This window comes from Streptomyces sp. AC558_RSS880 (assembly GCF_019049255.1).
Taxonomy (GTDB): Bacteria; Actinomycetota; Actinomycetes; order Streptomycetales; family Streptomycetaceae; genus Streptomyces.
The window spans coordinates 56,799-114,469 of sequence record NZ_JAGMUJ010000016.1 but is presented as its reverse complement, the minus strand read 5'-3'; the positions used below and the strand labels follow the sequence as shown (position 1 = coordinate 114,469).

Below are 57,671 nucleotides of genomic sequence, written 5' to 3'. Positions count from 1 at the left end.
ACGAGGTCGGCGGCGAGGGACGGCTGGGCGGTCAGGCGAACGTGCCGGGCGCGGCGGGGACGTGGAAGGACCTGACGGACTCGGTCAACACGGTGTTCCGGAACCTGACCACTCAGGTGCGGGACATCGCGGCGGTGACGACGGCGGTCGCCAACGGCGACCTGTCGCAGAAGGTCACCGTGGACGTGGCCGGCGAGATGCTGGAGCTGAAGAACACCGTCAACACGATGGTGGACCAGCTGTCGTCCTTCGGTGCCGAGGTCACGCGCGTGGCGCGCGAGATCGGCGTCGAGGGTGAGCTGGGCGGTCAGGCGCAGGTGCCGGGCGCGGCGGGGACGTGGAAGGACCTGACGGACTCCGTCAACACGGCGTTCCGCAACCTCACCGGACAGGTGAGGAACATCGCCCAGGTGACGACGGCGGTCGCCAACGGCGACCTGTCGCAGAAGGTGACGGTGGACGTCTCCGGCGAGATGCTCCAGCTGAAGAACACCGTGAACACGATGGTGGACCAGCTGTCGAGCTTCGCCGACCAGGTGACGCGGATGGCCCGGGACGTGGGTACGGAGGGCCGGCTGGGTGGTCAGGCGCGCGTGGACGGCGTGTCGGGCACCTGGAAGGAGCTCACCGACTCCGTCAACTCGATGGCGTCCAACCTGACGGGGCAGGTGAGGAACATCGCGCAGGTGACGACGGCCGTCGCGCGCGGTGACCTGTCGCAGAAGATCGACGTCGACGCGCGCGGGGAGATCCTCGAGCTGAAGAACACCATCAACACGATGGTGGACCAGCTGTCGTCGTTCGCCGACCAGGTGACGCGGGTGGCCCGCGAGGTGGGTACGGAGGGCCGGCTGGGCGGTCAGGCGCAGGTGCCCGGGGTCGCCGGTGTGTGGCGGGACCTGACGGACTCCGTGAACGGCATGGCGGGCAATCTCACCGCGCAGGTGCGCAACATCGCGCAGGTGGCGACAGCGGTGGCGCGCGGTGACCTGTCGCAGAAGATCACCGTGGACGCGCGCGGGGAGATCCTGGAGCTCAAGAACACGCTGAACACGATGGTGGACCAGCTGTCGTCGTTCGCCCAGGAGGTCACGCGGGTGGCCCGCGAGGTGGGTACGGAGGGCATCCTCGGCGGTCAGGCCGAGGTGCAGGGTGTCTCCGGCACCTGGAAGGACCTCACGCAGTCGGTGAACGGCATGGCGAACAACCTGACCCTCCAGGTGCGCAACATCGCCGAGGTCACCACGGCGGTCGCCAAGGGCGACCTGTCGAAGAAGATCACCGTCGACGCCAAGGGCGAGATCCTCGAGCTGGTGACCACCGTCAACACGATGGTGGACCAGCTGTCGTCGTTCGCCGAGCAGGTGACCCGGGTGGCCCGTGAGGTGGGCACCGAGGGCATCCTCGGCGGCCAGGCGCACGTGCCGGGTGTCACGGGCATCTGGAAGGACCTGAGCGACAACGTCAACCTGATGGCGAAGAACCTGACCACCCAGGTGCGGAACATCTCCCAGGTGTCCGCGGCCGTCGCCAACGGCGACCTGTCGCGGCAGGTCAGCATCGAGGCGCGCGGCGAGGTGGCGCAGCTCGCCGACACCATCAACATCATGGTGAAGACGCTGAGCGCGTTCGCCGAGCAGGTCACCAAGGTGGCCCGCGAGGTGGGCACGGACGGCATCCTCGGCGGGCAGGCGCACGTGCCGGGTGTGGCCGGTACGTGGAAGGACCTCACCGAGTCGGTGAACCAGATGGCGTCCAACCTGACCGGTCAGGTGCGCAACATCGCCATGGTGACGACGGCCATCGCCAAGGGCGACCTGACGAAGAAGATCGACATCGACGCGCGCGGGGAGATCCTCGAGCTGAAGACGACCATCAACACGATGGTGGACCAGCTGTCCTCCTTCGCCGAGGAGGTCACCCGTGTGGCCCGCGAGGTGGGTACCGAGGGCCAGTTGGGCGGCCAGGCACGGGTGCGGGACGTCGACGGCACCTGGCGGGACCTGACCGAGTCCGTGAACGAGATGGCCGGGAACCTGACCCGGCAGGTGCGTGCCATCGCGCGGGTGGCGACCGCGGTGACCCGCGGCGACCTGAACCTGAAGATCGACGTGGACGCGTCCGGGGAGATCCAGGAACTCCAGGACTACATCAACAAGATGATCGCCAACCTGCGCGACACCACGATCGCCAACAAGGAGCAGGACTGGCTCAAGGGCAATCTCGCCCGCATCTCGGCACTGATGCAGGGCCGCCGTGACCTGGAGGACGTGGCCTCGCTGATCATGAGCGAGCTGACGCCGGTGGTGTCCGCGCAGCACGGCGCGTTCTTCCTCGCGATGCCGCTGGTCGACGGCGAGGACCTGAACGCCGCGGACGACGACCAGTTCGAGCTGCGCATGCTCGGCTCGTACGGCTACTCCATGGGGTCCATGCCGACGTCGTTCCGGCCCGGTGAGGGGCTCATCGGGACGGCCGCCATGGAGAAGCGCACGATCCTCGTGCAGGACGCGCCCAGTGGCTATCTGAAGATCTCCTCGGGGCTCGGGGAGGCGCCGCCGGCGCAGGTGATCGTGCTGCCGGTGCTGTTCGAGGGGAAGGTGCTCGGCGTCATCGAGCTGGCCTCCTTCACGCCGTTCACGCACATCCAGAAGGACTTCCTCAACCAGATCGCCGAGATGATCGCGACGAGCGTCAACACCATCTCGGTCAACACCAAGACCGAGCGGCTGCTTTCGCAGTCCCAGGAACTGACCGAGCAACTGCGTGAGCGGTCGGCGGAGTTGGAGCAGCGGCAGAAGGCGCTCCAGGCGTCCAACGCCGAACTGGAGGAGAAGGCCGAGCTGCTGGCCCGGCAGAACCGCGACATCGAGGTGAAGAACACCGAGATCGAGGAGGCGCGGCAGGTCCTGGAGGAGCGCGCCGAACAGCTCGCGGTCTCCATGCGCTACAAGAGCGAGTTCCTCGCCAACATGTCGCACGAGCTGCGTACGCCGCTCAACTCGCTGCTGATCCTGGCCAAGTTGCTCGCCGACAACGCGGAGGGGAACCTCTCCCCGAAGCAGGTCGAGTTCGCCGAGACCATCCACGGCGCCGGATCCGACCTGCTGCAGCTCATCAACGACATCCTCGACCTGTCGAAGGTCGAGGCGGGCAAGATGGACGTCTCCCCGACGCGCATCGCGCTGGTCCAGCTCGTGGACTACGTGGAGGCCACCTTCCGGCCGCTGACCGCGGAGAAGGGCCTGGACCTGTCGGTTCGGGTGTCGCCGGAGCTGCCGGCCACGCTGCACACCGACGAGCAGCGGCTGCTCCAGGTGCTGCGCAACCTGCTGTCCAACGCGGTGAAGTTCACCGACTCCGGGTCGGTGGAGCTGGTCATCCGGCCCGCCCGTGACGACGTTCCGCAGGCCATCCGGGAGCAGTTGCTGGAGGCCGGTTCGCTGACCGATCCGGACGCGGATCTGATCGCGTTCTCGGTGAGCGACACGGGCATCGGCATCGCGGCCGGCAAGATGCGGGTGATCTTCGAGGCGTTCAAGCAGGCCGACGGCACCACCAGCCGCAAGTACGGCGGTACGGGGCTGGGGCTGTCCATCTCGCGGGAGATCGCGCAGCTGCTCGGCGGCGAGATCCACGCGCAGAGCGAGCCGGGCCGAGGCTCGACGTTCACGCTGTACCTGCCGCTGCACCCGAGCGAGCTGCCGCCGCACGGCTACCAGCAGCCCATGCCCGCGCTGGAGGCCGGCGACCTGGTGGAGTCGGCCGAGCCGGTCCCGGCGGAGGTCGAGACGCCGGCGGAGGTGAAGTCGTACCGGGACACCCAGAACGGTCCGGCCGCGCTGTTCCGGCGCCGCCGCAGGATCACGCTCGAGCAGCGGCCCGCTCCGGAGCCCGAGCAGTGGCCGGGCGTGGAGCGGCAGGAGCCGGCCCCCCGGCCGTCGAGCCGCGGCATCCGCTTCGGCGGGCAGAAGGTGCTGATCGTCGACGACGACATCCGCAACGTCTTCGCGCTCACCAGCGTCCTGGAGCAGCACGGCCTGTCCGTGCTGTACGCGGAGAACGGCCGCGAGGGCATCGAGGTGCTGGAGCAGCACGACGACGTGGCGGTCGTCCTGATGGACATCATGATGCCCGAGATGGACGGATACGCCACGACCACGGCGATCCGCCGGATGCCGCAGTTCGCCGGGCTCCCGATCATCGCGCTCACCGCGAAGGCGATGAAGGGCGACCGTGAGAAGGCGATCGAGTCGGGCGCCTCCGACTACGTGACCAAGCCGGTCGACCCCGATCACCTGCTGTCGGTGATGGAGCAGTGGATGCGGGGGGAGTGAGGCCGGCGTCCGGAGGGGGCGTGCGTGTGACGGGAAGCTCCGGTGTTCACGAGTTGTTGCTGACGCGGTGCGCGCGAAGTCGTGTAGAGGTACGGGAATCGGGGAACCTTCTGGTCTCCCGCCGCGTTTCTGCTACGTGCACGGTGACATCGCGGTGACAGGGTGTGGCGACGGGCGGGGTGCGGCTACGATGACCGGCACAAGGACGGGCGGCGCAAGGGAGTCGTCCCCTGGGGCGGTACCCACGGGTGCATCCCCAGGACCTGCGGACAGGGGAGGCCCCACGCCGGGGCGAGGAGGGCGGGCCATGGTGCAGAAGGCCAAGATCCTCCTGGTCGATGACCGGCCGGAGAATCTGCTGGCGCTGGAGGCGATCCTCTCGGCGCTCGATCAGACGCTGGTGCGGGCATCGTCCGGGGAGGAAGCGCTCAAAGCGCTGCTCACGGACGATTTCGCGGTCATTCTGCTGGACGTCCAGATGCCGGGCATGGACGGTTTCGAGACCGCCGCGCACATCAAGCGGCGGGAGCGGACCCGGGACATCCCGATCATCTTCCTCACCGCGATCAACCACGGTCCGCACCACACCTTCCGGGGGTACGCGGCGGGTGCGGTCGACTACATCTCCAAGCCGTTCGACCCGTGGGTGCTGCGCGCGAAGGTCTCGGTCTTCGTCGAGCTGTACATGAAGAACTGCCAGCTGCGGGAGCAGGCGGCGCTGCTGCGGCTCCAGCTGGAGGGCGGCGAGAAGGACACGGCCGAGTCCAAGGAGCCGGCGGGGCTGCTCGCCGAGCTCTCGGCGCGGCTCGCGGCCGTCGAGGAGCAGGCCGAGGCCCTCACCAAGCAGCTCAACGACGAGTCGACCGACGCGGCCGCGGTGGCCACGGCCGCCCATCTCGAGCGCAAGCTCACGGGGTTGCGGCGGGCGCTGGACGCCCTGGAGCCCGGAACCGGCAGCGCGTCGTCGGTGCCGTCGCAGAACTGACGCCGAGGGCGAGGGCGTTGGCCGGGCACCCGACGCGCCGCGGGCATGAGACCGCGTCAACTGTGCGTCAATGTCACGCCTCGACAAGAGCGACACGAACGGGTGAAGCGTCCGTCACGCGTGTCCCCAACCGTCTCCACCGGTAACCTCACACCCATGGCCTCACGTCCCTCCGCAGCCAAGAAGCCGCCCGCGAAGAAGGCGCCCGCTTCCGCGAAGGCTCCGGCGAAGAAGGCTGCCGCCAAGAAGGCCCCGGCGAAGAAGGCTCCCGCCAAGAAGGCCGCGGCGAAGAGGGCCCCGGCGAAGAAGGCCGCGCCCGCACCGGCCGCCCCGAATCCGACCAGCGGCGTCTACCGGCTCGTGCGCGCCCTGTGGCTGGGCCTCGCGCACGCCGTCGGCGCCGTCTTCCGCGGCATAGGGCAGGGCGCCAAGAACCTCGACCCCGCGCACCGCAAGGACGGCCTGGCGCTGCTGCTGCTCGCCGTCGCCCTGATCGTCGCCGCCGGCACCTGGGCCGACCTGAAGGGCCCCGTCGGCGACCTCGTGGAGATCCTGGTCGCCGGAGCCTTCGGCCGGCTCGACCTGCTGGTGCCGATCCTGGTCGCCGTCATCGCCGTACGGTTCATCCGGCACCCGGAGAAGCCGGAGGCCAACGGACGGATCGTGATCGGCCTGTCCGCGCTCGTCATCGGCGTGCTCGGACAGATCCACATCGGCTGCGGCTCGCCCGCGCGCGGCGACGGCATGCAGGCCATAAGGGACGCCGGCGGTCTCATCGGCTGGGGCGCGGCCACACCGCTGTCGGCGACCATGACCGACGTCCTCGCCGTGCCGCTGCTGGTGCTGCTCACCGTCTTCGGTCTGCTGGTCGTCACCGCCACCCCGGTGAACGCCATTCCGCAGCGCCTGCGGCAGCTCGGCGTGCGGCTCGGCCTCGTCCGCGAACCCGAGCCGGAGGAGTTCGGCGAGGACGACGAGCGCTACGAGCAGCAGTGGCGCGAGTCGCTGCCCGCGAGCCGTCGCAGACGGCGGCCGGCGCCCGAGGAGTACGACCCGGACAGTGCGGAGCAGGAGGCGCTGTCCCGGCGCCGGGGCCGACCCCGCAGGCCCGCGGTGTCGCAGTCCTCCATGGACCGGCCCATGGACGCCGTGGACGTGGCCGCCGCCGCGGCCGCCGCGCTGGACGGCGCCGTGCTGCACGGGATGCCGCCCTCGCCGATCGTCGCCGACCTGACCCAGGGCGTGAGCACCGGCGACCGTGAGCCGACCACACCGACGCCGGTTCCGGCCGCCCGCGCGCGGCAGGGGAAGCCGACGGCGGACAAGCCGCAGGACGGGCCGAAGCAGGACAGGCCGCCGGCCGGCGTCCTGGACATGACCAAGGAGCCGCCCCGCGAACCCCGCGATCTGCCCGCCCGCGCGGAGCAGCTCCAGCTCTCCGGCGACATCACCTACTCGCTGCCCGCCCTCGACCTGCTCGAGCGCGGCGGCCCCGGCAAGGCGCGCAGCGCCGCCAACGACGCCATCGTCGACGCGCTGCGGAAGGTCTTCACGGAGTTCAAGGTGGACGCCGCCGTCACCGGCTTCACCCGCGGCCCGACGGTCACCCGCTACGTGGTGGAACTCGGCCCGGCCGTGAAGGTCGAGCGGGTGACCGCGCTGACCAAGAACATCGCGTACGCCGTCGCCAGCCCGGACGTGCGGATCATCAGTCCGATCCCCGGCAAGTCCGCGGTGGGCATCGAGATCCCGAACACCGACCGGGAGATGGTCAACCTCGGCGACGTCCTGCGGCTCGCGGAGTCCGCCGAGGACGACGACCCGATGCTGGTCGCCTTCGGCAAGGACGTCGAGGGCGGCTACGTCATGGACTCCCTGGCGAAGATGCCGCACATGCTGGTCGCCGGCGCCACCGGCTCCGGAAAGTCGTCCTGCATCAACTGCCTGATCACCTCGATCATGATGCGGGCGACCCCGGAGGACGTCCGGATGATCCTGGTCGACCCCAAGCGCGTGGAGCTGACGGCGTACGAGGGCATCCCGCACCTGATCACGCCGATCATCACCAACCCCAAGCGGGCCGCCGAGGCGCTGCAGTGGGTCGTGCGCGAGATGGACCTGCGCTACGACGACCTCGCGGCCTACGGCTACCGGCACATCGACGACTTCAACCGCGCGGTGCGCGAGGGCAAGGCCAAGCCGCCCGAGGGCAGCGAGCGGGAGCTGCAGCCGTACCCGTACCTGCTGGTGATCGTCGACGAGCTGGCCGACCTGATGATGGTCGCCCCGCGCGACGTCGAGGACGCCATCGTGCGCATCACGCAGCTCGCGCGGGCGGCCGGCATCCACCTGGTGCTCGCCACGCAGCGGCCGTCCGTCGACGTGGTCACCGGTCTGATCAAGGCGAACGTGCCGTCCCGGCTGGCGTTCGCCACGTCCTCGCTCGCGGACTCGCGGGTCATCCTCGACCAGCCCGGCGCCGAGAAGCTGATCGGCAAGGGCGACGGGCTGTTCCTGCCGATGGGCGCGAACAAGCCGACGCGTCTGCAGGGCGCGTTCGTGACCGAGGAGGAGGTCGCGGCCGTCGTCCGGCACTGCAAGGATCAGATGGCGCCCGTCTTCCGGGACGACGTCACCGTCGGGAGCAAGCAGAAGAAGGAGATCGACGAGGACATCGGCGACGACCTGGACCTGCTGTGCCAGGCGGCCGAGCTGGTCGTCTCCACCCAGTTCGGGTCGACGTCCATGCTCCAGCGCAAGCTGCGCGTCGGCTTCGCCAAGGCGGGCCGGCTGATGGACCTCATGGAGTCGAGGAACATCGTCGGGCCGAGCGAGGGTTCGAAGGCCCGTGACGTTCTTGTGAAGCCTGATGAACTGGATGGCGTGCTCGCGTTGATCCGGGGGGAGTCTGATGGGTAGGCGAGCGGGAGGCGGTCGTCGTCTCCAGGCACCCGGACGGCCGATCGTGACCCACCCGTAAGCGATCATTGAGCAACCGTTTCCCGTCGGCGTACGTCAAGTTGAGGGAAACGACAAACCGCAGGCCCATCATCGGAATGTCGGGCCATTCCGATGGCGTACAAAGTCCTACCGCCCGGTTGCCCCATCCTCTTGTACCCCTCCTAGACTGAACCTCCAGCACAGGCGGCTACACGCTCGAAAGGCGCCCCCGTGTCCATCGGCAACTCCCCTGAAGACGAGCGTCCGTTCGAAGACGTTTCCGAGGAAGCCCGCCCTTCCGTCTCCGTCGGCCGAGCGCTGCAGCAGGCGCGCATAGCCGCCGGGCTCACCGTCGACGACGTCAGTACCGCCACCCGCGTCCGTATCGCCATCGTGCACGCCATCGAGGCGGACGACTTCGCTCCCTGTGGCGGCGACGTCTACGCGCGCGGGCACATCCGGACCCTGGCCAAGGCCGTGGACCTCGATGCGGGCCCGCTGATCGCCCAGTACGAGGCCGAGCACGGCGGCGGCCGTCCGGCCCCGACCCCGGCCGCCCCGCTGTTCGAGGCGGAACGCATCCGTCCGGAGCGGCGCGGCCCCAACTGGACCGCGGCCATGGTCGCCGCGATCGTCGTCGTGATCGGCTTCGTCGGGTTCACGATGGTCAAGGGTGACGACGACGGCGGCAAGGCGAACGTCGCCGAAGGCGCCGAGCCCACCAAGTCGTCCTCCTCCACCCCCAAGACCGAGAAGCCCGTCAAGCCCGAGCCGGAGCCGTCGGACAGCGCCATCGCCGCCGCCCCGCAGGACAAGGTGACGGTCCAGGTCAGCGCCGCCGACGGACGCAGCTGGATCTCCGCCAAGGATCACAACGGCCGGCTGCTGTTCGACGGACTGCTCAAGCAGGGCGAGTCCAAGACCTTCCAGGACGGCACCGAGGTCAACCTGGTCCTCGGTGACGCCGGCGCGATCGACCTGTTCGTGAACGGCAAGAAGATCGAGGACGACTGGCAGCCGGGCGCCGTCGAGCGCCTGACCTACACCAAGGGCGACCCGCAAGCAGGATGAGCCGACGCAAAGGGTGCTTCGACGACGGGGTTGGCCATGATCGGCCAACCCCGTCGACGTGGGACGTCAGCGGGACGAAGTAGTCTTGAGCCCATGCCTGAACGCCGTACCGTCGCACTCGTCACCCTTGGCTGCGCCCGTAACGAGGTGGACTCGGAGGAGCTCGCAGGCCGTTTGGAGGCGGACGGCTGGCAGCTCGTGGAGGACGCCGAGGAAGCGGACGTCGCCGTCGTCAACACCTGTGGCTTCGTCGAGGCCGCCAAGAAGGACTCCGTCGACGCCCTCCTGGAGGCCAACGACCTCAAGGGACACGGGAGAACCCAGGCCGTCGTCGCGGTGGGCTGCATGGCCGAGCGGTACGGCAAGGAACTCGCCGAGGCCCTTCCCGAGGCCGACGGCGTGCTCGGCTTCGACGACTACGCCGACATCTCCGACCGCCTCCAGACCATCCTGAACGGCGGCATCCACGCCTCCCACACCCCGCGCGACCGGCGCAAGCTGCTGCCGATCAGTCCGGCCGAGCGGCAGGACTCCGCCGCCGCCGTCGCCCTTCCGGGACACGGCCCGGTGGACCTGCCCGACGGCCTCGCCCCGGCCTCGGGCCCCCGCGCGCCGCTGCGCCGCCGGCTGGACGGCTCCCCGGTCGCCTCGGTGAAGCTCGCCTCCGGCTGCGACCGGCGCTGCTCCTTCTGCGCCATCCCGTCCTTCCGCGGCTCCTTCATCTCGCGCCGCCCCAGTGACGTGCTGAACGAGACGCGCTGGCTGGCCGAACAGGGCGTGAAGGAGATCATGCTGGTCTCCGAGAACAACACCTCCTACGGCAAGGACCTCGGCGACATCCGCCTGCTGGAGTCCCTGCTGCCCGAGCTGGCCGAGGTCGACGGCCTCGAGCGGGTGCGTGTCAGCTACCTCCAGCCGGCCGAGATGCGGCCCGGCCTGATCGACGTGCTGACCTCCACCCCGAAGGTCGCCCCCTACTTCGACCTGTCCTTCCAGCACTCCGCGCCCGACGTGCTGCGCGCGATGCGCCGCTTCGGCGACACCGACCGGTTCCTGGAACTGCTCGACACGATCCGGAGCAAGGCGCCCCAGGCCGGTGTGCGCTCCAACTTCATCGTCGGCTTCCCCGGCGAGTCCGCGGCCGACCTCGCCGAACTGGAGCGGTTCCTGAACCACGCGCGACTGGACGCCATCGGCGTCTTCGGCTACTCCGACGAGGAGGGCACCGAGGCGGCGACGTACGACCGCAAGCTGGACGAGGAGGTCGTCGCCGAGCGGCTGGCCCGTGTCTCCCGGCTGGCCGAGGAACTGGTCTCGCAGCGCGCCGAGGAGCGGGTCGGTGAGACCGTGCACGTGCTGGTGGAGTCCGTCGACGAGACGGAGGGTGTGTACGGCCGGGGGGCGCACCAGGCGCCCGAGACGGACGGCCAGGTGCTGCTCACGAGCGGCGAGGGTCTGAGCGTCGGCCGTATGGTCGAGGCGAAGGTGGTCGGCACGGAAGGTGTCGACCTGGTGGCCGAGCCGCTGTTCCAGGGTTCGCCCGCGTGTAGTGAGGAGGCGGGCAGATGACGGGTGTCCCGGCATCGGCGGCAGGAGGCCCCTCCGGCGCGAGGAGGGCGGCGGGCACCGCACCCGGAGGCCTGCCGGTGTCCGGCCGCGCGGTCGCGCGGGAGGCACGGGGCACGACTCCGGGACCGTCCGGCGGCGGACCGCGGCGTGGCGCGGCCGGCGGCGTCCAGGGCGGCGCCCGGGCGCACGGCGACGAGGTGGCGCCGGCCACCGCGTCCCGCGACGGCGCCGAGGACGGCGCCAGGCCGGCGCGCGGCGCGAAGATCGCGGCGGCGGCCGTCAACCAGGCCAGCGTCTGGAACATCGCCAACCTGCTGACCATGCTCCGGCTGCTCCTGGTGCCGGCGTTCGTCATGCTGATGCTCGCCGAGGGCGGATACGACCCGGCGTGGCGGTCGTTCGCCTGGGCGGCCTTCGCCGTCGCCATGATCACCGACCTGTTCGACGGTCATCTGGCGCGCACCTACAACCTCGTCACCGACTTCGGGAAGATCGCCGACCCCATCGCCGACAAGGCGATCATGGGAGCGGCGCTGATCTGTCTCTCCTCGCTGGGCGATCTCCCGTGGTGGGTCACCGGAGTCATCCTCGGCCGGGAACTCGGGATCACCCTGCTGCGTTTCCTGGTCATTCGCTACGGCGTGATCCCGGCCAGCCGAGGGGGCAAGCTCAAGACCCTCACCCAGGGCATCGCCGTCGGTATGTACGTACTGGCGCTGACGGGGTGGCTGGCCACACTGCGGTGGTGGGTGATGGCCGCGGCGGTCGTGCTGACCGTGGCGACCGGACTCGACTATGTGAAACAGGCCATTGTGCTGCGCAGGCGGGGAATCGCCGAGCGCGAGGCGGCGTTGGAGGAGACGGAAGCGTGAGTTCCGAGGCCACCGAGGTGGTGCGACTACTCACCGTGAACGGCGGAACGCTCGCCGTCGCCGAGTCGCTGACCGGTGGTCTGGTGGCGGCCGAGATCACTTCGGTGCCCGGGGCGTCCAAGGTCTTCCGGGGCTCGGTGACGGCGTACGCCACCGAACTCAAGCAGCGACTGCTCGGTGTGGACGCCACCCTGCTGGCGCAGCGCGGAGCGGTGGATCCGCAGGTGGCGGCCCAGATGGCGGCCGGCGTCCGCGAGGCGCTGGGTGCCGACTGGGGCATCGCCACCACCGGCGTCGCCGGTCCGGATCCCCAGGACGGCCAGGACGTCGGCACGGTTTTCGTGGCCGTGGACGGCCCCGCGGGGACGGGAACGGGTTCTGCCCGCGGCGGAAAAGTGGAGCATCTGCGGTTGAACGGCGACCGCGCGGAAATTCGTATGGAGAGTGTACGGAGCGTACTCGCACTGCTTCTGAGGGAGCTTGCGGGCGAACAGACCGGGAATGAGCGGGCACAGGATACGGAACGGAACGGGGGGTTTTGATGTTTGCAGCCCTGAGTGAACACGACATCGCTCCCCGCACGGCCGCGGCGCAAGGCGGTACGGTGGGGCGAGAAGGATGCGGCTACGCGGTCCGAGGAGGGAGCCACCGATGATTCTGCTCCGTCGCCTGCTGGGTGACGTGCTGCGTCGGCAGCGCCAACGCCAGGGCCGTACTCTGCGCGAAGTCTCCTCGTCCGCCCGAGTCTCACTCGGCTATCTCTCCGAGGTGGAGCGGGGGCAGAAGGAGGCTTCCTCCGAGCTGCTCTCCGCCATCTGCGACGCGCTGGACGTACGGATGTCCGAGCTCATGCGGGAAGTGAGCGACGAGCTCGCTCTCGCCGAACTGGCCCAGTCTGCTGCAGCGACCCCCAGCGAGCCCGTACCCACGCCGGTTCGTCCGATGCTGGGTTCCGTTTCGGTGACCGGTGTGCCACCGGAACGGGTGACCATCAAGGCGCCCGCCGAGGCGGTGGACGTCGTCGCCGCGTGAGCGTGGTGTTCCGCGCACGCGTGGTGTGAAGGTGTGAGATGCCCCGGTAGGGGCCCTTCCGGAAGATCCGGAGGGGTGCCGCCGGGGTTTTCGCATGCGCGGGCCTTCTCCGGTGCGTTTGCCGGTGCGGTGCCTGGCGGTCATCGTGGAGGGACGAGGCGGGGGGCCAGCCACGGAGGTGCGGATGTACGTCGTGAAGAGCCCGTTGTCCGACGCGAACCTGAAGACCGTGTCCGAGGCACTGCAGGGCGCCCTGGTCGACCTGGTGGATCTCGCCCTGGTGGCCAAACAGATCCACTGGAACGTGGTCGGGCAACGCTTCCGTTCCGTGCATCTCCAGCTCGACGAGGTCGTGACCCTGGCGCGTACGCACTCCGACACCGTGGCGGAACGCGCCGCGGCACTGGGGGTCTCGCCCGACGGGCGTGCCGCGACGGTGGCCGTCGGCAGCGGCATCGGGGTGACGCCCGAGGGCTGGGTCGACGACACGGCCGCCGTGGGTGCGCTCGTGGAGGCACTGGGCGCGGTGATCGCCCGTATGCGGGAGCGGGTCACGGCGACCGCCGAACCGGACCCGGTGAGCCAGGACATCCTGATCACGATCACCGCGGACCTGGAGAAGCAGCACTGGATGTTCCAGGCCGAGAACGGGTGACGTGGTCCTGGAGGGCCGTGGGGCCCTCGAGGAGAGAACCGGGGGTCGGGATGCGTCCGTGTGCCCTTGGTGCGCCCTGTGCGCGGGGGCGCGCGGTCTCATAGCGTCGGCGCGGGGGTGGAGGCCGTGACGACGGGGCGGGTGCTGCGCCGGGGGGCCGTTCTGGGGTTCGGGGCGCTGTGGTGGTGGGCGGTGGCGCGACTGCTGCTGGTGCCCGACGCCGGGGTGGTGGAAGGGGCGGTCGCGGCCGGCGGGTGGGGGCTCAGTCTGCTGCCGGTGCACTGCATGCCCAAGGCGCGGGCGGAGGGAGCGCTCGCGGCGGGGCGGTGGCGGCGGGCGTGGCGGGTGAGCACCGTGCGTCGGTTCACCGACGGGGAGTGAACGGAGCCGGACCCGGCTGGCAGGCGGGACACCAGTACGTGGGGCGCTCGCGGGAGCCGTCGCCCTGGTCGGCGAGGCGGACGAGGGTGCGGCAGCGCAGGCAGGGGCGGCGGGCGCGGCCGTACACGAACAGGTCCTGGCCGCGGCGGCCCGTGGTGTTGCGGACCGGGCGCTCGCGGTTGAACTCCAGCAGTTTCCTGGCGAGTTCCGGCAGTTTCGCGGACCGGTCGGCGGGCAGCTCGCCCACGGGGAGCCAGGGGGTGACACCGAGGAGGAAGCACAGCTCGCTCTTGAAGACATTGCCGATTCCGGCGAGGTTCCGCTGGTCCAGCAGGGCCTCACCGAGGGGGCGGGCCGGGTCCTTCAGGAGGTTGGCCAGCGCGAGATGGGGGTCCCAGTCCGGGCCGAGGAGGTCGGGGCCGAGATGACCGACCGCGCGGTCCTCGTCGGTGGTGCGCATCAGTTCCAGGACGGGGAGCCGGTAGCCGACGGCCGTGCGGCCGGCGTTGCCGAGGACGGCGCGGATCTGGTGGGCGGGGCCGCCGTTCCACCGTTGCCCGTGCGCGTACACCCGCCAGGAGCCGTCCATCCTCAGGTGCGAGTGCAGCGTCAGGCCGCCTTCGACGCGGGTCAGAAGGTGTTTGCCGCGCGGGGTGACGTCCAGCACGGTGCGGCCGGTGAGGTCGGCCGTGGCGAATCTCGGCACCCGGAGGTCGCTGCGGGTCAGCACCTCGCCGGCCAACGCGTCGTGCAGCCGCCGCGCGGCCTGCCAGACCGTGTCTCCTTCGGGCATGCGTCAAGGGTGGCACGTCGGGCGCCCGGACCGGGGGTACCGGCTGCGGGTCAGGCGCGCAGGCGCAGACCTCTGGGCGTGGCGACGAAGCCGGCGGTCTCCAGGAGGGTGCCCAGCGGGGACGTCAGCGCCGAGGTCCCGTTGACGCGCTCCACCGTGACCGTGCCGAGGGAGCCCGCGCGGGCGGCCGCGGCGAGGGCCTCGGCGGCGGCCGGGAGGCGCGGATCGTCGGAGGGTTCGGCGTCGGCGTCGGCGGGCCAGGCCAGCAGCGTCTTGCCGCCGCGCTCCATGTAGAGCGTCAGCTCGCCGTCCACCAGCACCACCAGGGAGCCCGCCTTGCGGCCGGGTTTGTGCCCGGCACCGGTCGGCGGCTCGGGCCAGCCCAAGGCGGCACCGTAGGCGTTCGCCGGGTCGGAGGCGGCCAGGACCACGGCGCGTGCGGCGCGGTCCGCACCGGTACGGCGGCCGGCGAAGGGGTCGTACGCGGGACGCCCGCCGTTCTGCCGGGACGGAGGGGACTGCCGCGGGGCCAGGTCGCGCGGGGAGACGTAGTCGCCCGGTGAGAGGCGGGGGTACGGCGGGTCGTCCTGGCCGGGGAAGCCGCCGTGGCCCGGGGCGGTCCCGAAGGGGTCCGGCCCGGTGTCGAAGGGGCCGGGCGTGCCCGGGGCAGGGAGGCCGTCGCCCCGCTCGCGGGCGTTGGCCGCCGCGCGGAGGCGGTCCACGGCTCCGTCCATCGCGAACTGGGCGGCGCCCAGCCCCTCCACCACATAGCCGCGACGTGCCTGCCCCGTCTCCTCGAAGGCGGACAGCACGCGGTACACCGCCGAGAAGCCGCCCTCGACGCCCTCCGCGGAGACGGCGCCCCGGGTCACCAGACCGTGCCGGTCGAGCAGGGTGCGGGCCAGGGCATGGGCGCGGACCGTGGCGTCGGTGTCCCGGTCCGGGAGCAGGGACCAGCGGCCCGCGACGGTCGGTGGGCCGGTGCGGGAGGCGCTGCGGGCGGCCGCCGTGAGTGAGCCGTAGCGTCCGCGCGGGACGGAGCGCTTCGCGCGGTGGGCGGTGGAGCCCGCGGTGCGGCCCGAGCCCAGCAGGGAGCGCAGGGGCGTGAGCGTGTCGTTGGTCAGCCGCCCGGACCAGGCGAGGTCCCACAGGGCGTCGGCCAGCTGGGGATCGGTGGCGTCGGGGTGCGTGGTGGCGCGGACCTGGTCGGCGATCTGACGGAAGAACAGGCCGTAGCCGCCGGAGAGGGTGTCCAGGACGGACCGGTGGAGGGCGGTCGGCTCCAGGGGGTGCGGGGGCGGCAGGAGCAGCGGGGCCGCGTCCGCGAGGTAGAGGGAGACCCAGCCGTCCTTCCCGGGCAGCGAACCGGCACCCGCCCACACCACCTCCCCGGCGGCCGTCAGCTCGTCCAGCATCGCCGGGGAGTAGTCCGTCACCCGGGACGGCAGGATCAGCTTCTCCAGGGCGGACGCGGGCACCGAGGAGCCCTGCAACTGCTCGACGGCGCGCACCAGGCCGTCGATGCCGCGCAGGGAGTGCCCCTTGCCGATGTGCTGCCACTGGGGGAGGAACTGGGCGAGCGCGGGTGGCGGTACCGGCTCCAGTTCGTGCCGCAGCGCGGCCAGGGAGCGGCGGCGCAGCCGGCGCAGTACGGCCGCGTCGCACCACTCCTGTCCGATGCCGGCCGGATGGAACTCGCCCTGGACGACCCGGCCCGCCGCCGAGAGCCGCTGCAGGGCGCCCTCGGTGACCGCCACACCCAGACCGAAACGGGCCGCCGCCGTCGCCGACGTGAACGGGCCGTGGGTGCGCGCGTACCGCGCGAGGAGGTCGCCGAGGGGGTCCTTGACCGGCTCGGTGAACGCCTCCGGCACGCCGACCGGCAGCGCCGTGCCCAGCGCGTCGCGCAGCCGGCCGGCGTCCTCGACCGCCGCCCAGTGGTCGGCGCCGGCCACCCGCACCCGGATGGCGCGCCGCGCGGAGGCGAGTTCCCGCGCCCACTGCGGTTCGGCGCCCCGCTCGGCGAGTTCGGCGTCGGTGAGCGGGCCCAGCAGCCGCAGCAGGTCGGCCACGCCCTCCGCGTCCTTGACGCGCCGGTCCTCGGTGAGCCACTGCAGCTCGCGCTCCAGCTCGGTCAGCACCTCGGCGTCGAGCAGCTCGCGCAGCTCCGCCTGGCCGAGCAGCTCGGCCAGCAGCCGTGAGTCCAGCGAAAGGGCGGCGGCGCGGCGCTCGGCGAGCGGGGAGTCGCCCTCGTACAGGAACTGGGCGACGTATCCGAAGAGGAGGGAGCGGGCGAACGGGGACGGCTCGGGGGTGGTGACCTCGACCAGCCGCACCTTGCGCGCCTCCAGGTCACCCATCAGCTCGACGAGCCCGGGCACGTCGAAGACGTCCTGGAGGCACTCGCGGACGGCTTCGAGGACGATCGGGAACGAGCCGAACTCGCCGGCCACCTGGAGCAGCTGTGAGGCACGCTGGCGCTGCTGCCACAGCGGTGTGCGCCGGCCGGGGTTGCGGCGCGGCAGCAGCAGCGCGCGGGCGGCGCACTCGCGGAACCGGGACGCGAACAGCGCCGAGCCGCCCACCTGGTCGGTGACGACCTGGTCGACCTCGCCCTTGTCGAAGACGACGTCGGCCGCGCCCACGGGGGCCTGGTCCGCGTCGTACTCCGTGCCGGCCTTCACCGGCTCCTGGTCCAGGAGGTCCAGGCCCAGCAGGTCGGCGTCCGGCAGGCGCAGCACGATGCCGTCGTCGGCGTGCATCACCTGGGCGTCCATGCCGTACCGCTCGGAGAGGCGGGCGCCGAGCGCGAGCGCCCACGGTGCGTGCACCTGGGCGCCGAACGGGGAGTGCACGACGACCCGCCAGTCGCCCAGTTCGTCGCGGAAGCGCTCCACGACGATGGTGCGGTCGTCGGGGATGTGGCCGCAGGCCTCGCGCTGTTCGGCGAGGTAGGACAGGACGTTGTCCGCGGCCCAGGCGTCCAGTCCCGCCGCGAGGAGCCGCAGCCGGGCGTCGTCCCCGGACAGCGAGCCCACCTCGCGCAGGAACGCGCCCACCGCGCGGCCGAGCTCCAGCGGCCGGCCCAGCTGGTCGCCCTTCCAGAACGGCAGCCGGCCCGGCACGCCCGGCGCGGGGGAGACCAGCACCCGGTCGCGCGTGATGTCCTCGATGCGCCATGAACTGGTGCCGAGCGTGAAGACGTCGCCCACCCGGGACTCGTAGACCATCTCCTCGTCCAGCTCGCCGACCCGTCCGCCGCCCTTCTTGGGGTCGGCGCCCGCCAGGAACACCCCGAAGAGGCCGCGGTCGGGGATCGTGCCCCCGGAGGTGACGGCCAGGCGCTGGGCGCCGGGGCGGCCGGTGATCTCGCCCGTGACCCGGTCCCACACCACGCGCGGGCGCAGCTCCGCGAAGGCGTCGGACGGGTAGCGGCCGGCGAGCATGTCCAGGACGGCCGTGAAGGCGGACTCGGGCAGGGAGGCGAAGGGCGCCGCGCGGCGGACCACGGCGAGCAGGTCGTCGAGCTGCCAGGTGTCCATGGCCGTCATGGCGACGAGCTGCTGGGCCAGCACGTCCAAGGGGTTCGCGGGGACGCGCAGGGACTCGATGGCGCCCGTGCGCATCCGCTCGGTGACCACGGCGGCCTGCACCAGGTCGCCCCGGTACTTCGGGAACACCACGCCCGTGGAGACCGCGCCCACCTGGTGCCCCGCGCGGCCGACGCGCTGGAGCCCGGAGGCGACGGACGGCGGCGACTCGACCTGGACCACCAGGTCGACGGCGCCCATGTCGATGCCCAGCTCCAGGCTGGAGGTGGCGACCACCGCGGGCAGCCGGCCCGCCTTGAGGTCCTCCTCGACCAGGGAGCGCTGCTCCTTGGACACCGAACCGTGATGGGCGCGCGCGATGACCGCGGGCGCGCCCTGGGCGGACCCGGAGCCGCCCATCAGCTCGGCGGGGGAGTGGTGCTCGTCCAGGGGCTCGCCGGTGGCCCGCTCGTAGGCGATCTCGTTGAGCCGGTTGCACAGCCGCTCCGCGAGGCGGCGGGAGTTCGCGAACACGATCGTCGAGCGGTGCGCCTGCACCAGGTCGGCGATCCGTTCCTCGACGTGCGGCCAGATCGACGGGCGCTCGGCGCCCTCCGAACCGTCGGCGACCGGGGAGCCGCCCAGCTCGCCCAGGTCCTCGACCGGCAGCACCACGGACAGGTCGAACTCCTTGCCCGACTCCGGCTGGACGATCTCCACCTTGCGTCGGGGGGAGAGGAACCGGGCGACCTCGTCGACCGGGCGCACCGTCGCCGAGAGGCCGATGCGGCGGGCCGGACGGGGCAGCAGCTCGTCCAGCCGCTCCAGGGAGAGCGCGAGATGCGCGCCGCGCTTGGTGCCGGCGACCGCGTGCACCTCGTCCAGGATCACCGTCTCCACGCCCGTCAGCGCGTCGCGCGTGGCGGACGTCAGCATCAGGAACAGGGACTCGGGCGTGGTGATCAGGATGTCCGGCGGGCGGGTGGCCAGGGCGCGGCGCTCGGCGGGCGGGGTGTCGCCGGAGCGGATGCCGACCCTCACCTCGGGCTCGGGCAGCCCCAGGCGCACGGACTCCTGGCGGATGCCGGTCAGCGGGCTGCGGAGGTTGCGCTCGACGTCCACGGCCAGGGCCTTCAGCGGTGAGACGTACAGAACCCGGCAGCGCTTCTTGGGGTCGGCGGGCGGCGGCGTCGAGGCCAGCTGGTCCAGGGCGGCGAGGAAGGCGGCCAGGGTCTTCCCGGAACCGGTGGGGGCGACCACCAGCACGTCCGAGCCCTCCCCGATGGCCCGCCACGCCCCGGCCTGGGCGGCGGTGGGCGCGGAGAACGCCCCCGTGAACCAGCCGCGGGTCGCGGGGGAGAAGCCGTCCAGGGCTCGGTGCGGATCGCTGACCATGCGTCCATCGTGCACCCGGCCACTGACAATCGGGCCGAGCCGGGGGACGGACGGGGGCGTTCGGTCACCGCGTGACAATGGCCGTATGGCGGAATCGCGCGAGGAGCGGGCGCGGCACTGGCGGTACGACGAACTGCCCGGTGTCGATCTGCTGCGTGCCCGGTACATACGGAAGACGTTCGTCCGGCACACCCACGAGCACTTCGTGATCGCCGCCATCGCCGACGGGGCGGAGGTCTTCCACCACGGCGGCGGTGACGTGTACGCGGGCGCCGGGTCCCTGGCCCTGGTGAACCCGGACACCCCGCACACCGGCCGGGCGGGCGTTCCCGAGGGGTGGCGGTACGGGGCGGTGTACCCGTCGCCCGAGGTGGTGGCCGCCATCGCCGCCGAGACCACCACGCTGCGCGGCACACCGGGATTCGTGACGCCGGTGCTCGACGACCCGTACACCGTCCACCTGGTGCACCAGGTGCTGCGGGCCACCGACGAGGGCAACGCGCTCGCCGCCGACACCCTGCTCCGCGTGGCGGTGACCCGGCTGCTGCGGCTGAACGGCGGGACGCTGCCGCGACGCGAGGTGCGCACGGCGGGCGCCCGGATCGCGGCACGCGCGCGTGCCGTGCTGGAGGAGCGGATGGCCGATCCGCCGACCCTGGAGCGGCTGGCCGGGGAGCTGGGCACCGGCCCGTTCGCGCTGCTGCGCGCCTTCCGGGACACCTACGGGATGCCGCCGCACACCTGGCTCACCGACGCGCGCGTGCGGCGGGCACGGCGGCTGCTGGACGCGGGGACGGCGCCGTCGGAGGCGGCCGTCGCGGTCGGCTTCACCGACCAGCCGCATCTGAACCGGCACTTCGGCCGGATCGTCGGCGTGCCCCCGGGGGCGTACCAGCGCGAGCGCAAGAACGTACAAGACGCGCGGGGCGGCACGCCCGTACCGTCCGGGGCGTGGCAGTGGAACGGACAGAAGCGCTCGCAGACGTACGGGACGACGGAGGAGGAAAGCCGGACGGTGCCGTGGTACGGGACGCCCTCGGCGTCGGGGTCGCCGTCGGACTCTCCGGGTTCGCCTTCGGTGTGACCTCGGCGGGCAGCGGGCTCACCCTGCTCCAGACCTGTGCGCTCAGCCTCCTGGTGTTCACCGGCGCCTCCCAGTTCGCTCTGGTGGGGGCGTTGGCGGCGGGCGGAGGGCCGTTCACGGCCGCCGCGGGGGCGTTCTTCCTGGGGGTGCGCAACGCGTTCTACGGGCTGCGGCTGTCGCAGCTGCTCGCGCTGCCCCGCGCGGTGCGGCCGTTCGCCGCCCAGTGGGTGATCGACGAGACGACCGCCGTCTCGCTCGCCCAGCCCGGCCGGCGCAGCGCGCGCATCGGGTTCCTGGTGACCGGGCTCAGCCTGTACCTCCTGTGGAACCTCACCACACTGCTCGGCGCGCTGGGTGCCGAGGCCATCGGGGACACCGACGCGTGGGGGCTGGACGCGGCCGGCCCCGCGGTCTTCCTGGCGCTCCTCGCGCCGATGCTGCGCACCGGCACCGAGCGGACCGTCGCAGGGCTCGCCGTTCTCCTGGGGCTGGGCCTGCTGCCCGTGCTGCCGGCCGGTGTGCCGGTCCTGGTGGCCGCGCTCGCGGCACCGGCCGTCCTGTGGGCGCGGGGCAGGAAGAGCGCCTCGCGCGGTGACACGACGGAGGGGGACCGTTGAACATCTGGATCGCGATCGGTGTGACCGCCGTCGGCTGCTACGCCGTCAAGCTCGCGGGGTTGCTGGTGCCCGCCGGGGTCCTCGAACGGCCCCTCGTCAGGCGTCTCGCCGCGCTCCTTCCGGTCGCCCTGCTCGCCGCACTGACCGCCCAGCAGACCTTCTCCGACGGCCAGGCCCTGGCCTTCGACGCACGGGCGGCGGGCGTGGCGGCTGCCGCCGTGGCGCTGGTTCTGCGCGCTCCGTTCCTGGTCGTTGTCGGAGCCGCGGTTGTGGTGACGGCGGGAGTGCGGGCGCTGGGCGGGTGAGGCGGTGGGCATGGTGCCCAGGGGGTGGGACTTCTCCAGCGACTCCGCGGCCTGCCGGCAGAAGTCGGTCGCACGGAACAGCCACGCGTGCCACGCCTCGTTGCGGTGCGGCAGGCCCACCGCCGGTCCGGTGGCCGACAGTTCGCCGGGCGGGTCGTCCACGACCGGCACGAAGGGTGCCGCCGGGTAACCGCGCTGACCGGGATGGATCCCCGGAAGAGCACCGTCCGCGGTGGGGACGGACGTCGGGTAGCGGCACACGTCCTCCGCGCGGCGGCCGCCGCGACGCCCCACGGCGTCCAGCACGCGCAGGGCGCGGACGGTGTGCAGCGGCTGGCTGACCGGACCCCGCAGATCGGGTTCCAGCGCGTGGCCGTAACCGCCGTCGACGTTGCGGTAGGCGTCCAGCGCCGCCTTCACCGGACCGGCGCCGCCGTTGCGGAAGTGGTGGGCGAAGAGGTGCTGTTCGAGCACCCGCGCGGTGAGCCGGACGAACCGCTCCGCCCACGCGAGCGGGCCCTGCGGCAGGGATGCCGGGGGCGGTGGGGCGGCTCCGGTGTCGGCCATGGGTCCGACCGTAGGCGGAAAGCGGCACCGGCAGGCGGCCCGGCCCGGGGGCACTCCCGCAGGCGGGATACTGGGCGCATGCGGTTGACGGTTTTCTGGGAGCGGATGGCGGAGCACTTCGGTGCGGGCTATGCCGACACCTTCGCGCGTGACCATGTGATGTCCGAGCTCGGCGGGCGCACCGTGCACGAGGCGCTGGCGGCCGGCTGGAACGCCAAGGACGTCTGGCAGGTGGTCTGCACGGTCATGAACGTCCCCGCGGAGAAGCGCTGATCGTCACAGAGACCGCCGGCGGCGCATGGCTGCCGCCGGCGTGGGCGAGACTTGGTCCGTGGCATCCACTGACGAGACCGGGCAGGCAGCCCGGCAGCCCACCACGCCCGGCGCGCAGCCGCCCGCCGGGCCTCCGGTGGCCCCCATATCCGCGCCGGGCGCCCGCATGCCGCGCTGGCTGCCGCGCGCCATGGTGCTCGCCCTCGCGCTGTTCGCCGTGTTTCAGCTGGGCAGCTGGGCCTTCCACCAGCTCATCGGCCTGCTGATCAACATCCTCATCGCGTTCTTCCTGGCGCTCGCCGTCGAGCCCGCGGTGAGCTGGATGGCCGCGCGCGGGGTGCGCCGGGGTCTGGGCACCTTCCTCGTCTTCCTGGGCGTGCTGGTCGCGGCGGCGGGCTTCGTCACGCTGCTCGGGTCCATGCTGGCGGGACAGATCATCAAGATCGTCGAGGATTTCCCGGACTACCTCGACTCCGTGATCAACTGGATCAACACGCACTTCCACACCGAGCTGCGGCGCGTGGACATCCAGGAGGGCCTGCTGCGCTCCGACTGGCTGCGCAACTACGTCCAGAACAGCGCCACCGGTGTCCTGGACGTCTCCGCGCAGGTCCTCGGCGGTCTCTTCCAGTTGCTGACCGTCGGTCTGTTCTCGTTCTACTTCGCCGCCGACGGCCCGCGGCTGCGGCGCACCGTCTGCTCCCTGCTGCCGCCCGCCCGGCAGGCCGAGGTGTTGCGCGCGTGGGAGATCGCCGTGAACAAGACGGGCGGCTACCTCTACTCGCGCGGACTGATGGCACTGGCCTCCGGCCTGGCGCACTACGTCCTGCTGGAGTTCCTCGAGGTGCCCTACGCGCCCGTCCTCGCCGTGTGGGTGGGTCTGGTGTCGCAGTTCATCCCCACCATCGGCACCTATCTCGCGGGTGCCCTGCCCATGCTGATCGCCTTCACGGTCGATCCCTGGTACGCGCTGTGGGTGCTGATCTTCGTGGTGATCTACCAGCAGTTCGAGAACTACGTGCTGCAGCCCAAGCTGACCTCCAAGACCGTCGACATCCACCCGGCGGTCGCCTTCGGCTCGGTCGTCGCGGGCACCGCCCTGCTCGGTGCCGTCGGCGCACTGATCGCCATCCCCGCCGTCGCCACCCTCCAGGCGTTCCTGGGTGCGTACGTGCGGCGGTACGACGTCACGGACGACCCCCGTGTGCTCGGCCACCGCGGCCCCGGCGGGCCGGGCGCGCTCACCCGCCTCCGTCGTCTGCGGGTCCGCCGGGCGGACGCGGCGCGGGCCCACGGCGGAGACACCGGGGCGGCCTCCTGAGGGCGGCCGTCCACGCGACACACAGGACTGTGGTGCCGTGTGATGCGCTTGACACAAAAATCGAACATCCATTCTCATGGAAGTGCCGGTGAGGCTCAACGGCGGGTGCTATGTCCTGATTCGAGCGAGAATGCACCCCCGTTATCCACAGGCCGGACGTGCGTCGGGGCGCGTTGTCAGTGGCAGGCGTTAGCGTCTTTGACGTGAAGCGATCGAATCAAGCAAATCGGGTGGAACCCATGGCAGGAACCGACCGCGAGAAGGCGCTCGACGCCGCGCTCGCACAGATTGAACGGCAATTCGGCAAGGGCGCGGTCATGCGCATGGGTGACCGGACGAACGAGCCCATCGAGGTCATCCCGACCGGGTCGACCGCGCTCGACGTGGCCCTCGGCGTCGGCGGCCTGCCGCGCGGCCGTGTGGTGGAGATCTACGGACCGGAGTCCTCCGGCAAGACGACCCTGACCCTGCACGCGGTGGCGAACGCGCAGAAGGCCGGCGGCCAGGTCGCCTTCGTGGACGCGGAGCACGCCCTCGACCCCGAGTACGCGAAGAAGCTCGGCGTCGACATCGACAACCTGATCCTGTCCCAGCCGGACAACGGTGAGCAGGCCCTGGAGATCGTGGACATGCTGGTCCGCTCCGGCGCCCTCGACCTCATCGTCATCGACTCCGTCGCCGCGCTCGTCCCGCGCGCGGAGATCGAGGGCGAGATGGGCGACAGCCACGTGGGTCTGCAGGCCCGCCTGATGAGCCAGGCCCTGCGGAAGATCACCAGCGCCCTCAACCAGTCCAAGACCACCGCGATCTTCATCAACCAGCTCCGCGAGAAGATCGGCGTGATGTTCGGCTCCCCGGAGACCACGACCGGTGGCCGCGCGCTGAAGTTCTACGCCTCGGTGCGTATCGACATCCGTCGCATCGAGACCCTGAAGGACGGCACCGAGGCGGTCGGCAACCGCACCCGCTGCAAGGTCGTCAAGAACAAGGTGGCGCCGCCCTTCAAGCAGGCCGAGTTCGACATCCTCTACGGCCAGGGCATCAGCCGCGAGGGCGGCCTGATCGACATGGGCGTGGAGCACGGCTTCGTCCGCAAGGCCGGCGCCTGGTACACGTACGAGGGCGACCAGCTCGGCCAGGGCAAGGAGAACGCCCGCAACTTCCTGAAGGACAACCCCGACCTCGCCAACGAGATCGAGAAGAAGATCCTGACGAAGCTGGGCGTCGGCGTACGGCCCGAGGAGCCCGCCGCCGAGCCGGGCGCGGACGCCACGAGCACCGCTCCGGCCGAGCCGGCCGCCGTACCGGCCCCGGCGGCCAAGGCATCCAAGGCCAAGGCCGCGGCGGCCAAGAGCTGACCCGTGACGCGACGAACCGACTGGGCCGAGTACGAGCTCGCCGCCTCCGGTGCCCCACGGGGGAGGGGCACCGAGGGCGGCGACGGCTCAGCCGTGGACGGTGACGCGGGATACGGCGACATCACCGGCGGGGGCGGCCCCCGCGGCGGGGGTGGCGTACGGGCGGGCGGCCCGCGTGACGGCGGGCCGCGCGGTGGACGCGGGCGCAGACGCCGGACCTTCGGCGAGGCGGCCGCGGAGGACGGGGGCGCCTCCTCCTCGTCGAGGGCCGAACGGGAGGAACCTCCGGCGGACCCGGTCGAGCGGGCGCGGGCGATCTGCCTGCGCCTGCTCACCGGGACCCCGCGCACCCGGAAGCAGCTCGCCGACGCCCTGCGCAAGCGGGAGATCCCGGACGAGGCCGCCGAGGAGGTGCTGTCCCGGTTCGAGGAGGTCGGACTGATCAACGACAGTGCCTTCGCGGACGCCTGGGTGGAGTCCCGGCACCACGGCCGGGGACTCGCCCGGCGCGCGCTCGCCCAGGAGCTGCGTACCAAAGGGGTCGACCCCACGTTGATCGACGCGGCCGTCTCCCAGCTCGACTCCGAACAGGAGGAGGTGACCGCCCGGGAGCTGGTCGCCCGCAAGCTGCGCGCCACCCGCGGACTCGACCGCGACAAGCGGCTCCGCCGCCTCGCCGGCATGCTCGCCCGCAAGGGCTACCCCGAGGGCCTCGCCCTGCGCGTCGTCCGGCAGGCGCTGGAGGAGGAGGGCGAGGACACGGAGTTCCTCGGTGGCGAGGGGCTCTGAGACGGCACGGAGCGCGGTGACACGGCACCGGCCGCTTTCCGCGCGACGCCTACGCGGGCGGTGCGGGCACCACCGGCAGGCCCGCTGCCCGCCAGGCCTGGAAGCCGCCGGTCAGGTCTGTGGCCCGGTGCAGGCCCAGGCGGTGCAGTGACTCCGCGGCGAGGCTGGAGGCGTAGCCCTCGTTGCAGATCACCACGACACGCAGGTCGTGGCTCGTGGCCTCCGGAAGGCGGTGGCTGCCCCGTGGGTCCAGGCGCCACTCCAGTTCGTTGCGCTCGACGACGAGGGCCCCGGGGATGAGCCCGTCCCGTTCCCGCAGCGCGGCGTAGCGGATGTCCACCAACAGCGCCTCACCGGTCCGTGCGGCCTCGTACGCGCCCCGGGGGCCGACGCGCTCGTAACCGGCGCGCACCCGTTCCAACAGCTCGTCGATGCCCACGGCACCACCGGCCGGTTCGTTGGTCCCGCTCACTGCCAGTCCTCCGGGCGTTCGACCTGCTCCAGACGGAGAATCCGGCCGCTGCGGCTGTAGCGGCGGATCCGCGGCAACGGCGGATAGTAGGCGTGTACGGAGACCGCGTGCCGGTCCGGGGACTCGTTGAGCACCTCATGGACGTGATGCCGGCCGAAGGCACGCCCCTGCCCGGACCCCAGCCGCCGCTCCCGGTCCACACCGTCCGTGAGTTCCAGGGTCGTCCAGCCGTCGGTGGGCAGCCGTACGGCGAGCGCGTTCTCCTTCAGCTCGCCCGACGCGGTCATGAAGGCACCGACGGAGTCGGCGTGGTCGTGCCAGCCGGTGCCGGTGCCGGGCGGCCAGCCGATCAGCCAGGCCTCGCTGCCACCGGGCCCGTCGAGCCGCACCCAGGTGCGCCCCTCGGGATCGAGCGGAAGGGAGGCGATCAGTCCGGCGTCGGCGACGGTACGCCGTACGAAGTCGAGGAGGTCCGCCTGCGTGGGTGCGGAGACGGGAGCCGGAACGGGGGAGGAGACAGACACGTGCACCGTCCTGGAAGAAGGTTCGCGGAAACGCGCGGCAACGGCGTACGGGACGACGAACGGCGCGCGGGGAGGAAGGGAGAGACGCGAATCAACAGGACGGGCGACACACGCAGCCCGCATAGCGGACGAGGTCCATATGGACCCTCCGCCACAGGTGCACGCAGGTGTCGGTCACGAGCGGAGTACACCACGGGGCCGCACACCGATTCAACTCCTGGTCACCCTGCGGACCGCAGGGTGACGACGACTCGGCCGGGACCCTCAGCGCGACCCGGCCCCCGCGTCGGCCCTGGCCTCAGCCTCCGCCGCGGCGGGCCCGCCGACCGCCGCTTCCGCCGCCGCGTACAGATCCGCCGGCCGGACCCCGCTCAGCGCCGTCACCAGATGACCGTCGGGGCGCACCAGCAGCACCGTGTGGGCCGCTGCTCCCGGGTAGCTCTCGGCGACCAGCAGTTCGGCCCGGTGCGGCAGCGCCGAGACGGCCGCCGCCAGCCGGGGCATGATCCCGGCGGACACCCAGTGACGGCGCTCCCACACCCCCGTACCGGGCGCGATCAGCACCACCAGCAGCGCACCCCGGCCGAGCCGGTCCCACAGCCGGACGAAGGCGCCGTCCTCCGCCGTGACCCGTACGTCCGTCACCGCCGAACCGGGAGCCGTTCCGATGGGCACCTCGCCCTCGAGGCGGCCGGGAGCGAGCGGTGAGTCGGCGTACGTCCCCGGCGCACCCAGCGTGCCCCGCCCCAGATGACCGTCCATCAGCAGTGTGTCGTGCCCCCGCGCGGACCCGGGAACGTAGGAGCGCAGCCCTCCGCCGCCGCGCACCAGCGGCAGCGCCTGGTCGGCGGCGCGCAGCCGGGCGGCGACGATCGCCCGGCGCTCGGTCTGGTAGCTGTCGAGCAGCGCCTCGTGCGGACCGTGGTGCCAGGCCAGCGCCAGCTTCCAGGCGAGGTTGTCGGCGTCGCGGAGCCCTTCCTCCAGCCCGTGCGTGCCCAGCGCGCCGAGCAGGTGGGCCGCGTCCCCGGCGAGGAACACCCGGTCGGCCCGCCAGCGCCGGGCCAGCCGGTGGTGGACGGTGTGCACCCCGGTGTCCAGCAGGTCGTACGGCGGGGTCGGACCGTCGGTCCAGCCGGCCAGGGTCTCCCGGACCCGGCTCAGCAGCAGTTCGGGCGTGACCAGGTCCTTGCCCGGCGGCAGCAGCCAGTCCAGGCGCCACACCCCGTCCGGCAGCGGGCGCGCGGTGATCTCCCCGGCCGAGGGGCCGGAGGTGCGCCACGGTGGCGTGCGGTGCAGCAGCGCCTCGTCGTACCAGGGAAGTTCGGTGCGCAGGGCGGCCACGGCGTGACGTTCCACCGCGGTGCGGCCGGGGAAACGGATGTCCTGGAGCTTGCGCACGGTCGAGCGCGGGCCGTCGCAGCCGACCAGGTAACTGCCGCGCCACCAGGTGCCGGCGGCGCCGCGGGTGTGGGCGGTGACGCCCGAGGGCTCCTGCTCCATGGTGTCCAGCCGGCTGTCCACGACGACCTTGGCGAGCCGTTCACCGGCGAGGGCCGCACGCAGGGCACCTGTCAGGACGTGCTGGGCGATGTGCAGGGGCGCGGGATCGGTGTCGCCGAAGGCGACCTCGGCCGTCACCTGCTTGCGCCGCATCGACCGCCATCCGGCCCATCGGACACCGGCGTGTGCGAGCGGCATTCCGGTCAGTCGTTCCATGAACGCGGCGGTTTCCTCGCGCAGGACGACCGTGCGCGCCGGACGGGGTTCGTCCTTGCCCGGTCCTTCGTCGAGGACCACGCACGGCACGTCCTGGCGTGCCAGCGCCAGCGCGAGGGTGAGCCCGACGGGCCCCGCTCCGACGATGATCACCGGGTCCACGGCGCGGCGCCCCCTGCTCGAAGTGACGCCCGAAGGGACGTGGAGGAACAGGAAGATGGAGCAGGGTGCACGATCACAGAACGTATGCAACCTATTGCCGGTGCTTGCGTCAAGTGACCGAAGGACAGTGGCGATCATGAAGTGGGGCGGGGCTCGTCACATTACTTGACTGTTCATCACACGAGTCCGGGGCGCACCGCTCCTCCGTACCGCTGAGGTCGGCCGGCAACGCGACATGACTGTGGCCCGCCGGGAAGCGGCGGGCCACAGTCATGCCGTGTGTCAGGCGTGCGTCACTTCTCCGCGCCGGTCTTGTACACGTTCCCGACCTCGGCCGCGTTGAGGTCGTCCACTTCCTGCGCGCCGACGACCGCGCCCGTGCTCTTCTTGCTGCGCCTGAGCCTCGCCTCCAGCCAGCCGGCGAAGGTCGTCAGGGCGAAGTTGAGCGCGATGAAGATGACGGCCACGACCGTGAAGCTGGCGATGACGTTGGCGCCGTAGTAGCCGCTCATCGTGTTGGCCGAGGCGAGCAGCTCGGGGAAGGTGAGGACGGCGCCGCCGAGGGCGGTGTCCTTCACGATCACGACGAGCTGGCTGACGATGGCCGGAAGCATGGCGGTGACCGCCTGCGGCAGCAGGATCCCCCGCATCAGCTGGCCCTTGCGCAGCCCGATCGCCATGGCCGCCTCGGACTGCCCCTTGGGCAGGGACAGGATGCCGGCGCGCACGATCTCCGCGAGGACGGAGGCGTTGTAGAGCACCAGACCCGTGACGACCGCGTACAGCGGGCGGTCGTCGGAGCTGACGTCGGTGTACTCGGCGAACAGGGCGAGGCCGAAGATCATCAGGACCAGGACGGGGATGGCCCGGAAGAACTCGACCACGATTCCGGCCGGTACGCGGATCCATGCGTGGTCGGACAGCCGGGCGATGCCGAGGGCCGCGCCGAGCGGCATCGCGATGAGGACCGCGAGCACGGCCGCCTTCAGCGTGTTCTGCAGACCCGGCCAGATATACGTGGACCAGGCTTCGGTGCCGGTGAAGAACGGTTCCCACAGGGACCATTCCAGCTGGCCCTTGTCGTCGAGAGTGCTGAACACCCACCACAGCAGGGCGGCGAGGGCGGCCAGGAAGACCACCGTGAAGATGATGTTCCGCCGCTTGGCGCGAGGCCCCTGGGCGTCGTAGAGAACGGAGCTCATCGCTTCACCGCCACCTTCTTGCCCACCCAGCCGAGGATCAGGCCGGTCGGCAGCGTCAGAACCACGAAACCGAATGCGATGACCGCGGAGATCAGCAGCAGTTGCGCCTCGTTCTCGATCATCTCCTTCATCAGCAGGGCGGTCTCCGCGACACCGATGGCGGCGGCCACCGTGGTGTTCTTGATGAGCGCGATGAGCACGTTCGCCAGCGGCCCGACTGACGAGCGGAACGCCTGGGGCAGCACCACCAGGCCCAGCACCTGGTTGAAGCTGAGACCGAGCGCGCGGGCGGCCTCCGCCTGGCCGACCGGCACCGTGTTGATGCCGGAGCGCAGCGCCTCGCACACGAAGGCCGCGGTGTAGAGGATCAGACCGAGGACGGCGAGCCGGAAGTTGATCGTCTCGAAGTCGTCCGCGCCGAGACTGACGCCCAGCGTCTGGTTCAGACCCAGCGACGTGAACAGGATGATGACGGTCAGCGGGATGTTCCGCACGATGTTCACGTACGCGGTCCCGAAACCGCGCATCAACGGCACCGGGCCGACGCGCATGGCGGCCAGCAAAGTGCCCCAGATCAGGGAGCCGACGGCGGAGAGCACAGCGAGCTGCACCGTCGTCCAGAAAGCCCCCAACAGGTCGTAATCTTCAAGAAAGTCGAACACGATCTCCCGCGCTTCCGCGTGTAGGGATGCCCGCCCCGGTGCGCCGCCCCGCATCCGGGACGGCGCACCCTGTCAGGCGTTGCCTCAGCTCTTGATGTCGCCGATCTTCGGCGCGGGCTCGTTCTTGTAGTTGGCCGGGCCGAAGTTGTCCTTGACGGCCTTGTCCCAGGACTTGTCGGCGACCATCTCCTCGAGGGCCTTGTTGATCTTGTCCTTGAGGTCGCTGCCCTTCTTGACGCCGATGCCGTAGTTCTCGTTGGTCAGCTTGAAGCCGCCGAGCTTGAACTTGCCCTTGAACTGCGACTGGGCGGCGTAACCGGCGAGGATGGAGTCGTCGGTGGTCAGCGCGTCGACGGCACCGTTCTGCAGACCGGGCAGGCAGGCGGAGTACGTCGGGTACGGCTGCAGTTGCGCCTTGGGGGCCAGCTTGTCCTTGACGTTCTGCGCCGAGGTCGAGCCGGTGACCGAGCAGAGCTTGGCGTCGTTCAGGTCCTCCGGCGACTTGATCTTGTCGTCATCGGCACGAATCAGCACATCCTGGTGGGCGAGCAGGTACGGGCCGGCGAAGTCGACCTTCTCCTGGCGCTCCGGGGTGATCGAGTAGGTGGCGGCGATGAAGTCGACGTCACCGCGCTGCAGCATGGTCTCGCGGTCGGCGCTCTTCGACTCCTTCCACTCGATCTGGTCCTCGTCGTAGCCGAGCTTCTTGGCGACGTACGTGGCGACGTCCACGTCGAAGCCCGCATAGCCCTGCGGGGTCTTCTGGCCGAGACCCGGCTGGTCGAACTTGATACCGATGGTGATCTTGTCGCCGCCCCCGGATCCGGAGTCGCCCTTGTCACCGCTGTCGTCGCCCCCACAGGCGGTAGCGGTCAGGGCGAGAGCGAACACGACGGCCGAGGCGGCGGTGACCTTGCGGAGCTTCATGGTGCACATCCTTTGACTCTGGTGAAGTGATGCGGCCCGGGCGGTGTCCGGTGACGCAGGTCGTCAGGGCGCGAGGCGCGCCTCAGTGGTGAAGGATCTTCGACAGGAAGTCCTTGGCGCGGTCGCTGCGCGGATTGCTGAAGAACTGGTCCGGCGAAGCCTGTTCGACGATGCGACCGTCCGCCATGAACACCACGCGATTTGCCGCCGAACGGGCGAATCCCATCTCGTGGGTGACGACGATCATGGTCATGCCGTCCCGGGCGAGCTGCTGCATGACCTCCAGCACCTCGTTGATCATCTCCGGGTCGAGAGCCGACGTCGGCTCGTCGAAGAGCATGACCTTGGGTTCCATCGCCAGGGCCCGCGCGATGGCGACACGCTGCTGCTGACCACCGGAGAGCTGTGCGGGGTACTTCTCGGCCTGCGCGCCCACGCCGACCCGGTCGAGCAGGGCACGGGCCCGCTCCTCGGCCGCCTTCTTGTCCTTCTTGCGGACCTTGACCTGGCCCAGCGTCACGTTCTCGAGCACGGTCTTGTGCGCGAAGAGGTTGAAGGACTGGAAGACCATGCCCACGTCGGCCCGCAGCCGGGCGAGCTCCTTGCCCTCGTGGGGCAGGGGCTTGCCGTCGATCGAGATCGACCCGGAGTCGATCGTCTCCAGACGGTTGATGGTGCGGCACAGGGTGGACTTCCCGGACCCGGAGGGTCCGATGACCACGACGACTTCGCCACGGGCGATCGTCAGGTCGATGTCCTGGAGTACGTGCAACGCGCCGAAGTGCTTGTTGACGCTCTTCAGGACGACCAGATCGCCGGTCGCGGCCACATCTTCCTTGGCCACCGATACTTCGGTCATCGCTCTCAGGCTCCGTCCTCCTCGGTTTCGGAGGACAGTAGTAACCCGTCAGACCTGCGTCATTACATCTGAGGGGAATCTGAGCATCACGATCCGATAGCAATCGGACACCTGTCGTAGCACTTGTGAGCAGGGCTGATTTCGGCCGGGTAACGGTACGAAAGAGCAACCGGAACCCTCTTGACGCCGTCCTCGTTCATCAGCGTCACTGCAAGGTGCACGCGCGCGTGCACGCGTTTTTGTACACAAGGAGAGCGTACGGCCGATGAACCGAAGGGGGCCCTGGTGAGACTGCTTCTCGTCGAGGACGACAACCACGTCGCCGCCGCCCTGTCGGCGGTCCTGGCGCGGCACGGATTCGACGTCACCCACGCGCGCAGCGGCGAGGAGGCGCTCCAGGCGCTCGTCCCCGAGGGCAACGGCTTCGGCGTCGTCCTGCTCGACCTGGGGCTGCCCGACCAGGACGGCTACGAGGTCTGCGGCAAGATCCGCAAGCGCACCAGCACGCCGGTGATCATGGTCACCGCGCGGTCCGACGTGCGCTCGCGCATCCACGGCCTCAATCTCGGCGCCGACGACTACGTGGTCAAGCCGTACGACACGGGGGAGCTCCTCGCGCGGATCCACGCCGTCAGCCGGCGCACCGTCCACGAGGAGGCCATGGGGAGTACGGAGACCGAGCTGCGGCTCGGCCCGGTCCGCATCGAGCTGCCGACCCGCCAGGTCAGCGTGAACGGTTCGGTCGTCCAGCTGACCCGCAAGGAGTTCGATCTGCTCGCCCTGCTCGCCCAGCGGCCGGGGGTCGTCTTCCGCCGGGAACAGATCATCAGCGAGGTGTGGCGCACCAGCTGGGAGGGGACCGGGCGCACCCTGGAGGTGCACGTCGCCTCCCTGCGGGCCAAGCTCCGCATGCCCGCCCTCATCGAGACCGTGCGCGGCGTCGGCTACCGGCTCGTCGCGCCCGCGGCGTAGCGGGGCCGGGTGCACACGCGGCTGCTTCCGCTGCTCATCGTCCTGATGGCGGCCGTCCTGCTCGCCCTCGGTGTCCCGCTGGCCGTCAGCCTGGCCGGCGCGCAGCAGCAGGAGGTCGTCGTCGACCGGATCGACGACACGGCACGGTTCGCGGCCCTCGCCCAGTTCGTCACCGAGCCCGTCGACCCGGCCGGCGGCGACATCAACGAGCGCCGCGAGACGCTCAGCAGCGAGCTCCACAGCTACCACGAGGTCTACGGCATCCGCGCGGGCGTCTTCTACCGCAACGACTCGCCCATGGCGCACGCGCCGGACGACTGGTTCCTGCCCCGCACGGGCGAGGTGCGCGACGCCTTCGAGGAGGCGCTGCTCAGCCGCCGCAGCCACGACCCCGAGCAGGTGTGGCCGTGGCAGCGGCGCAGCCTGGTGGTGGCCTCGCCGGTCATCCGGGACGGCGACGTCGTCGCGGTCGTGGTCACCGACTCACCCACCGGACAGATGCGCTCCCGCATCCTCCACGGCTGGCTGGTCATCGTCGCGGGGGAGGCGGCCGCGATGCTGCTGGCGGTCGGCGCGGCCCTGCGGCTGACCGGCTGGGTGCTCAGGCCCGTACGGATCCTGGACGCCACCACCCACGACATCGCCACCGGACGGCTGAAGTCCCGGGTCGCGGTGGCCGGCGGACCGCCGGAACTCAGACGGCTCGCCCGGTCGTTCAACGAGATGGCGGACAACGTCGAGAGCGTGCTGGAGCAGCAGCGCGCCTTCGTCGCCGACGCCTCGCACCAGCTGCGCAACCCGCTCTCGGCGCTGCTGCTGCGCATCGAGCTGCTCGCCCTGGAGCTGCCCGAGGGCAACGAGGAGATCGCCTCCGTACAGGCCGAGGGCAAGCGCCTGGCGCAGGTCCTGGACGACCTGCTGGACCTGGCGCTCGCCGAGCACAGCGAGGCCGACCTCCAGGTCACCGACATCGGCGCCCTGACCGCCGAACGGGTGGCGGCCTGGTCGCCCACGGCCGAGGCCAAGGGCGTCCGGCTGACCGGAGCCTGCCCGGCGACGACCGCGTGGGCCGACCCGGTGGCGTTGTCCAGCGCCCTGGACGCGGTGATCGACAACGCGGTGAAGTTCACGCCCGGGGGCGAGACCGTCGAGGTCGCCGTCGCCTCCAACGGCGACGCCTCCACCGTCGTCGTCACCGACAACGGTCCGGGCCTGACCGAGGAGGAGCTGACCCGCGTCGGCGACCGCTTCTGGCGCAGCGGCCGGCACCAGAACATCAAGGGCTCGGGCCTGGGCCTGTCCATCTCCCGGGCACTGCTCGCCGCGGGCGGCGGCTCGATCGCGTACGAGCGGCACGAGCCGCACGGACTGCGGGTGACCGTGACGGTGCCGAGGAACGCCCCGACGGGTGAGGTGACGGATCAGGGCTTGACGGACCGGTAGTACCGGCGGGCGCCCTCGTGCAGCCGGAGCGGGTCGGTGTAGATCGCGGTGCGTACGTCGACCAGCTGCGCGGAGTGGACGTGCGCGCCGATGCCGTCCCTGCTCTTGAGCACGATGCGGGTGAGCCACTCGGTGAGGCGGGGGTCGGCGTCCGCCCGGGTGATCAGGAGGTTGGACACCGCCATCGTCGGGACGGCCGAGCCGAGCTGACTGCCCGGGTAGGCCGACTCCGGCATGTTGGTGGCGCGGTAGTAGCGCGTGGCGCCGCCCTGTTCGTGCAGCGCGGAGACGAGGTCGGCGCCGATCGGCACGAACCGGAGCGCGGACTGCTCGGCGAGCGTCTTCAGGCCGTCCGTGGGCAGTCCGCCCGACCAGAAGAAGGCGTCCAGGCCGTGCCCGAGCCGCTCCGGGCCGGTGTCGATGCCGTCGGAGGAGGGCCTGATGTCCGTCTCCGGGTCGATGTCGGCCGCCTGGAGCAGGCGGTTGGCGATGAGCCGGACGCCCGACTTGGGCGGCCCTATGGCGACCCGCTTGCCCCGCAGGTCCGCGACGGAACGGATGCCCGAGTCGGGCGCGACGGCGAGCTGTACGTAGTCGTCGTACAGGCGCGCCACCCCGCGCAGCCGGTCGGCGCCCGGCCGGTCGCTCAGCCGGTACGTCTCCACCGCGTCGGCCGCGGCGATCGCGAAGTCGGCCTCCCCGGTCGCCACGCGGCGCACGTTCTCCTGCGAGCCGTCGCTCGTCTTCAGGCGTACGTCGAGGTCGGGCATGTGCTTGCCGAGCGAATTGCGCAGGAGCACGCCGTACTTCTGATAGACCCCCGCTCGGGTGCCCGTGCTCAGCGTGATCGTCCCGCCGGGCGGCTCCTCGCTCCAGGGTGCCAGCCACCACAGCAGCAGTCCGAGCGCCACGAAACCGGCGGCCGCGCCCCGCAGGGCCCGTCGCCTGCCGATCCGGGACAGCGTGTGGGACATGCGCGCGATCCTGCCAGCCCGGGTGCCCGCTGACCAGGGCGGAGCTCACAGCGGGGGGTTGTCATGGGCGGCCGCTACAGTCGCGGCATGAGTTCTTCGCCCGCCGACCTGGTCCGCGACTTCCACCGTGCCTTCGGGCTGGACGCCCGCGACGTACCGTCCGAGGTCTCGCCGGAACTCGCCGCGCACCGCGGCGAGCTGCTCGCCGAGGAGGCCCAGGAGGTCGCCGAGGTGTCGGTGACGGGCCCGCTCGACCGGCTCGCGCACGAGCTGGCCGACGTCGTCTACGTCGCGTACGGCACCGCGCTGGTCCACGGCATCGACCTCGACGCGGTGATCGCCGAGATCCACCGTTCCAACATGAGCAAACTGGGCCCCGACGGCCAGGTCAGCCGCCGCCCCGACGGCAAGGTCCTCAAGGGCGACCACTACGAGGCCCCGGACGTGTCGGCGGTGCTGCGGCGGCAGGGGTGGGTGCCGCGCGTGGAGTCCTGAGCGGATGCGCCCGGCCGCGCCGCCGACCGGTGCGGCGGTCGTCGGTTCCGGACCGGCTGCGGCCGGTCCGGGGAGCGAGAGCGTGCGGCTCGTGGTGGGTCCGGAGTACGCGGTGGTGCCACGGGTCCGGGCACGCCACCCGGCCGTGCGGGGCCGACGGGCCGCCGCGGCGGAAGGCGGTCCGCGGCACCGCCTACCCTTAGGGGCATGAGCAGCATCGACCGGAGCCAGTCAGCGGGCGGCACGCGCACCTATGAAGTACGCACCTACGGGTGCCAGATGAACGTCCACGACTCCGAGCGATTGTCCGGGCTGCTGGAGGACGCGGGCTACGTCCGCGCCCCCGAGGGTTCCGACGGCGACGCGGACGTCGTCGTCTTCAACACCTGCGCCGTCCGTGAGAACGCCGACAACAAGCTGTACGGCAATCTCGGCCACCTCGCCCCGAAGAAGGCGAGCCGCCCCGGCATGCAGATCGCGGTCGGCGGCTGCCTCGCGCAGAAGGACCGCGACACCATCGTGAAGCGGGCGCCCTGGGTCGACGTCGTCTTCGGCACGCACAACATCGGCAAGCTGCCCGTCCTCCTGGAGCGCGCCCGCGTGCAGGAGGAGGCGCAGGTCGAGATCGCGGAGTCGCTGGAGGCGTTCCCCTCCACGCTGCCCACCCGGCGAGAGAGCGCGTACGCGGCCTGGGTGTCCATCTCCGTCGGCTGCAACAACACCTGCACCTTCTGCATCGTCCCCGCGCTGCGGGGCAAGGAGAAGGACCGCCGCCCCGGCGACATCCTCGCCGAGATCGAGGCCCTGGTCGCCGAGGGCGTCTCCGAGATCACCCTGCTCGGCCAGAACGTCAACGCGTACGGGTCCGACATCGGCGACCGCGAGGCGTTCAGCAAGCTGCTGCGCGCCTGCGGCACCATCGACGGCCTGGAGCGCGTCCGCTTCACCTCGCCGCACCCGCGCGACTTCACCGACGACGTCATCGCCGCCATGGCCGAGACGCCGAACGTCATGCCGCAGCTGCACATGCCCCTGCAGTCCGGGTCCGACCCGGTCCTGAAGGCGATGCGCCGCTCCTACCGGCAGGAGCGCTACCTCGGGATCATCGAGAAGGTCCGTGCCGCCATCCCGCACGCGGCGATCAGCACCGACATCATCGTGGGCTTCCCCGGCGAGACCGAGGAGGACTTCGAGCAGACCCTGCACGTCGTCCGCGAGGCCCGCTTCGCGCAGGCGTTCACCTTCCAGTACTCCAAGCGTCCCGGCACCCCGGCCGCCGAGATGGACGGCCAGATCCCCAAGAAGGTCGTCCAGGAGCGCTACGAGCGACTGGTCGCCCTCCAGGAGGAGATCTCCTGGGAGGAGAACAAGAAGCAGGTCGGCCGCACCCTGGAGCTGATGGTCGCCGAGGGCGAGGGCCGCAAGGACGGCACCACCCACCGCCTCTCCGGCCGCGCCCCCGACAGCCGCCTGGTGCACTTCACCAAGCCGGAGCAGGAGGTGCGCCCCGGCGACGTGGTCACCGTCGAGATCACGTACGCCGCCCCGCACCACCTCCTCGCCGAGGGCGCGGTGCTCGGCGTGCGCCGCACCCGCGCGGGGGACGCCTGGGAGAAGCGGAACACCGAGAAGGCGGCGCGGCCCGCGGGCGTGCTGCTCGGCCTGCCCAAGGTGGGCGTGCCCGAACCGCTGCCGGTGGCCACCGGGGGCTGCGCCGTCGACTGACCCCGTGAGGCGGCGGCACCGCTTCGGGCCGCCGCAGTAGGCTGCTGATCATGCTTGTCGCCGCCGCAGTCTGCCCGTGCCCGCCGCTGCTCGTGCCGGAGGTCGCCACCGGGGCCGCCCCCGAGCTGGACACCGCGCGGACCGCGTGCACGGACGCGCTGGGCGTGCTCGCCGCCGCCCGGCCCGATCTGCTCGTGGTCGTCGGACCGGGGGACGGTGCCGGGCCCGAGTCCTACCCGGAGGGCACCCCGGGATCCTTCCGGGGCTTCGGCGTCGGCCTGGACGTACGGCTGGGACCGGACAGGGGCGTGCCGGCCCGGCGGGAACTCCCGTACGGGCTGGCCGTGGGCGCCTGGCTGCTGGGCCGCACCGGATGGGCGGACGCCCCCGTGGAGGGACTGGCCGTGGGGGAATCCCTCACGGCCGAGCGGTGCGCCGAGGAGGGGGAGGCCGTCGCCGGCCGGGCGGAGCGGGTCGCTCTGCTGGTGATGGGCGACGCCAGCGCGTGCCGCACGCTCAAGGCACCCGGTTACCTCGACGAGCGCGCGGCCCCCTTCGACGCGGAACTCGCGCGCGCGTTGGGCGCGGCCGACATCGGGGCCCTGCGTGCGCTGGACACCGGACTGGCGCGCGAGCTGAAGGTGTCCGGCCGGGCCCCCTGGCAGGTACTCGCCGGCGCGGCGGCCGGGAACCCGGACCTGGAAGGCGCGCTGCTCTACGAGGACGCCCCCTACGGGGTCGGCTACCTCGTGGCCACCTGGGCGTAGGCGGCCCGCCGGGAGAACGCGGCGGACGGCCGGGAGCGCTCGGTGTGCTCCGCGGTCGTCCGTCGGTGTGCCGCTCAGGAAGTGGGCGGCGGCCCGGCCGGCGGCGTGGTGGTGCCGCCCGCGCCCGAGCCGGGGTCCTTCTTGTGAGCGAGCCGGTCCACGGCATCCTTGGCCTTGCCCGTACCCGTCTGGATCCGGTCGCTGTACTTGCCCTTGGTCCGCTCGTCGACGGTCCGCGCGGCCCTGTCCAGGCCGTGCTGGATCCTGTCCTCGTGCTGGTGCGCGAGGTCGGAGACCTTGTCCTTGGCCGGGCCGAGCCTGGCCTTCAGATTGTCCAGGAGACCCATGACATACCTTTCCTCGCGGCCGTCTACGTGCGGGCGCCCTCGCCGGTCTCGCTGTCGGCCGCCTCGGCGGACTGCTGCTTGGGGATCTCGACGGTGTCGGTGCCGGTGACCTCGTCGGCCTCCTTCTCCGCCGGCCCGGTGGTCTCCGGGGTCTCGGCCGACCCCTTCGGCTCCGCGGCTCCGGCCGCGCTCTCCGTGCCGGCCCCGGCTTCGTCGGCCCGGACCTCGGCGGTCCGCGTCTCCTCCGTGGCCTTCGACCTCCGAAAAAGCCGTGTAAAAACGCCCATATCCACTCCATACGTTACTCGTGCGGGCGAAATTCCGCGCTGCCCGGTGCGTCCGTTCGTGTGACCCGGGCCGCCGCCCCTGCGATCCGGCGGCAGGAACCTCGCAACGGGCAACGACCCGGTGGCTGTCGCGTCACGTAACCCGTTCGAGAGTCGGACGGGAGGTTTGCGAGACTGGGTCGGTGAGCAGCGCACCCCCCGCCCCCCGCGTCATCGCCGTCGTCGGACCCACTGCGGCCGGAAAGTCCGATCTGGGCGTATTCCTGGCCCAGCGGCTCGGCGGCGAAGTCGTCAACGCCGACTCCATGCAGCTCTACCGGGGGATGGACATCGGCACCGCCAAGCTGACGCCCGAGGAGCGCGGCGGTGTCCCGCACCACCTGCTCGACGTCTGGGACGTCACCGTCACCGCGTCCGTCGCCGAGTACCAGCGGCTGGCCCGGGAGCGGATCGACGCGCTGCTCGCCGAGGGGCGCTGGCCCGTCCTCGTCGGCGGTTCCGGCCTCTACGTCCGCGGTGCCGTCGACAACCTGGAGTTCCCGGGCACCGACCCCGAGGTCAGGGCCCGCCTGGAGGAGGAGCTCACGCTGCGCGGCCCGGGGGCGCTGCACGCCCGCCTCGCCGTGGCGGACCCCGAGGCCGCGCGGGCGATCCTGCCGGGCAACGGCCGCCGCATCGTCCGCGCGCTCGAGGTCATCGAAATCACGGGAAGACCTTTCACGGCCAACCTCCCGGGCCACGACTCGGTCTACGACACCCTCCAGATCGGCGTCGACGTGGCCCGCCCCGAGCTGGACGAGCGGATCGCCCGCCGGGTCGACCGGATGTGGGAGGCCGGCCTGGTGGAGGAAGTGCGCGCACTTCAGGCGCAGGGGTTGCGCCAGGGGCGCACGGCGTCGCGCGCGCTCGGCTACCAGCAGGTGCTCGCGGCGCTCGCCGGGGAGTGCACCCTCGAAGAGGCGCGGTCCGAGACCGTTCGTGCCACCAAGCGCTTCGCGCGCCGTCAGGATTCGTGGTTCAGGCGCGATCCCCGGGTGCACTGGTTGAGTGGGGCCGCGGTGGACCTGACGGAACTTCCGCAGCTCGCGTTGTCGTTGGTCGAACGACCGGTTACAGCCTGATCACGTCATGGCATCGGGACGCCCAGGCCGTCATCCGGGCCTGTGGCGCCGTGCCATCATCGAGCTTCGATCGACCAAGTGGAGTCCTAGTTGGGAGGGCGCGTGGCGATGGAGGCCGGCCCTCGCGACACCGCACACGGCACCGAACACCTCACCACCGGGCGGGGTGCACCGGAGCAGGAGACGACCGACCGCCTCAGTCCGGACGGACCGGACGAGACGCAGGGCGGCGTGACCGACGACGGCCCCGAGCCGGACGAGATGTTCGCGGGCGGCGACGAGGTCGAGGTCGAGCTGCGCCCGCAGCGCCGGCTGCGCATCTGGCAGCTCGCGCCCATCGTCGGGCTGGCCGCGGTCGGTTCCCTGATGTTCGCCTTCCCGCTCGCCTTCGACTTCGGCGACAGCGGCGCCGTGATCGCCATGCTGGGGCTGCTGATCTGCTCCTGCGCGGCCGGCTGGGGCATGATGGCCGCCCGCAGGGTGGGCTCCACCTGGCCGGGCCTACCGCCCCGGGGTTCCGGACGCAGACCCGACTGGCGGGTCGTGGCCGCCTACGCCGTGATGGTCGCCGCGGTGGTGGCCCTGGCGGTCTGGCGGGTGGCGAGGCTCCGCTGACGTCTCCCCGCGTGCGGTGGTCCACCGGCGGCGACGCGCTGTCACCGGTACCCCTTACGATCGAGGAATGAGCACGCGGATCGCCTTCCTCAAGGGGCACGGCACGGAGAACGACTTCGTGATCGTCCCGGACCCCGAGAACGCCGTCGACCTGTCCCCGGCCGCCGTCGCCGCCCTGTGCGACCGCCGCGCGGGCATCGGCGGCGACGGACTGCTGCACGTGGTGCGGTCCGCGGCGCACCCCGAGGCGCGGGCCATGGCGGCGGAGGCCGAGTGGTTCATGGACTACCGCAACGGCGACGGCTCGATCGCGGAGATGTGCGGCAACGGAGTGCGGGTGTTCGCGCGCTACCTCCAGCGCGCCGGACACGTGTCCGAGGGGGACGTCGCGGTCGCCACGCGCGGGGGTGTGAAGACCGTGCACATCGCCAAGGAGGGTGACATCACCGTCGGCATGGGCCGGGCGCTGCTCCCCGAGGGCGACGTCACCGTGAGCGTCGGCGGGCGCAGCTGGCCGGCGCGGAACGTGAACATGGGCAACCCGCACGCCGTGGCCTTCGTGGACGACCTCGCCCACGCGGGCGATCTCCTCACCCCGCCCCCGTTCAGCCCGGCCGCCGCCTACCCGGACGGCGTGAACGTGGAGTTCGTCGTCGACCGCGGCCCGCGGCACGTGGCGCTGCGGGTGCACGAGCGCGGGTCCGGCGAGACCCGCTCCTGCGGCACGGGCGCGTGCGCGGTCGCCGTGGCCACCGCCCGCCGCGACGGCGCCGACCCGAGGGTCACCGGCACCCCGGCGACGTACACCGTGGACGTGCCCGGCGGCACCCTCGTGATCACCGAACGGCCCGACGGAGAGATCGAGATGACCGGCCCGGCGGTGATCGTCGCCGAGGGCGTGATCGAGCCCGAGTGGCTGGAGAGCGCCCTGCGCTGACCGGGGCGTCGGCTGGGTATCGCAGCTTCCGGCCTGCGTGATGCGATCATCCGCAGGTACGGAAGGGTTCCCGCCTCCAGGATCATGGAGGGTCCCGGGTCCGATGGCGTGAAAGAGGCTCCCGGCCGGCCTTCGCTCGAAGGGGTGATCCGTTTCACGCTCGGCCGGAGGCGGTCAGCCCGAGGGGGTCCGGCTCGGTAGCATCAAGCACCGGCCCGGACGGGGGGCGAACGCCGTCCCCTGAGCCCGAGTCCGTCCTGGGGCACGCCGTCCGCCGGTCCACGCAGCCGGAGGTGCCCATGAACGCGGAGGCCGTGAACCCTGCGACCCCAGGCCCTGTGACATCTGGTCACGTCACACCCACGGGGTCGCGAAGGAAGGCCCGTTCCCGGCTCGACCTGCGCCGACTGGGCCGGGCCGCGCTGCTCGGCCCCACCGCCCGCGACCGGCTCCCCGACGCCATCGGACACGTGGTCGACGCCCACCGCGCCCACCACCCCGACGCCGACCTCGAACCCCTGCGCCGCGCCTACCTCCTGGCCGAGTCCTCCCACCGCGGCCAGATGCGCAAGAGCGGTGAGCCGTACATCACGCACCCGCTCGCGGTGACCCTGATCCTCGCCGAACTCGGCGCCGAGACAACGACCTTGACCGCCTCCCTGCTCCACGACACCGTCGAGGACACGGAGGTGACGCTGGATCAGGTGGGCGAGCAGTTCGGCGAGGAGGTCCGCTATCTCGTCGACGGCGTCACCAAGCTGGAGAAGGTCGACTACGGTGCCGCCGCCGAGCCCGAGACCTTCCGCAAGATGCTCGTCTCCACCGGCAACGACGTCCGCGTGATGTCGATCAAACTCGCCGACCGGCTGCACAACATGCGCACCCTCGGCGTGATGCGACCCGAGAAGCAGGAACGCATCGCCAAGGTGACACGTGACGTCCTGATCCCCCTCGCCGAACGGCTCGGCGTCCAGGCGCTCAAGACGGAACTGGAAGACCTGGTCTTCGCGATCCTCCACCCCGAGGAGTACGAGCACACGCGCGAGTTGATCGTCCGCAACGCCGCCCGCGCGGACGACCCGCTCGCCGACGTCGCCGACGACGTGCGCAAGGTGCTCCGCGAGGCCGACATCACCGCCGAAGTCCTCATCCGGCCGCGCCACTTCGTCTCCGTGCACCGCGTGTCCCGCAGACGCGGCGTGCTGCGCGGCGCCGACTTCGGCCGTCTGCTGGTGCTGGTGAACGAGGACGCCGACTGCTACGGCGTCCTGGGTGAGCTGCACACCTGCATGACGCCCGTGGTCTCGGAGTTCAAGGACTTCATCGCCGTACCGAAGTTCAACCTGTACCAGTCGCTGCACACCGCGGTGGCCGGTGCGGACGGCCAGGTCGTCGAGGTCCTCATCCGCACCCACCAGATGCACAAGGTCGCCGAGGCCGGAGTCGTCGCCCTCGGCAACCCCTACGCCGCACCGCCGGAGGAGCAGTCCGCGAGCGACGGCGAACGTGTCGACCCCACCCGGCCCGGCTGGCTCTCCCGGCTGCTGGAATGGCAGCGGGCCGCGCCCGACCCCGACACCTTCTGGTCCACCCTGCGCGAGGACCTCGCCCAGGACCGTGAGATCACCGTCTTCCGCCCCGACGGGGGCTCACTGGGCCTGCCCGAGGGGGCGACCTGCGTGGACGCCGCCTACGCGCAGTACGGTGAGGACGCCCACGCGTGCATCGGGGCCAGGGTCAACGGCCGGCTGGCGACACTGAGCACCGTCCTCAAGGACGGCGACACCGTTCAGTTGCTGATGGGCCAGGACGCGGCCTCCGAGCCCTCCAGGGAGTGGCTGGAGCACGCCCACACCCCCGCCGCGCGGATCGCCATCCAGCGGTGGCTGACCGCCCATCCCGCACCGGACGAGGCACCCGGGACCGAGCCGGAGGAGGCCGCCCGGCCGCTCGCCGACGACCCCGCCCCGTCACCGGCTCCGGATGCTCCGGCCCCCGGCCGCCCCACCCCCGCCCAGGTCCTGGCCGACCGGGCCGGCGCGACCGTACGGCTCGCCGGCTGCTGTACGCCCGTACCGCCCGACGAGGTGACCGGCTTCGCCGTGCGCGGGGGAACGGTCACCGTGCACCGGACCGGGTGCGCCGCGGTGGCGCGCATGAAGAGTGCGGGGCGTGCGGAGGTCGGCGTGCGCTGGGGGGAAGGCGCCGAGTGCCGGGTCACGCTGGTCGCGGAGTCCTTCGTCCGTCCGCATCTGTTGGCGGACCTCACCGAGGCCATGGCCCTCGAAGGCGCCGAGATCGTCTCCGCGACCGTCGAACCCCCGGACCGGCAGCAGGTGCGGCACACCTATACCGTGCAGCTGCCGGACGCCGCCCACCTGCCCGTTCTCATGCGCGCGATGCGCAATGTGGCCGGCGTGTACGACGTGAGCCGGGCCCAGCCGCAGGCTCCGGGCGCCTGATCGGAGCGCGGAGCGTCCGAGCGGCGGTGTGATTACCCGATCGGGTGGGTCGGAAGCGCGCCGTCACCGCGGCGCACACGCGCCCTGATAGCCGTGGGGAATGCTGCGCATCCCCCACAGACGAACCTTCCGCGCCGGAACCGGTCGCGCACGTCACCGCCGGACGGCCGCGACGCTGCTCGCCTCCGCCGTCTCCGTCTGCCTGATCGCCGCGAGCGCCCCCGCCGTCCCGCTCGGCATCGGTGACCGGCTCTTCCCGTACCTGGGCAACCCTGGGTACGACGTGCTGTCGTACGACATCGCCCTCGACTACCCCGGCCGCAACGACCGGCCGCTCCGGGCCGTCACCACGATCGACGCCCGCCTCACCGCCGACCTGGACCGGATCAACCTCGACTTCGCCCACGGCACGGTCCACTCCGTCGAGGTCGACGGCGGTCCGGCCGGTTTCACCAGTGCCGGAGAGGACCTGGTGATCACACCCGCGGACGACCTGGACGAGGGCGAGCGGGCCCGGATCACCGTCCGGCACACCAGCGTCCCCGTGGCCGCCGAGGACCGCGAGGGCGGCTGGGTGCGCACCGCGGACGGCCTCGTCCTGGCCAACCAGGCCGACGCCGCCCACCTGGTGTTCCCGTGCAACGACCACCCCTCGGACAAGGCGGTGTTCACCTTCCGGATCACCGCACCCGACGGCCACACGGCCGTCGCGAACGGCCTGCCGGCCGGCACCGACCGCACGCGCGGGTCCACCACCTGGACGTACAAGACCCTGCACCCCATGGCGACCGAACTCGCGCAGGTCTCCATCGGCCGCTCCACCGTCCTGCACCGCACCGGCCCGCACGGGCTGCCCCTGCGGGACGTCGTGCCCACCGCGCACCGCGCGGAGCTCGAACCGTGGCTGGCGAAGACCCCCGCCCAGATCTCCTGGATGGAGGAGCGGGTCGGCCGCTACCCGTTCGAGACCTACGGCCTGCTCCTCGCCGACGCGTCCACCGGCTTCGCGCTGGAGACCCAGACCCTCTCCCTCTTCGAACGCGACCTGTTCACCGATCCCGCCCTCCCCGCCTGGTACATCGAGTCGATCATGGTGCACGAACTGGCCCACCAGTGGTTCGGTAACAGCGTCAGCCCCCGCACCTGGTCCGACCTGTGGCTCAACGAGGGCCACGCCACCTGGTACGAGGCGCTGTACGCCCAGGAGCGGGGCGGCGGGTCCCTGGACGAACGCATGAAGGCCGCCTACGAGGCGTCCGACGGCTGGCGCGCGGCCGGCGGACCGCCCGCCGCGCCGAAGCCCCCGGAGCCCGGCCGGAAGACCGGCATCTTCCAGCCGAACGTCTACTCCGGCGCCGCGCTCGTGCTGTACGCCCTGCGCGAGGAGATCGGCCGCGCCGCCTTCGAGCGCCTGGAGCGCGACTGGGTCACCCGCCACCGGAACGGCACCGCCACCACCTCCGACTTCGTCCGGCTGGCGTCCCGCGTCGCCGGACGCGACCTGACCGGCTTCCTGCACCCCTGGCTGTACGGGGCCACGACCCCGCCGATGCCCGGCCGTCCCGAGTGGAAGTCCGCGACCCGGGCCGCGACGCCCGCCCGACGGCCGCTCCCGCCCGCGCATCGACCGGACGGGAGCAGGGAATAACACGGTGACGAGACGGGCCGTACCGTGCGACCATCGTCAGGTCCGCGCCCCTCCGGGACCGGGAATCTCCCGGGCGCCCCGGACGTTGTGGACAGTGACGGAGGGTCCCACGGACCGGCTCCGTCGCCGCAGAAGGTTTACCGACGACGTAAGGACCCAATGACCTCCTCTTCTTCCCCTTCCCAGGACACCAAGCGCCTCGCGCACACCTATCCCGAGGGTCTTCGGGCCGATGCCCTGATGGAAGAGGACGTCGCCTGGAGCCTCGACATCGACGGAGAGCGGGACGGCGACCAGTTCGACCGCTCCGAGCGCGCGGCCCTGCGCCGTGTCGCGGGCCTCTCCACCGAGCTCGAGGACGTCACCGAGGTCGAGTACCGGCAGCTCCGCCTGGAGCGGGTCGTGCTCGTCGGGGTGTGGACCTCGGGAACCGTGCAGGACGCGGAGAACTCCCTGGCCGAGCTCGCCGCCCTCGCGGAGACGGCCGGCGCCCTCGTCCTCGACGGCGTGATCCAGCGCCGCGACAAGCCCGACGCCGCCACCTACATCGGCTCCGGCAAGGCCGAGGAGCTGCGCGACATCGTGCTCGACACGGGCGCGGACACCGTCATCTGCGACGGTGAGCTCAGCCCCGGCCAGCTGATCCACCTCGAGGACGTCGTCAAGGTCAAGGTCATCGACCGTACGGCCCTGATCCTGGACATCTTCGCCCAGCACGCCAAGTCCCGAGAGGGCAAGGCGCAGGTCGCGCTCGCGCAGATGCAGTACATGCTGCCGCGGCTGCGCGGCTGGGGTCAGTCGCTGTCCCGGCAGATGGGCGGCGGCAAGGGCGGCGGCCTCGCCACCCGTGGTCCCGGTGAGACCAAGATCGAGACGGACCGGCGCCGGATCCGCGAGAAGATGGCGAAGATGCGCCGGGAGATCGCGGAGATGAAGACCGGCCGCGAGATCAAGCGCCAGGAGCGCAAGCGCCACAAGGTGCCGTCCGTGGCCATCGCGGGCTACACCAACGCGGGCAAGTCCTCGCTGCTCAACCGCCTCACGGGTGCGGGCGTCCTGGTCGAGAACGCCCTGTTCGCGACCCTCGACCCGACCGTGCGCCGGGCCGAGACCCCGAGCGGCCGGCTGTACACGCTGGCCGACACGGTCGGCTTCGTCCGGCACCTGCCGCACCACCTGGTCGAGGCGTTCCGCTCCACCATGGAGGAGGTCGGCGACGCCGACCTGATCCTGCACGTGGTGGACGGTTCACACCCGGTCCCGGAGGAGCAGCTGGCGGCCGTGCGCGAGGTGATCAGGGACGTCGGCGCCACCGACGTGCCCGAGATCGTCGTGATCAACAAGGCCGACGCGGCCGACCCGCTGACGCTCCAGCGGCTGCTGCGGGTGGAGAAGCGCTCCATCGCGGTCTCGGCCCGCACCGGCCGGGGCATCGCGGAGCTGCTGGCGCTGATCGACAACGAGCTGCCCCGCCCGTCCGTGGAGATCGAGGCACTCGTGCCCTACACCCACGGCAAGCTGGTCGCCCGCGCCCATGACGAGGGCGAGGTGATCTCCGAGGAGCACACCCCGGAGGGCACCCTGCTCAAGGTCCGGGTGCACGAGGAGCTGGCGGCGGAACTCACGCCGTACGTTCCCACCCCGGCCGGCTGAACCCTGCACGGCAGGGCGAAGGCCCGCCCCCGCTCACGGCGGGGGGCGGGCCTTCGTCCCGTGCGGATCACTGACCGCCGTAGGTCTCGCTCATGTTCTGGTACAGCGCCTCGGCGTCCTCGCCGAGCTGCGGGCCCGCCAGCCAGGTGTTGTCCATCGGGCCGATCGAGGTGTTGGAGACCAGCACCGTCTTGCCGTTCAGCACCCGGAACCAGCCGCCGCCGGACGAGCCGCCGGTCATGGAGCAGCCGATGCGGTACATCGTCGGCAGGTCCGCGCTGAGCGAGAACCGTCCCGGGGCGTCGAGGCACTTGAACATCTGCAGGCCGTTGTAGGGCGGGGCGGCCGGGTAGCCCCAGGCGCCCATCTCGCCCGCCTCCGCCGCGGACGGCGCGGAGAAGTCCACGTCCAGCGCGGCGCCGACCGTCTCCTCCAGGGACTTCGACCCCTGCTCCGGCTTCACGTGCAGCACCGCGTAGTCGTACGCGGCTCCGTCGCCGCCGGACTCCGAGCCGCCCTGGATCCAGCCGTTGGAGGTCGAGGCCCAGTCCGCCCACCAGTTGCCGTAGGGGGCGATCTCGGAGGTGCTCGCGTTGCCCAGGTCCGCCTCCGACTTGCCGAGGTCGTTGTAGGCCGGCACGAAGACGAGGTTGCGGTACCAGCCGCCGTCGCCGCCGGCGTGGACGCAGTGCCCGGCCGTCCAGACGAGGTTGGACTTGCCCGGGTGGTTCACGTCCTTGATGACCGTGCCGGAACAGACGGCGGGGCCCTCCGGGGAGTCGAAGAACACCTTGCCGACCGGCGCCGCGTTCTCGTGGTACGGCGTCTTCTCGGCCTCCGCCCGGACCTGGGTCGGCTCCGGGTCACTGACGCCCTGGGCCGCCGACGCGTCCTTGACCGAAACGGTCTTGTCCGCCTCCTTCGCGGACCGCATCCGGTCGGGCTTCCACAGGCCCTCGATCACCGGATTGACGAAGTCCTCGGCCTCACTGAGCCACTTGTCCTTGTCCCAGTCCTCCCAGGCGCCGTCCTTCCACTTGTCGATGTCGATCCCGTGCTCCTTGAGCCGGTCCGCGATGTCGGACGGGATCCGCACCTTGCCGCCGTCACTGTCGGCGGCCTGGGAGGTGGTGGCGTCGGGCTTGTCGTTCGCCTCGTCCTCCCCGGAACCGCCGCAGGCGGTCGCGGTGAGGGCCAGGGCGGCGACGAGCCCGGCGGCGCTGAGGACGGTGCGACGGCCACGCCCGAGTGGCGCGGACGTACGTGTGGAACGCATGGTGCGATGACCCCCGTTGAAGCGAATGAATGTCCTGCCGCGCGTGCGTGGACCTCTCGGGCCCCGGCACCGAGTGCCGGGGCCCCGACCGGCCCCGCGCGCGCGGCGGCACGCGGGACCGGTCGCGCCGGTCACTGACCGGCGAACTTCTCGCTGACCGCGTCGTACAAGCCCTTGGCCTCGTCATCCAGTCGCGGACCGGCCAGCCAGCCCGACGTCACCGGGCCGATGGAGGTGTTGGACACCAGCGCCGGCTTCCCGTCCGAACCCGTCGCGACCCAGCCGCCACCGGACGAACCGGCGGTCATGCTGCACCCGATGCGGTACATCGTCGGGTCCGACGCGCCGAGCGACAGCCGTCCGGGCTTGTCCTGGCAGCGGTACAGCGTCTGGCCGTCGTACGGCGGGGCGGCCGGGTAGCCGATCGCCGTGATCTCCTCCACCTCCGGCACCGCGGGAGCGTCGAAGTCCACCGGCAGCGCCGAACCGACCGTCTCCTCCAGCGACTTGCCGTCGCTGCCCTTCTCCGGCGTCACATGGATGACCGCGTAGTCGTACGAGGCGCCGTCACCGCCCGTGGAGCCGCCCTGCTCGATCCACTGGTCCGAGGTCTGCGCCCAGTCACCCCACCAGACGCCGTACGGAGCGACCTCCTCCTTCGTGGCGGTCTCCAGCTCCTTCGCCGACCTGCCCGCGTCGTTGTACGACGGCACGAAGGCGATGTTGCGGTACCAGCCGCCCTTCTTGCCCGCGTGCACACAGTGGCCCGCCGTCCACACCATGTTGGACTTGCCCGGGTTGGCCGGGTCCTGCACCACCGTGGCCGAGCAGACCATCGTGCCCTCGGGCGAGTCGAAGAACACCTTGCCCGCCGTGGGGGCGTTGGCGTGGTACGACGGCGCGACGGCCTCCGCCTGCACCGGCTCCGGAGTCGGGTCCGTCACGCCCTGGTCACCGGAGATGTCGCTCTCGTCGACCCCCTGGTCCGGCTCCTCGGCGTCCCGCATGCGGTCCGGGTCCCACAGGTCCTCGATGATCGGGTTGACGTAGTCCTGCGCCTCGCGCAGCCAGTCGTCCTTGCTCCAGTCCTTCCAGGCGCCGTCCCTCCACTTGTCGAGGTCGATCCCGTGCTCCTTGAGCCGGTCCTTGATGTCGTCCGGGATCTTGAGCTTGCCGTCGTCGGCAGCGGTCGCGGAGGCCCCGGCGCTCGCGTCGGCGTCCCCCGACTCGCAGGCGGTGGCGGTGAGGGCGAGCGCCGAGGCGAGTGCGACAGCGGCCAGAACGGGGGAGGTCCGGCGCGCCCGCCCTCCTCGGCGAGTGGTGGACGACGGCCGTATGGATCGCATGATCTGACTCCCCCTGGAACGAACGGACTTGGTGCTTCGGCCGTGGTCCCGCCCCTGGTCCGTACGGAGTTCGGGGACGCTCCCACGGCCTTCGGGAACGGCACCACACACTATGCGCTCGCTGTGGGGGACGTCAGACGGAACGGCAACGGTTCGGCTACAAGCCGCCTGACCTGGTCGATCTTCCGGAGATACGCCGATTTGAGGCCGGTGGCCCCCGAGTTGCCGGCCCATGGGCCGGGATCCCGGAGCGACCCGTAACCCGGTGGGTGGTCCGCGGTTGGTAGCGGTGGGGGATCCGCTGCCCGCACCCGGATTCCCCGTGCCGTGGTGCGGCGGGAACACAGGGGAGGACCGAGGACGGTGGCGCAATCCACGTACGAGGGGCGAGGGACCGGTGTCCTGCCGGTCGTCCCGGTGCGGGCGCGCGGGATGACCATCGAGGGCGCGGACGGCCGGCGCTATCTGGACTGCCTCTCCGGTGCGGGGACCCTCGCGCTCGGGCACAACCACCCCGTCGTGCTGGAGGCGATCCGCGGCATCATCGACTCGGGCGCGCCGCTCCACGCCCCCGGCCCGGCGACCCCGGTGAAGGACGCCTTCGTCACCGAACTGTCGCGCACCCTGCCCCCCGGGCTCGCCGAACGCGCCCGCGTGCGCTTCTGCGGACCGGGCCGTGACGACGCGGTGGCCACCGCCCTCCGGCTCGTACGGGCGGCGACCGGACGGGCCGGTGCCGAACTCGCCGACCACCGGACGGAGTCCGCGCTCGGCGACACCGCGTCGGATGTGCGCCGTCCTGCCGGGGCGATCGTCGAGCCCGTGCGGGACGACGGCGGGGTGCTCCCGGCGCCGGACGCCTGGTTGCGGCGGCTCACGGCCGACCGGTCCGTCCCGCTGATCGTCGACGAGACGCTCACGGGGGTCGGACGGACCGGCACCTTCTGGGCCGTGGAGCGCAGCGGCATCACGCCGGACGCGATGGTGCTGTCCGCGGCGATCGGGGGCGGCCTGCCCCTGGCCGTCGTGGTCCACCGCGACGACCTCGCCCTGCCCGCCTCCCGCATCCACACTGGCAACCAACTCGCCCTGGCGGCGGGCACGGCGACCCTCGCCCACGTCCGCGAGAACGGTCTCGCCGGACACGCGGCCGCCCTGGGCGCCCGCATGCTGAGCCGGCTCCGGACGCTCGCCGGTGAACTCGCCTGTGTGGGGGACGTACGGGGGCGGGGGCTGCTGATCGGGGTCGACGTGGTGGACCCGGAGGCGCCGTCCGACGGCACACCCCGGGACCGCGCCGCGCCCGGACTCGCCGCCGCCGTACGACGGGAGTGCCTGCGACGCGGTCTGATCATCGGCCTCGGCGGCCCCCTCGCGAGCGTCGTACGACTGCTCCCGCCCTTGACGGTCACGGAGGAACAGGCGGCCGCGGTACTGGACCGACTCGCCGACGCCCTCCACACGGCGGCCCGTGACCACCCGCACGGGGAGCCTCGCGTCTCCGGCCGCCGTCACGCACGGACGGGCTGACGACACGAATCCCCCTCCCGTCACCGCACCACTTTCCGAGGACCCGCCTTGCACACGACCCCCGCACCGGCCGACCGCACGAACCCCGTGGCTCCCCACCGGGAGACAACGCCGCCCGGCACCGAGCGGCCCGGGAGCACCGGCACCGGCCTCCTGGACCACCCCGACCCGCGCCGGACGGCCCACACGGCGGCCCTGGAGAACCTCCTGCGCTGCTGGGCGCGCGAAACCGGCCTCCCCGCCCCGGAGGGCGACACCCTGCACCTCCCCCTGCCGGCCAGCGGCACGGCCTTGCTCGTCCCCGTGCTCCACTGGTCCCCGACCGGTTGGCACCGCTTCGGCCCTCCCCGCCTGGCCGATGCCCCGGCCCTCGCCCCACCGGTCGACGCCGTCCTGCTCGCCGCCCTCCTCAGCAGGGAGAACGCCGGCATTCCGGAACCGGTACGTCCCCCGGCGGGTGACGGCACCGACCTGGTCGCGCGCGTCGCCGACTCCGTACGGCGTGTCACCGCCTTCGTCAGCGACCGGCGGGCGAACACGGCCGACCATCCCGACCTCTTCCTCGCCGCCGAACAATCACTCGTTCTCGGGCATCCGCTGCACCCGGACCCGAAGAGCCGCGAGGGCCTCTCCGACGCCGAGGCACAGCGGTACTCTCCCGAGTCGCGCGGCTCCTTCCCGCTGCACTGGATGGCTGTCGCCCCGTCCCTGCTCGCCACCGACTCCGCCTGGACCGAGCGCGGACGCCCCGTCCCCGCGGCCCGCCTCACCGCACGTCTCGCCGGCCCCGGACTGCCGCTGCCCGACGGCTACGCGGCTCTCCCCGTGCACCCCTGGCAACTGAGCCAGGTCCGCCACCGCCCCGAGGTCGCCGCGCTGCTGGACGCCGGCCTGCTCCGCGACCTCGGTGGCCACGGTGCCCCGTGGCACCCCACCTCCTCCGTACGCACCGTCCACCGGACCGGCGCCCCGGCCATGCTCAAGCTGTCCCTGGGCCTGCGCATCACCAACTCCCGCCGGGAGAACCTCCGCAAGGAACTCCACCGGGGGGTCGAGGTCCACCGCCTGCTGCGCACCGGACTGTCCCGGCGGTGGCGGGCCGCGCACCCCGGCTTCGACATCGTCCGGGACCCGGCCTGGATCGCCGTGGACACACCGGCCGGCGACCCCGTGCCCGGACTCGACGTGGTGATCCGGCACAACCCGTTCCAGCCGCACGACGACGTCGCCTGCGTCGCCGGACTGCTCTCGCCTCGGCCCCGCCCCGGTGGCCGTACGGGATCCCGGCTGGCCGAGATCGTCACCCGCCTCACCGGTCGCACGGGGCGACCGTCCGCGGCCGTCGCCGCCGAGTGGTTCCTGCGGTACCTGGAACACGTGGTGCGACCCGTGCTGTGGCTGGACGGAGAGGCCGGCATCGCCCTTGAGGCGCATCAGCAGAACACCCTGCTGCTGCTGGACGCCGACGGCTGGCCCGCGGGCGGACGCTACCGGGACAACCAGGGCTACTACTTCCGCGCGTCGCGACGCGCGGAACTCGACGCCCGGCTGCCCGGCATCGGCGAGCACAGCGACACCTTCGTCTCCGACGAGGTCACCGACGAACGCTTCGCCTACTACCTGGGCGTCAACAACGTCCTCGGGCTCATCGGCGCCTTCGGCTCCCAGCGCCTGGCCGACGAACGTCTGCTGCTCGCCGCCTTCCGCTGGTTCCTCACCGACGTCTCCACCGGACCGGCCCGGACGCGCAGCACGCTGCCCGCCCGCCTGCTGGACTCACCCGTCCTGCGCTGCAAGGCGAACCTGCTGACCCGGCTGCACGGCCTCGACGAACTCGTCGGCCCGGTCGACACCCAGTCCGTCTACGTCACCATCGCCAACCCCCTGCACCCGTGATGTCCGACCACATCGGCGACTGGGGCCCGGCCCGCACTCCCGCGGGCCTGTTCCGGCTCGTCCCCGTCCGGATCGAGCGGGATCTGCCTCTCCTGTCGCGGTGGATGAACGACCCGGCCGTCGCCGTGTACTGGGAACTCTCCGGACCGCCGGCCGTGACGGCCGGCCACCTGCGGGCCCAGCTCGCCGGTGACGGACGTAGCGTTCCGTGCCTCGGCGTCCTGGACGGTACGCCGATGAGCTACTGGGAGGTCTACCGCGCGGACCTCGACCCCTTGGCCCGCCACTACCCGGCCCTGCCCCACGACACCGGACTCCACGTCCTCATCGGCGCCGCCGGCGACCGGGGGCGGGGCCTCGGCAGCGTCCTGCTCAGAGCGGTCGCCGACCTCGCCCTCGCCAGGAGGCCCGTCTCGCCGCGCGTCGTCGCGGAACCCGACCTGCGCAACATTCCCTCCGTCACCGCCTTCCTCAACGCAGGCTTCCGCTTCTCGGCCGAGGTCGATCTGCCCACCAAGCGGGCCGCCCTCATGGTCCGGGACCGCTCCCTGCGTCATCTGATGTAGCGCTCCGTCACTGTGCTCTCACAACTGGTACACCGCTCACGCCGCCGCGGTTCCCACTCGCGCCGCGGCGGTTTCCCGGCCACCTGCCCCGGCACGGCCTGTCCGTGCCACGCCCCAGCAACTCTTCAGTCCTCACCCCACCCGACAGAGGAGCCCTCGTCTTGATCACATCCCCAGCCTCCGCAGTGATCGCACGAATGTCAGTGCCGGGCCGTAGGGTGGTCGCGCTATGACGAAGCCCTCACTCCCCGAACTCCTGCACGCCGCCGTCGCCGCCGTCGGCGGCACGGAGCGCCCCGGCCAGGTGGCCATGGCCGAAGCCGTCGCCGAGGCGATCGACGACGGAGCCCATCTGCTGGTCCAGGCCGGCACCGGCACCGGAAAGTCGCTGGGCTATCTGGTGCCCGCGCTCGCGCAGGGGGAGCGGGTGGTGGTGGCGACGGCCACCCTGGCCCTGCAGCGCCAGCTGGTGGAGCGGGACCTGCCGCGCACGGTGGAGTCACTGCATCCGCTGCTGCGCCGCCGCCCGGAGTTCGCGATGCTCAAGGGCCGCTCCAACTATCTGTGCCTGCACCGGCTGCACGAGGGCGTGCCGCAGGACGAGGAGGAAGGGCTCTTCGACCAGTTCGAGGCGGCCGCGCCCACCAGCAGACTGGGCCAGGACCTGCTGCGCCTGCGCGACTGGTCCGACGAGACGGAGACCGGCGACCGGGACGACCTCACGCCGGGAGTGTCCGACCGGGCCTGGTCCCAGGTGTCGGTGTCGTCACGGGAGTGCCTGGGCGCCACCAAGTGCGCCTACGGCGCCGAGTGCTTCGCCGAGATGGCCCGTGAGCGCGCCAAGCTGGCCGAGGTGGTCGTCACCAACCACGCCCTGCTCGCGATCGACGCCATCGAGGGCGCCCCGGTGCTTCCGCAGCACGAGGTGCTGATCGTCGACGAGGCCCATGAGCTGGTCTCCCGGGTCACCGGAGTCGCCACCGGGGAGCTCACCCCCGGGCAGGTCAACCGCGCGGTGCGGCGCGCCGCGAAGCTCGTCGACGAGAAGGCCGCCGACCAGCTCCAGACCGCCGCCGAAGGATTCGAACGGCTGATGGAGCTGGCCCTTCCGGGCCGACTGGAGGAGATCCCGGAGGACCTCGGATACGCGCTCATGGCGCTGCGCGACGCCTGCCGCACCGTCATCTCCGCCCTCGGCAACACCCGCGACAAGTCCGTCCAGGACGAGGACGCGGTCCGCAAACAGGCGCTGGCCTCCGTGGAGAGCGTGCACGACGTGGCGGAGCGGATCACGCACGGCTCCGAGTGGGACGTCGTCTGGTACGAGCGGCACGACCGTTTCGGGGCGTCCCTGCGCGTCGCCCCCATGTCCGTCTCGGGCCTGCTGCGGGAGAAGCTCTTCACCGACCGCTCCGTGATCCTGACCTCCGCGACGCTGAAGCTGGGCGGCGACTTCAACGGCGTGGGAGCGTCCCTGGGGCTCGGTCCCGAGGGCGCCGAAGGCGATGACCTTCCCCAGTGGAAGGGCGTCGACGTCGGCTCGCCGTTCGACTACCCCAGGCAGGGCATCCTCTACGTCGCGAAGCATCTGGCGCGTCCGGCCCGTGACGGTGACCGCGGGGACATGCTGGACGAGCTCACCGAGCTGATCCAGGCGGCGGGCGGCCGCACCCTGGGGCTGTTCTCCTCGATGCGGGCCGCCCAGCTCGCCGCCGAGGAGCTGCGCTCCCGCATCCCGGAGTTCCCGATCCTCCTCCAGGGGGAGGAGACGCTCGGCGAACTGATCAAGAACTTCGCGGCCGACCCGAAGACCTGCCTCTTCGGCACCCTGTCGCTCTGGCAGGGTGTCGACGTACCGGGTCCGAGCTGTCAGCTGGTGGTCATGGACAAGATCCCCTTCCCGCGCCCGGACGATCCCTTGATGAGCGCCCGCCAGAAGGCCGTGGAGGAAGCCGGCGGCAACGGCTTCATGGCGGTCGCCGCCACCCATGCGGCGCTGCTGATGGCGCAGGGCGCCGGCCGTCTGGTGCGCGCCTCGGGCGACCGGGGCGTGGTGGCCGTACTGGACCAGCGGCTGGCCACTGCCCGGTACGGCAGCTATCTGAAGGCTTCACTGCCCGACTTCTGGTACACCACGGACCGCAACCAGGCCAGGAAGTCGCTGGCCGCGATCGACGCGGCGGCGCAACGGGCGGAGGCCGGGACGACGGAGCAGTGAGTGGGTGGCGTGCCGCGGCACGCCACCCACCGGAAGCACACGTCACCCACCGGAAGCGGCGGCCGCAGTCGGTCCGTCCGGACAGCACAGGACCCCGGAACCGGCGCAGGGGTCCCGGGGCCCGGTCAGGGGCGGGGCGGCCGTACGGGCCGGCCCCGCGCCGTGCTCAGACGCGCCGCAGAACGGCCACCACCTTGCCCAGAATGGTCGCGTCGTCGCCCGGGATCGGCTCGTAGGCCGCGTTGTGCGGGAGCAGCCAGACATGGCCGTCCTCCCGCTTGAAGCGCTTGACGGTCGCCTCGCCGTCGAGCATGGCCGCGACGATGTCCCCGTTCTCGGCGACCGGCTGGCGGCGGACCGTCACCCAGTCGCCGTCACAGATCGCGGCCTCGATCATGGAGTCGCCCACGACCTTCAGCACGAACAGCTCACCGTCACCGACGAGCTGCCGGGGGAGGGGGAAGACGTCCTCGACGGACTCCTCGGCGAGGATCGGGCCACCGGCGGCGATACGGCCGACCAGGGGCACGTAGGACGCGGCCGGCTTGCCGGCGGTGTCCGTGGGCTGCACGGAGGCGGCCTGGTCGGAGCCGCGCACCTCGTAGGCGCGCGGGCGGTGCGGGTCGCGGCGCAGGAAGCCCTTGCGCTCCAGGGCCATCAGCTGGTGGGCCACGGAGGACGTGCTGGAGAGACCGACCGCCTGGCCGATCTCGCGCATCGACGGCGGGTAGCCGCGACGCTGCACCGAGTCCCTGATGACCTCGATCACCCGGCGCTGGCGGTCGGTGAGTCCGGAGCTGTCCGCCCGGATGCCGGGAGGTCGGCCCGGCAGGGAGCGCTTGTGCCCCTCGGGATTCGTGGCTTCGTTCATCGCGTGTACCGGCTCGATCCGGCCCTGGGGGCGGTCCTGGGCAGTGATGGCGGCACTGTCTGCGGTGGTGGTCACGTCGGCCCCTCTCGATGGTCTCCCTGCAGCACAACGGTAGTTGCTTTCG

Annotated in this window: 48 protein-coding genes and 1 pseudogene (1 of these 49 only partly in view); 32 read left to right on the top strand and 17 right to left on the bottom strand. The window is 71.8% G+C overall.

The window, feature by feature from the left end:
• The 10 genes from KUM38_RS06920 to KUM38_RS06875 form a co-directional block, all read left to right on the top strand.
• Positions 1-4,337 carry the 3' portion of a HAMP domain-containing protein gene (locus KUM38_RS06920; protein ID WP_217128378.1) on the top strand. The gene continues 1,135 nt to the left of window position 1, outside the view, so only the last 4,337 of its 5,472 coding nucleotides appear in the window; its start codon lies beyond the left edge, outside the window; the stop codon is at positions 4,335-4,337.
• Between the two features lie 307 nt (positions 4,338-4,644).
• A complete protein-coding gene (locus KUM38_RS06915) occupies positions 4,645-5,322 on the top strand; it encodes a two-component system response regulator (RefSeq protein WP_217128377.1) in 678 nt (225 codons plus the stop codon).
• A 156-nt stretch (positions 5,323-5,478) separates the two neighbouring features.
• Complete coding sequence (locus KUM38_RS06910) at positions 5,479-8,241, top strand: DNA translocase FtsK (protein WP_217128376.1); 2,763 nt, start codon at positions 5,479-5,481, stop codon at positions 8,239-8,241.
• A gap of 252 nt (positions 8,242-8,493) precedes the next feature.
• Entirely contained in the window at positions 8,494-9,333 is an 840-nt protein-coding gene (locus KUM38_RS06905; RefSeq protein ID WP_217128375.1) for a helix-turn-helix domain-containing protein, read from the top strand.
• 93 nt (positions 9,334-9,426) lie between these two features.
• Complete coding sequence (gene rimO, locus KUM38_RS06900; protein WP_217128374.1) at positions 9,427-10,902, top strand: 30S ribosomal protein S12 methylthiotransferase RimO; 1,476 nt, start codon at positions 9,427-9,429, stop codon at positions 10,900-10,902.
• Positions 10,899-11,774: a CDP-diacylglycerol--glycerol-3-phosphate 3-phosphatidyltransferase gene (gene pgsA, locus KUM38_RS06895; protein WP_217128373.1), complete on the top strand. Its 876-nt coding sequence runs from the start codon at positions 10,899-10,901 to the stop codon at positions 11,772-11,774. Before rimO ends, pgsA begins: the two co-directional genes overlap by 4 nt.
• Entirely contained in the window at positions 11,771-12,316 is a 546-nt protein-coding gene (locus KUM38_RS06890) for a CinA family protein (RefSeq protein ID WP_217128372.1), read from the top strand. Before pgsA ends, KUM38_RS06890 begins: the two co-directional genes overlap by 4 nt.
• A gap of 109 nt (positions 12,317-12,425) precedes the next feature.
• Positions 12,426-12,806: a helix-turn-helix domain-containing protein gene (locus KUM38_RS06885; RefSeq protein WP_003993396.1), complete on the top strand. Its 381-nt coding sequence runs from the start codon at positions 12,426-12,428 to the stop codon at positions 12,804-12,806.
• Between the two features lie 184 nt (positions 12,807-12,990).
• Positions 12,991-13,461 (top strand): Dps family protein, encoded by a 471-nt coding sequence (locus KUM38_RS06880; RefSeq protein WP_217128371.1) that lies wholly within the window; start codon positions 12,991-12,993, stop codon positions 13,459-13,461.
• A 126-nt stretch (positions 13,462-13,587) separates the two neighbouring features.
• Entirely contained in the window at positions 13,588-13,842 is a 255-nt protein-coding gene (locus KUM38_RS06875; protein ID WP_217128370.1) for a hypothetical protein, read from the top strand.
• Here the strand turns inward: KUM38_RS06875 and KUM38_RS06870 are convergent.
• Together KUM38_RS06870 and KUM38_RS06865 are read right to left on the bottom strand one after the other, a co-directional pair.
• On the bottom strand, positions 13,826-14,635 hold the full coding sequence (locus tag KUM38_RS06870; RefSeq protein WP_217128369.1) for an Fpg/Nei family DNA glycosylase: 810 nt from the start codon (positions 14,633-14,635) through the stop codon (positions 13,826-13,828). The genes KUM38_RS06875 and KUM38_RS06870 overlap by 17 nt on opposite strands.
• Positions 14,636-14,685: 50 nt before the next feature.
• A complete protein-coding gene (locus tag KUM38_RS06865; protein WP_217128368.1) occupies positions 14,686-19,560 on the bottom strand; it encodes an ATP-dependent helicase in 4,875 nt (1,624 codons plus the stop codon).
• An 85-nt stretch (positions 19,561-19,645) separates the two neighbouring features.
• On the opposite strand from KUM38_RS06865, the gene KUM38_RS06860 reads away from it, so the two are divergent.
• The 3 genes from KUM38_RS06860 to KUM38_RS06850 are packed head-to-tail and all read left to right on the top strand — an operon-like array spanning position 19,646 to position 21,566.
• Complete coding sequence (locus KUM38_RS06860) at positions 19,646-20,644, top strand: AraC family transcriptional regulator (protein WP_254396787.1); 999 nt, start codon at positions 19,646-19,648, stop codon at positions 20,642-20,644.
• Complete coding sequence (locus tag KUM38_RS06855) at positions 20,581-21,261, top strand: AzlC family ABC transporter permease (protein ID WP_308408915.1); 681 nt, start codon at positions 20,581-20,583, stop codon at positions 21,259-21,261. The genes KUM38_RS06860 and KUM38_RS06855 overlap by 64 nt, the downstream gene beginning before the upstream one ends.
• Positions 21,258-21,566 (top strand): AzlD domain-containing protein, encoded by a 309-nt coding sequence (locus KUM38_RS06850; protein ID WP_217128366.1) that lies wholly within the window; start codon positions 21,258-21,260, stop codon positions 21,564-21,566. The genes KUM38_RS06855 and KUM38_RS06850 overlap by 4 nt, the downstream gene beginning before the upstream one ends.
• A 21-nt stretch (positions 21,567-21,587) precedes the next feature.
• Here the strand turns inward: KUM38_RS06850 and KUM38_RS41620 are convergent.
• Positions 21,588-22,133, bottom strand: a pseudogene (locus KUM38_RS41620) (hypothetical protein); the annotation flags it as partial.
• 78 nt (positions 22,134-22,211) lie between these two features.
• Here KUM38_RS41620 and KUM38_RS06845 point away from each other — a divergent pair.
• From KUM38_RS06845 to recX, 4 genes are all read left to right on the top strand, one after another.
• Complete coding sequence (locus tag KUM38_RS06845; RefSeq protein WP_217128365.1) at positions 22,212-22,406, top strand: DUF3046 domain-containing protein; 195 nt, start codon at positions 22,212-22,214, stop codon at positions 22,404-22,406.
• Positions 22,407-22,464: 58 nt separating this feature from the next.
• Complete coding sequence (locus tag KUM38_RS06840) at positions 22,465-23,727, top strand: AI-2E family transporter (RefSeq protein ID WP_217128364.1); 1,263 nt, start codon at positions 22,465-22,467, stop codon at positions 23,725-23,727.
• 239 nt (positions 23,728-23,966) lie between these two features.
• On the top strand, positions 23,967-25,085 hold the full coding sequence (recA, locus tag KUM38_RS06835) for a recombinase RecA (RefSeq protein ID WP_217128363.1): 1,119 nt from the start codon (positions 23,967-23,969) through the stop codon (positions 25,083-25,085).
• A 3-nt stretch (positions 25,086-25,088) separates the two neighbouring features.
• Positions 25,089-25,874 (top strand): recombination regulator RecX, encoded by a 786-nt coding sequence (recX, locus tag KUM38_RS06830; protein WP_217128362.1) that lies wholly within the window; start codon positions 25,089-25,091, stop codon positions 25,872-25,874.
• Between the two features lie 49 nt (positions 25,875-25,923).
• Here recX and KUM38_RS06825 read toward each other — a convergent pair whose 3' ends face one another.
• From KUM38_RS06825 to KUM38_RS06795, 8 genes are all read right to left on the bottom strand, one after another.
• Positions 25,924-26,346: a rhodanese-like domain-containing protein gene (locus KUM38_RS06825; protein ID WP_217128361.1), complete on the bottom strand. Its 423-nt coding sequence runs from the start codon at positions 26,344-26,346 to the stop codon at positions 25,924-25,926.
• Complete coding sequence (locus tag KUM38_RS06820; RefSeq protein WP_217128360.1) at positions 26,343-26,876, bottom strand: cysteine dioxygenase family protein; 534 nt, start codon at positions 26,874-26,876, stop codon at positions 26,343-26,345. The genes KUM38_RS06825 and KUM38_RS06820 overlap by 4 nt, the downstream gene beginning before the upstream one ends.
• An 85-nt stretch (positions 26,877-26,961) precedes the next feature.
• Positions 26,962-27,009: a hypothetical protein gene (locus KUM38_RS43520; protein ID WP_309506048.1), complete on the bottom strand. Its 48-nt coding sequence runs from the start codon at positions 27,007-27,009 to the stop codon at positions 26,962-26,964.
• 125 nt (positions 27,010-27,134) lie between these two features.
• Positions 27,135-28,748: an FAD-dependent monooxygenase gene (locus KUM38_RS06815; protein WP_217128359.1), complete on the bottom strand. Its 1,614-nt coding sequence runs from the start codon at positions 28,746-28,748 to the stop codon at positions 27,135-27,137.
• Positions 28,749-29,041: 293 nt separating this feature from the next.
• Positions 29,042-29,950 (bottom strand): amino acid ABC transporter permease, encoded by a 909-nt coding sequence (locus KUM38_RS06810; RefSeq protein ID WP_217128358.1) that lies wholly within the window; start codon positions 29,948-29,950, stop codon positions 29,042-29,044.
• Entirely contained in the window at positions 29,947-30,612 is a 666-nt protein-coding gene (locus KUM38_RS06805) for an amino acid ABC transporter permease (RefSeq protein WP_217128384.1), read from the bottom strand. The genes KUM38_RS06810 and KUM38_RS06805 overlap by 4 nt, the downstream gene beginning before the upstream one ends.
• Positions 30,613-30,696: 84 nt before the next feature.
• Positions 30,697-31,539, bottom strand: a complete 843-nt coding sequence (locus KUM38_RS06800; RefSeq protein ID WP_217128357.1) for a glutamate ABC transporter substrate-binding protein — start codon at positions 31,537-31,539, stop codon at positions 30,697-30,699.
• Between the two features lie 82 nt (positions 31,540-31,621).
• Positions 31,622-32,398 (bottom strand): amino acid ABC transporter ATP-binding protein, encoded by a 777-nt coding sequence (locus KUM38_RS06795; RefSeq protein ID WP_217128356.1) that lies wholly within the window; start codon positions 32,396-32,398, stop codon positions 31,622-31,624.
• Positions 32,399-32,683: 285 nt separating this feature from the next.
• On the opposite strand from KUM38_RS06795, the gene KUM38_RS06790 reads away from it, so the two are divergent.
• Positions 32,684-33,370, top strand: coding sequence for a response regulator transcription factor (locus KUM38_RS06790; RefSeq protein ID WP_217128355.1), 687 nt, complete (start codon positions 32,684-32,686; stop codon positions 33,368-33,370).
• Between the two features lie 9 nt (positions 33,371-33,379).
• Positions 33,380-34,813: a HAMP domain-containing sensor histidine kinase gene (locus tag KUM38_RS06785; protein WP_217128354.1), complete on the top strand. Its 1,434-nt coding sequence runs from the start codon at positions 33,380-33,382 to the stop codon at positions 34,811-34,813.
• On the opposite strand, the gene KUM38_RS06780 is transcribed toward KUM38_RS06785, so the two are convergent.
• The gene (locus KUM38_RS06780) at positions 34,792-35,787 is read right to left on the bottom strand and encodes a TAXI family TRAP transporter solute-binding subunit (RefSeq protein WP_217128353.1); all 996 of its coding nucleotides are present in this window, start codon (positions 35,785-35,787) and stop codon (positions 34,792-34,794) included. The two genes, KUM38_RS06785 and KUM38_RS06780, sit on opposite strands and share 22 nt — an antisense overlap.
• Positions 35,788-35,874: 87 nt before the next feature.
• Here KUM38_RS06780 and KUM38_RS06775 point away from each other — a divergent pair, with 87 nt between their 5' ends.
• The 3 genes from KUM38_RS06775 (at position 35,875) to KUM38_RS06765 (ending at position 38,774) form a co-directional block, all read left to right on the top strand.
• Positions 35,875-36,282: a MazG nucleotide pyrophosphohydrolase domain-containing protein gene (locus tag KUM38_RS06775; protein WP_217128352.1), complete on the top strand. Its 408-nt coding sequence runs from the start codon at positions 35,875-35,877 to the stop codon at positions 36,280-36,282.
• 207 nt (positions 36,283-36,489) lie between these two features.
• Positions 36,490-38,007: a tRNA (N6-isopentenyl adenosine(37)-C2)-methylthiotransferase MiaB gene (miaB, locus tag KUM38_RS06770; protein ID WP_217128351.1), complete on the top strand. Its 1,518-nt coding sequence runs from the start codon at positions 36,490-36,492 to the stop codon at positions 38,005-38,007.
• 50 nt (positions 38,008-38,057) lie between these two features.
• Positions 38,058-38,774, top strand: coding sequence for a class III extradiol dioxygenase subunit B-like domain-containing protein (locus tag KUM38_RS06765; RefSeq protein WP_217128350.1), 717 nt, complete (start codon positions 38,058-38,060; stop codon positions 38,772-38,774).
• A gap of 74 nt (positions 38,775-38,848) precedes the next feature.
• Here the strand turns inward: KUM38_RS06765 and KUM38_RS06760 are convergent, their stop codons facing one another.
• Together KUM38_RS06760 and KUM38_RS06755 are read right to left on the bottom strand one after the other, a co-directional pair.
• Entirely contained in the window at positions 38,849-39,121 is a 273-nt protein-coding gene (locus tag KUM38_RS06760; RefSeq protein WP_217128349.1) for an antitoxin, read from the bottom strand.
• Between the two features lie 23 nt (positions 39,122-39,144).
• Positions 39,145-39,408 (bottom strand): hypothetical protein, encoded by a 264-nt coding sequence (locus tag KUM38_RS06755; RefSeq protein ID WP_217128348.1) that lies wholly within the window; start codon positions 39,406-39,408, stop codon positions 39,145-39,147.
• A 182-nt stretch (positions 39,409-39,590) separates the two neighbouring features.
• On the opposite strand from KUM38_RS06755, the gene miaA reads away from it, so the two are divergent.
• From miaA to hflX, 6 genes are all read left to right on the top strand, one after another.
• Positions 39,591-40,529 (top strand): tRNA (adenosine(37)-N6)-dimethylallyltransferase MiaA, encoded by a 939-nt coding sequence (miaA, locus tag KUM38_RS06750; protein WP_217128347.1) that lies wholly within the window; start codon positions 39,591-39,593, stop codon positions 40,527-40,529.
• 108 nt (positions 40,530-40,637) lie between these two features.
• Entirely contained in the window at positions 40,638-41,144 is a 507-nt protein-coding gene (locus KUM38_RS06745) for a hypothetical protein (RefSeq protein ID WP_217128383.1), read from the top strand.
• A gap of 67 nt (positions 41,145-41,211) precedes the next feature.
• Complete coding sequence (gene dapF / locus KUM38_RS06740; RefSeq protein ID WP_217128346.1) at positions 41,212-42,081, top strand: diaminopimelate epimerase; 870 nt, start codon at positions 41,212-41,214, stop codon at positions 42,079-42,081.
• A 299-nt stretch (positions 42,082-42,380) separates the two neighbouring features.
• Positions 42,381-44,543: a bifunctional (p)ppGpp synthetase/guanosine-3',5'-bis(diphosphate) 3'-pyrophosphohydrolase gene (locus tag KUM38_RS06735; RefSeq protein ID WP_217128345.1), complete on the top strand. Its 2,163-nt coding sequence runs from the start codon at positions 42,381-42,383 to the stop codon at positions 44,541-44,543.
• A 100-nt stretch (positions 44,544-44,643) separates the two neighbouring features.
• A complete protein-coding gene (locus KUM38_RS06730; protein WP_217128344.1) occupies positions 44,644-46,191 on the top strand; it encodes a M1 family metallopeptidase in 1,548 nt (515 codons plus the stop codon).
• Positions 46,192-46,350: 159 nt separating this feature from the next.
• Entirely contained in the window at positions 46,351-47,844 is a 1,494-nt protein-coding gene (gene hflX / locus KUM38_RS06725) for a GTPase HflX (protein WP_217128343.1), read from the top strand.
• A 67-nt stretch (positions 47,845-47,911) separates the two neighbouring features.
• Here the strand turns inward: hflX and KUM38_RS06720 are convergent, their stop codons facing one another.
• Positions 47,912-49,120 carry a serine protease gene (locus KUM38_RS06720; RefSeq protein ID WP_217128342.1) on the bottom strand — a complete coding sequence of 403 codons (1,209 nt, stop codon included), beginning with the start codon at positions 49,118-49,120 and terminating at the stop codon, positions 47,912-47,914.
• 131 nt (positions 49,121-49,251) lie between these two features.
• Positions 49,252-50,466 (bottom strand): serine protease, encoded by a 1,215-nt coding sequence (locus tag KUM38_RS06715; protein WP_217128341.1) that lies wholly within the window; start codon positions 50,464-50,466, stop codon positions 49,252-49,254.
• A 315-nt stretch (positions 50,467-50,781) separates the two neighbouring features.
• Here KUM38_RS06715 and KUM38_RS06710 point away from each other — a divergent pair, with 315 nt between their 5' ends.
• The 4 genes from KUM38_RS06710 to KUM38_RS06695 all read left to right on the top strand — a co-directional run bounded on the left by KUM38_RS06710 (position 50,782) and on the right by KUM38_RS06695 (position 56,676).
• Positions 50,782-51,996: an aminotransferase class III-fold pyridoxal phosphate-dependent enzyme gene (locus KUM38_RS06710; protein ID WP_217128382.1), complete on the top strand. Its 1,215-nt coding sequence runs from the start codon at positions 50,782-50,784 to the stop codon at positions 51,994-51,996.
• Positions 51,997-52,044: 48 nt separating this feature from the next.
• Positions 52,045-53,892 carry an IucA/IucC family protein gene (locus KUM38_RS06705; protein WP_217128340.1) on the top strand — a complete coding sequence of 616 codons (1,848 nt, stop codon included), beginning with the start codon at positions 52,045-52,047 and terminating at the stop codon, positions 53,890-53,892.
• Positions 53,787-54,458, top strand: a complete 672-nt coding sequence (locus KUM38_RS06700) for a GNAT family N-acetyltransferase (RefSeq protein ID WP_217128381.1) — start codon at positions 53,787-53,789, stop codon at positions 54,456-54,458. Before KUM38_RS06705 ends, KUM38_RS06700 begins: the two co-directional genes overlap by 106 nt.
• Positions 54,459-54,687: 229 nt before the next feature.
• Entirely contained in the window at positions 54,688-56,676 is a 1,989-nt protein-coding gene (locus KUM38_RS06695; protein WP_217128339.1) for an ATP-dependent DNA helicase, read from the top strand.
• A gap of 166 nt (positions 56,677-56,842) precedes the next feature.
• Here KUM38_RS06695 and lexA read toward each other — a convergent pair whose 3' ends face one another.
• Positions 56,843-57,622 carry a transcriptional repressor LexA gene (gene lexA, locus KUM38_RS06690; protein ID WP_030227721.1) on the bottom strand — a complete coding sequence of 260 codons (780 nt, stop codon included), beginning with the start codon at positions 57,620-57,622 and terminating at the stop codon, positions 56,843-56,845.
• Positions 57,623-57,671 lie beyond the last annotated feature (49 nt).

Bases quoted from the DNA above. Each gene is read 5' to 3' on its own strand.
- KUM38_RS06915 (WP_217128377.1), top strand. From the start codon at position 4,645: ATGGTGCAGAAGGCCAAGATCCTCCTGGTCGATGACCGGCCGGAGAAT.
- KUM38_RS06910 (WP_217128376.1), top strand. From the start codon at position 5,479: ATGGCCTCACGTCCCTCCGCAGCCAAGAAGCCGCCCGCGAAGAAGGCG.
- rimO (WP_217128374.1), top strand. From the start codon at position 9,427: ATGCCTGAACGCCGTACCGTCGCACTCGTCACCCTTGGCTGCGCCCGT.
- pgsA (WP_217128373.1), top strand. From the start codon at position 10,899: ATGACGGGTGTCCCGGCATCGGCGGCAGGAGGCCCCTCCGGCGCGAGG.
- KUM38_RS06885 (WP_003993396.1), top strand. From the start codon at position 12,426: ATGATTCTGCTCCGTCGCCTGCTGGGTGACGTGCTGCGTCGGCAGCGC.
- KUM38_RS06880 (WP_217128371.1), top strand. From the start codon at position 12,991: ATGTACGTCGTGAAGAGCCCGTTGTCCGACGCGAACCTGAAGACCGTG.
- KUM38_RS06870 (WP_217128369.1), bottom strand. From the start codon at position 14,635: ATGCCCGAAGGAGACACGGTCTGGCAGGCCGCGCGGCGGCTGCACGAC.
- KUM38_RS06865 (WP_217128368.1), bottom strand. From the start codon at position 19,560: ATGGTCAGCGATCCGCACCGAGCCCTGGACGGCTTCTCCCCCGCGACC.
- KUM38_RS06860 (WP_254396787.1), top strand. From the start codon at position 19,646: ATGGCGGAATCGCGCGAGGAGCGGGCGCGGCACTGGCGGTACGACGAA.
- KUM38_RS06845 (WP_217128365.1), top strand. From the start codon at position 22,212: ATGCGGTTGACGGTTTTCTGGGAGCGGATGGCGGAGCACTTCGGTGCG.
- recA (WP_217128363.1), top strand. From the start codon at position 23,967: ATGGCAGGAACCGACCGCGAGAAGGCGCTCGACGCCGCGCTCGCACAG.
- KUM38_RS06810 (WP_217128358.1), bottom strand. From the start codon at position 29,950: ATGAGCTCCGTTCTCTACGACGCCCAGGGGCCTCGCGCCAAGCGGCGG.
- KUM38_RS06800 (WP_217128357.1), bottom strand. From the start codon at position 31,539: ATGAAGCTCCGCAAGGTCACCGCCGCCTCGGCCGTCGTGTTCGCTCTC.
- KUM38_RS06795 (WP_217128356.1), bottom strand. From the start codon at position 32,398: ATGACCGAAGTATCGGTGGCCAAGGAAGATGTGGCCGCGACCGGCGAT.
- KUM38_RS06780 (WP_217128353.1), bottom strand. From the start codon at position 35,787: ATGTCCCACACGCTGTCCCGGATCGGCAGGCGACGGGCCCTGCGGGGC.
- KUM38_RS06775 (WP_217128352.1), top strand. From the start codon at position 35,875: ATGAGTTCTTCGCCCGCCGACCTGGTCCGCGACTTCCACCGTGCCTTC.
- miaB (WP_217128351.1), top strand. From the start codon at position 36,490: ATGAGCAGCATCGACCGGAGCCAGTCAGCGGGCGGCACGCGCACCTAT.
- KUM38_RS06765 (WP_217128350.1), top strand. From the start codon at position 38,058: ATGCTTGTCGCCGCCGCAGTCTGCCCGTGCCCGCCGCTGCTCGTGCCG.
- KUM38_RS06760 (WP_217128349.1), bottom strand. From the start codon at position 39,121: ATGGGTCTCCTGGACAATCTGAAGGCCAGGCTCGGCCCGGCCAAGGAC.
- KUM38_RS06755 (WP_217128348.1), bottom strand. From the start codon at position 39,408: ATGGGCGTTTTTACACGGCTTTTTCGGAGGTCGAAGGCCACGGAGGAG.
- KUM38_RS06745 (WP_217128383.1), top strand. From the start codon at position 40,638: ATGGAGGCCGGCCCTCGCGACACCGCACACGGCACCGAACACCTCACC.
- dapF (WP_217128346.1), top strand. From the start codon at position 41,212: ATGAGCACGCGGATCGCCTTCCTCAAGGGGCACGGCACGGAGAACGAC.
- KUM38_RS06735 (WP_217128345.1), top strand. From the start codon at position 42,381: ATGAACGCGGAGGCCGTGAACCCTGCGACCCCAGGCCCTGTGACATCT.
- KUM38_RS06730 (WP_217128344.1), top strand. From the start codon at position 44,644: ATGCTGCGCATCCCCCACAGACGAACCTTCCGCGCCGGAACCGGTCGC.
- hflX (WP_217128343.1), top strand. From the start codon at position 46,351: ATGACCTCCTCTTCTTCCCCTTCCCAGGACACCAAGCGCCTCGCGCAC.
- KUM38_RS06720 (WP_217128342.1), bottom strand. From the start codon at position 49,120: ATGCGTTCCACACGTACGTCCGCGCCACTCGGGCGTGGCCGTCGCACC.
- KUM38_RS06715 (WP_217128341.1), bottom strand. From the start codon at position 50,466: ATGCGATCCATACGGCCGTCGTCCACCACTCGCCGAGGAGGGCGGGCG.
- KUM38_RS06695 (WP_217128339.1), top strand. From the start codon at position 54,688: ATGACGAAGCCCTCACTCCCCGAACTCCTGCACGCCGCCGTCGCCGCC.